A 44,459-nucleotide genomic window follows, 5' to 3' on the forward strand; every position below is an offset into this window, starting at 1 on the left:
CGAGGTAGCCGCCGCTCGGCAGCCAGATCCGCGTCTGGAAGGCCGCGCTCAGCTGCTCGGCGATTCCATGCTGCTCGAAGAGGGTCTTGCCGCCCTGCCTGTCCGCCAGGTGAAGCCGCGCCTCGCTGCCCGGCGCCAGCTCCCGGACCAGTCCCAGCGCCTCCTCGTACCGGGACCGATCGTCGAAGTACACCTCGGTGCCCGGCGTGAAGACGTCGCGGAATGTCCGCCTCATCAAGGCCGCCTCGCGAAGGACCGGCTGGGGCGGCTTGAGCCCTTTGGCCTTCTTCACCACCGCTTCCCAGCTTTCCCTGAGCTGCATCAGGTCATGGCGCAGCGAATGCAGGCTCTCGCCGGCCGCCACGGTCCGCATGATGATGCCCTCGCTGCCTCTGCGCAGCTCCTCGCCGACGCCTCGGAGCCTGCTGCGCTCGCTCTCGGCTCCGATCTTCTTGGATACGCCGACATAATCCGCGCCCGGCATGTAGACAAGCCATCTTCCCGGCAAGGAAAACTGGGTCGTTACCCGCGCTCCTTTGCCGCCGATCGGCTCCTTGATGACCTGCACGAGCAGCTCCTGGCCGACACGGACCAGGTCCGCGATGGCCGGCTTGTCCTTGCCGTGATCGGCTGCAGGATGGAGCAGCTCGTCGATATACAGAAACGCGTTTTTGGCCAGGCCGATATCGACGAATGCCGCCTGCATGCCAGGCAGCACGTTGACGACGCGACCTTTGTACATATTGCCGACCAAACCGCCTTCCGATGCATCCTCCATGAAAAACTCCATGACGCGCCCGCCCTGAAGCACCGCCGTCTGCAGCAGCGCACCGTTCGCCTGAATCAGCATTGTCCTCATGATATGACGGTGACACCTGCCCCCCGCGGTCTTTGCAAGACCGTTCGATTTGCCTCTTATTCTACCTCAAAAGGTCGGAAACTGCACGGTCTCCCGTCAAATATCCTTCGATGATCCTCTGCTCCGGCAGCACCTTGACGATCCGGCCCCGCTCTTCCATCACGTAGACGAGATGATAATGGTCCCGCAGGAACAGCCTCGCCGTCGTCCAGACCGGATGCCGCTGCGTCACGACAATCGGCCTCGCCCGGACGCCTTCCCGAATCCGCCTTCTCGCCCCGCGATCCCTGTTCACGAGAAAACGCAGGAATAGGAACGGAATGTGCTTCCGGTAGGTCCAGTTGGTCGCCAGCAGAAACAGCCCTACCGCCAGCAGATTGGCCTGGATGCCGCTGCTGCGGTGAAGCTGCGGCAGCAGCGCGTAGCCGATCATGACGAGGCTGAACGCCATTCCGGTCCATGCGGTCAGCCTCAGCGTCGAATAAAAGGTAAAGCGAAGCCCGCAGGCGATCCGGAGCAGCCTGCCGCCGTCCAGCGGATAGATCGGCAGCAGATTGAAGGCGAGCAGGAGCAGGTTCGCGCGCAGCAGATAGTCCGCCCAGCCCGCGTCCATCCATCCAAGCGAGCCCAGCCCCCAGGCCGCTGCCGCCATCCATACATTCTGGAGCGGTCCTGCCAGCGCGATGACCGCCTCCTCGCGCGCCGGCGCTCCCGGCTTCTCCTCGAGCTCGGCTACGCCTCCGAACGGCAGCAGCTTGATCTCCCTGATCGTCCATCCGTACCCATAGGCTGCCGCCGCGTGTCCCAGCTCATGGACGAAAACGAGCGTGAAAAGGGTAAGGAGCTCGGCAAGATAGCCTGTCATCACCGACAGCAGCATCAGCACCGCGAACAAGGGATGAAGGCTCCACCTCACTCCCCGGATGTTAATCAAGCGGAACCACTTCCGCCGGGTCGACGTAGCGGTCGTTGTCCTTCACCGCAAAATAGAGCAGGGGCAAGCTTCCGTCCGCTGCCGCGGATCCCATCTTGCCGATCACCTGTCCGGCCGTCACCCAATCGTTCACCTGCACGCCTGCCTCGCCCAGCTGGCCGTAATAGGTCGTACGGCCGTCGGCATGCTGGATGACGATCGTCGGTCCCTTGGCGTCGTCGGCCGAGACGACCTGGACCCGTCCCTGCTCGGCCGCCCTTACCGCTCCTCCGGCCTGCCCCGCCATCTCCACGCCGCCCAGCGACTCGGCGAACGTCTTCACGACGGCGCCGCCTTCAAGCGGCGATACCGTTTCGGGCTTGACCGTCCCTCCTACGCTTGCCGTCTGCTCCCCGTCCCGGATGCCGAAGCCGGGAATGAAGGACGGCGCTCCTGCGAATACCTGGTTGTACCAGCCCGCTATCCGCGTGAAATCCATCTGCTCGGTCAGCGCTTCGGTCACCAGCGCCTGCCCTTGCCTCGCGGCTCCGCCGCTGAGCTGGAACAGCCCCCATACCGCCCCGAACAAGGCGACGGAGAGCAGCAGCTTCACCTGGAGCTCCTGGCGGAAGCCGCTGGTCCCGCCGCCTCCTTGGCGGCTTCCGCCGGAACCGGAGCGGCGCCCGGATGAAGGCGTCCTCCCTTCCTGCTTGCGGAAAGGAGCCGAAAGGCTGCCGCTCGCCTCCTCCAGCCGCTGCCACGGGTTGGCGCTGCGCTTCCATTCCAGCTCGGGATCCTTCTCGGAAGGGAGCGGCCAGGCTTCCTGCCACAGCTCGTCCGGCTCGGCGTCAAACGCTTCCGGCGGCGGAGCATACACGCGGGTGCCGTACGGTCCTGCGCCGCCTGCGCCTCCGTTGTTTTGGGCGGATGGGCCGGAGCCGAACGCCCCTTGCTTTCGAGGCGAGCCGGACGAGGCGCGCCCAGTCTCGGTATCCTTTTCATACCGAGAGGGAGCCGGACGCATCCCCGCGCCGGGACCGCTCTCCGTCAACTCCCGGATCCTTTCCTGGCGGCGCTCGCGGTTGCCCGTCCCGATCGCCTCCGCTTCCTCATGCCTGCGGCCGCCGTTCAAGCGGCGCCGGGTCGAATAATCGGCATCGAACCGTCCCTTGTTTCCCGCATCCATCCTTGTCCCGCTCCCTTCGGAATCTCCGCCGCCGGATAAGATGACGGAGGCTTGTTCCTTATCCTTATGAGCGGGCTTATCCAAGTATGCGGACGGTGCGGGACGGACTTGGCCACCCCCTGGCTGCAGCAGGATCAGGCACAAGGCGAGCGGGCAAAATAAAAAGAGCCTCCCGTCTGCGGAAGACTCTAGTGCTGGTTTGATTGTCCCGTACGGCTCAACTTGTGGCGGCTCCTTCGGAAAGGAGAGGTGCCCAAGAATGCTTTCCAATCGATCACGGCTTTGTACGCATTCGGCCGTTTTTTCCCGGCCAAACAAGCATGTCATCGAGAAAAAGAAAAAGAATGCCGGCCAGAAGCTCAGCAGCTCCTTCTCCGACATCCTCAAGGGAATCTCTATGCAAGATTTGCGAGTTTTTCTTTTTTCGGCTACTCGAGCTGATATTTCTCCTGATGCGCCCGAACGCTGAAAACAATGCCGATGCTGAGCATATTCAGCATCAGAGACGTGCCGCCGTAGCTGACGAACGGCAGCGTAATGCCGGTGATCGGCATGATGCCGATCATCATGCCTACGTTCTGGAACACCTGGAACACGTACATGCACACAATCCCGATGATGATGAACGAGCCCTTCAGGTCCAGGCACTGGAAGGCGATGATGATCATCCGGTAGATAAGCAGGAAGTACAGGAGCAGCAGCACGGCCGAGCCCTGGAAGCCGAACTCCTCGCCGATGACGACAAAGATGGAATCCGAATACGTATATGGAACTGCGCCGCGATTTTTGGAATCGCCCTGAAGGAAGCCGTCTCCCGTCAAGCCGCCGCTGCCGACGGCGATCTTGGCGTTGCGCGCCTGGTAAGCCTCGTCCTTGTCCGCATTGGTCGGATCGACGAAGGTGTTGATCCGCTCGTACCAGTGCTTGACGCCATGCTTCTCCGCGTAGTCCTTGATTTCGGCATTGAAGGAAGTGAACAGCGTCACGAACAGAAGAGCGCCGCCGATGACGGATACAAGCCCGATCAGGACATGCGAGTACTTTACGTTGCCGATCCACAGCATGCCGAGCAGGATGACCAGATAAATGACGGCATTGCCGAGATCGGGCTGGACGACGACAAGCATGAAGGGCAGCCCGACCAACACCGCGATCGGCAGGAGATCCTGCGTGAACAGCAGCTTGTCACCCTGCCTTCGTCCCAGCATGTAGGCCACGACGATGATCATGATGATCTTGAACGCCTCGGCCGGCTGGAAGCTGAATCCGCCCGGCAGCTTGAACCACCCGGTCGCGCCGTTCACCTTGGAGCCGAGGAAAAAGACGGCGACGAGCAGCGCGATGCCGACGGCGTAAAAATAATACCAGAACTTGAGAATAATGCGGTAGTCCACCAAGGTGACGAAAGTCACCAGAATGTACCCCGCGACATAAAACTGCAGCATCTTCTTATAGTAGCCGGCATACTTCGGATCCCCGTCGCCGACGCTGTAGAGCAGCACCGCGCTGACCACCATGAAGCACACTAGCAGCGTCAGGATGCCGACATCCATTTTTTTGAGTCTATTGAGCACTTACGTTCATCCCATTCCCAGAAACTTCACGAGCCTGCGCAGCCTACCCGGCCTCTCTTCCAGCTGCATCAGCGGAACCATGTCCCCCAGTATGCGCCTGGCGATGTTGCGGTAAGCGATCGCAGCCCGCGAGCTCGGATCCATGACGGTCGGTTCGCCGGAGTTGGCAGCCTTGATGACTCTCTCATCGTCCGGAACGATGCCGAGCAGGTCGACGGCCAGCACCTGGCAAATCTCGTCGATGTCCAGCATTTCCCCGCTCTTGACCATCGCGGGGCGGATGCGGTTGACGACCAGCTTGGCCGGAACCTTGGAGCCCTCCAGCAGGCCGATCACCCGGTCGGCGTCCCTCACGGCGGCATTCTCGGGGGTCGTGACGACGATCGCCCGGTCGGCGCCGGCTACCGCGTTGCGGAAGCCCTGCTCGATGCCGGCCGGACAGTCGATGATGACATAATCGTACTCCCGCTTCAGCTCCAGGACGATGTCCTTGACCTGCTCCGGCGTGACGTCGGACTTGTCCTTCGTCTGGGCGGCGGGCAGCATGTACAGCTCCTCGAACCGCTTGTCCTTGACGAGCGCCTGCTGCAGGCGGCAGCGCCCTTCCGCAACGTCCACGAGATCGTAGATGATCCGGTTCTCAAGCCCCATGACGACGTCCAGATTGCGCAGGCCGATATCGGTATCGACCATGGCCACTTTTTTGCCCAGCAGAGCAAGGGCGGTGCCCAGATTGGCCGATGTCGTCGTCTTGCCGACTCCGCCTTTGCCCGATGTGATGACGATTGCTTCTCCCATGCCTTTACACCCCTTTGAACAGCATCGTCTCCTTGCGCATCCGCGCGAGCTGGTTCATCTTGTCGATCTGCATCCGCCCGTCCTCCAGGTAGGCATACTCCATGGAGGCGTCTCCCGACATCCATTCCTCGGGAGGACGGCTGATGACATCCGCAATGCGCAGCTGCGTCGGCCGCAGCAGCGACGCGGCGATAATGGCTTCTTCACGGCCCTCGCAGCCCGCATGGGCCATTCCGCGAAGAGCGCCGAGCACATATATATCCCCGGTGCAGCGGACCGTGCCGCCGGGGTTCACGTCGCCGAGCAGCAGCAGGCTTCCATCATGCTCCACTGTCTGTCCGGAACGGATCATTCCCGTCATAAGCTTGAACGCCTGCATTCCGGCCTCATCGCCTTCTTCGGCGGCAGCTTCGGATTCAATCGACTGGACAAGCAGGTTCCCCTTCTGGCGGATCAAGGAACGGATTCTCTCCTTGTCTTCCTCCTCCAGGCTGCGCGCGCCCAGCCTCACATGCACATGCACCAGCGGCCCGGAAAGCAGCTGCTGGTGGGATTTTTCCAGCTTGAACTGGAGCTCTTCCATCAATTCCGAAAGCTCGCACTGATCGTCAAAGAGGAAGATGAGACCGTCCTTGACTCCCTTAATCGTAATACGCTGTTTGTCGGTCACATCCGTCCCTCCTTGACGTACTCAATTCGGCTTGCGGAAGGCGGTTTCCTGCTTCCTTCATGCATGGCTTCATTCAGGCTCTTTCTTGCTGTACCGGTTCATGGCCAAGTTCTGGAACCATCTCCGCAGCGGGATATACACCGCCAGTGCGAATGCCAGCTGAAGGAACAGGCTGGGAAGAATATGGTCGACCAGCGCCCAGGACAGGGACTCCTGCGTGAACTGGAACACCTTGTAGACAAAATAAAGGGCAAGTTCATATAAGAGCGTGCCGAACGCGACGACGACAAGCGCCATCATCATCGTGCTGCGGCGCCTCTCGAGCAGCAGCCCGAACAGGTAGCCGATGAGAGCCATCGCATAGGCATGAAGGCCGAGCAGATGCCCGCGGAAGACGACATCCTGCAGCAGCCCGAAGCCCGCTCCGAGCAGCAGAGCGGAGTGCCGGCTGTGGTACATGGCCGCGAAGAGCACGACGGCAAGCGTGAAATGAGGAACGATTCGCCCGGCGAACTCGCCCGGAATGATCCACGGCACGATCGTCGACTGCACGACGAAGGCCAGGAAGGTCAAGCCTACGATGCCTTGCATCCTCATTGGATCGCCTCGGGCTTCTGGACGACAAGCACCTCGTTCAGATGATCGAAATCAGCAGCCAGCTTGATGCTGGCCGTCTTGGTCAGGCCGAAGTCGCTGTCCTGAATGGACTCTACGGTCCCGATGACCAGCCCCTCCGGATAGACATTGTTCAGTCCGGAGGTCAGGATCGTATCGCCCTTCGTCATCGGGTCGTCCGCCGCGATCTTCGTCATCTGAAGCATCTGCGTCTCCTTGTTGTAGCTGCTGACGATGCCGAACGACTGCTTCTGCTTGCCGAGCGCCGTCGCCGATATTCCCGGCGCCTGGTCGTTCAGTTCAAGCAGCGGCATGATCGTGGAGGTGACCTCGGACACTTTGCTGATGATGCCGACCATGCCCTCGTCGGTTATGACGGCCATCTTTTCCTTGATCCCGTTCTTGGAGCCGAGGTTGATCGTCAGCGTCTGGTTGTATGGATCCGGACTGACCGCGATGACCTGGGCGAACAGGAATTTGTAATCGTTGATCTTCTTCTGGGCTTCGGTGAAGTGCAGCAGCTCCTGCAAGCTCTGGTTCGTCTGCTCCATCGCATTGAATTTCACCTTGTCCCTCGTATAGGCGGCTACTGTCATGCGCAGCTGCTCATTCTCTTCATGCATGGCGCGCAAGTTTCCGATATCCTGGAAGAAGCCCGCCATATAGCCAGCGGGCTTGTAGAACCATTGCTGCACGAATCCGGTCGTATCCCGAAGGAACTTCTCCGGCGCGGTCAGCCCCGAGCGGTTGCTGATCGACACGCCGATGACCGCGATGAAAAGAATGAAGCTGATCATGAGAACGAAGAGCCGCCTGTTCCGCAAATGCTTAAACAAACCGTTCACCCGCCCGTCTCATTCATCCGCTCCTCCTGCGACTTAGCGCTTGGACCTGGAGCCGCCTCTGTTTTTGAATAAATGCAAGTTGTCGAGCGAGCGGCCCGTGCCGATCGCTACGCAGTCAAGGGGATTCTCGGCTACGATGACCGGCATGCCGGTCTCGCGGGAGAGCAGCTTGTCCAGGTTGCGCAGCAGCGCTCCGCCGCCGGTAAGCACGATGCCGCGGTCCATGATGTCCGCAGACAGCTCCGGCGGGCATTTCTCGAGCGTGATCTTCACGGCGTCGATAATAGCCGCGATCGTATCCGCGAGAGCTTCCGTAATCTCGTCCGAAGTGATCGACAGCGTCTTGGGCAGCCCCGTCACGAGGTCGCGGCCGCGGATTTCCATCGTCTCCGACTGCTCCAGCGCCATCGCCGTGCCGATCTCCATCTTCAGCTGCTCGGCCGTGCGCTCGCCGATCATCAGATTGTACAGCCGCTTGATGTACTGGATGACGGCCTCATCCATCTCGTCTCCGGCGATGCGGACCGAACGGCTCGTCACGATGCCTCCGAGCGAAATGACCGCGACTTCCGTCGTGCCGCCGCCGATATCGACGACCATGCTGCCGGTCGGCTCCCATACGGGCAGGTCGGCTCCGATCGCCGCCGCGAACGGCTCCTCGATCGTGAACGCCTCGCGCGCTCCTGCTTGCTTGGCCGCGTCTTCGACGGCGCGCTTCTCGACGGATGTAATTCCCGAAGGCACGCATATCATGACGTTTGGATGACGCGGGAACAGGGCGCGCTGCTTCTGCGCCTGGCGAATGAAATATTTGATCATAGTGGCTGTCGTCTCAAAATCCGCGATGACGCCATCCTTCATCGGACGGACAGCGCGGATGTTGCCGGGCGTGCGGCCGATCATTTTCTTGGCATGCTCGCCGACAGCTTCAATCGTTTTTGTATCCGTACGCAGGGCCACCACAGACGGCTCCCTGACAGCGATTCCTTTTCCTTTGACATACACGAGCGTATTGGCGGTACCCAGGTCAATCCCTAAATCCTTAGAGCCTCCGAACATGGTCAAACTCCCTTCTGAAATGCGGCAATCCTATTCATTATATTACAAGAGGCCTTGTTCCTTCAAACTAATGAAGACTCCATCGCCGATGACAATATGATCCAGCACGTCGATTCCGACCAGTTCTCCCGCCTCTGCCAGCCTGCGCGTCAGCGCCGCATCCTCGGTGCTCGGGGTCGGATCTCCGCTCGGATGGTTGTGGGCGCAGACGATCGAAGCCGCGCCATGCCGTATCGCCTCGCGGAATACTTCCCGCGGATGGACAAGCGATGCATTCAGCGTTCCTACCGATATGGTCTCGCGCGCGACGATATGATTTTTGGTGTTGAGAAACAGGCAGACGAAATGCTCCACCTTATGATAGCGAAGGTCTTCCATCAGGTAATCCGCCGCGTCCTGCGGCCTCCGCACGACGACGGCCTCTCCGCGGCGGCTCTGGGAAAGCCGCCTGCCGAGCTCGATGCCGGCCCGGATCTGCAGCGCCTTGGCCGGACCGATGCCCTTGATCCGCGTCAGCTCCGTCGTCCCCATGTCCACCAGTCCGCGCAGGCTGCCGCTCTGGGCCAGAATACGCGAGGCCAGATGCACCGCCGTCTCCGACGCCGTTCCCGTCCGCAGAAGGATCGCCAGCAGCTCGGCATGGCTGAGCGCTTCCGCTCCGTACTTGATCATGCGCTCTCTCGGACGTTCTTCGCTAGGAAGCTCGCGCAGGCTTAATCCTTTTGATGGAACCGACATTGGACCCGACCGCCTTCAAGCCCCCGTCCTGGCGCAGCGCGCAGGCACGGGAGCAGCAGATTAAATGACGTGTATGCCGAATTCGGCCAGCATGTCCGCAAGCAGCGGCAGCGGCAAGCCGACGACATTGGTATAACAGCCTTCGATCTTCTCCACCAGCACGCCGCCCACGCCTTGAATGCCGTAGGAGCCGGCTTTGTCCAGCGGTTCTCCCGTAGCCGCGTAGCGGCGGGCGCTCTCGATGCCGAACGGCTTCATCGTGACCAGCGTACGCTGCCAGCGGCTGACGGCGCGATCTCCCGGGCAGGAAAGGAGGGTGACGCCGGTATAGACTTCATGCGTGCGGCCGCTCAGCGCCATCAGGGCAGACACGGCATCCTCGCGGTCCGCGGGCTTGCCGAGCACCGCCCCGTCCAGCACGACGATCGTATCGGCGCCGAGCACGAGATCGTTCCCTGAGGACGATTCTGCGGATTGCTCGCCGCGAAGCGCGTCGGCAGCGGCCTCGGCCTTGCGCCGGCTAAGCTCGAGGACGATCTCTCCGGGAGAGAGCGTCCCGGCGACGGATTCATCCGCCCCGGTAGGAAGCAGGCGGACAGGAAGCTCAAGTCCGAGGACAGACACCAGCTCCCGGCGCCGCGGGGACGCCGAGGCCAGTACGAGCCGATCGGGTATAGCGACATCGTTCATGTTCGATAATGCTCCTCTTCCATAATGCTCCTCTTCGATAACGGTCCGCCATGTCCTCCGGTCAGAGGCGGCGGTACAGCCACAGCGCAAGCACGAGCACGAGCAGGCTGATCAGGCTGAATTGGATGGTGACGTCCAGGCTGTAGCTGAGGACGCCCAGATCGGCGGCGGGAGACCAGCGGATATCCGTGGAGCGCGTCAGCGCCGACACCCCCGGCACATCCTTCAGCCAGCGGTTCGCAAGCGCTCCTGCGACAAGTCCAAGCACGATAAAGAAGAGAAGCGTCCAGCCATTTTTCTTCATGGTTCAACGCCTCTCGCCAATGATTGACACCTGGCCTCATTATACGCGATCGCCTCCGTTCTTTACAATGTAAAGAACCTGTCTCCCCTTACGGCTGCAAGGTTTCGATCAACGCACGCTGTCCGAAGAAGACGTCCATCGATCGGCTCTGCACCGTCCACAAACGCGCCTTCGAGGGAGCCGCATTATAGGCGTCCAGCTCTTTGGCAGCCAGATTGACCGCCGACTCCAGGCTATCGGCCGCGGCCGCCGACTCCTTGCCCTGTACCCCGGGACGGAAGGCTGCATAGGCTTGCCGCCACGAGGCCAGCTGCTTGTCCCATTCCGCCATGGCTTTCTTGTCCGCAGCGCCAGGCTTCGCCTGGCTCGCAGAGGCCAGCGTCATGTCGGCCAGCTGCGCGATCAGCCCGGATGTCGCGGGTCCAAACGCCTTCGCATCCTTTTCGGATCCGGCGAAACGAAACTTGCCGGCCGCGGGAAGCGAGACTTCCTTGATGTATACTTCCGTGCCGGAGATGGAAGCAGCGAGAGACTCCGCGCCGCTGCGCTTCGACGAGATGCCGGCGTAGACGCGGTAGCCGCCGTCCGCCTTTGCCGAAGCAGAGCCGAGTCCGCCGGCCTTCAGCTCGGACGCCGCCGCGGCGGCGCTGTCCTTGGCCGAGAAGACGCCGTACTGCAGCAGGCTGAAAGCCGTCTGCGGCCAATCCGCCTGAACGTCCGCCGCAGCGCCGGCAGCAGCCGGAGCGCCGCCTGCTGACGATTCCGTCTTGACGGCGGGAGAACCGGCGCCGCTTGCCGGAGGCGATGCCGCAGGAGCGGACGCCGGCTCGGAAGCCGTGTTTCCGGCGGCTCCGCCGTCTTTGGCGGGGAGAACGCTGCCGCCTGCGAAGAGTGCCAAGCGATGTAGCCGAAGAGTGCTCCGGTCGCTATCGCGCCGGCAACCGACAGCAGGACCGCCGGCCAGGACGGGCCTCTGCGGCTGCCGCCCGCGCTTCCGCTTTCTATACGACGAGCGGGGACGGATTTAAGCTTCCTTGATGCGCGAATTTCATCCAAATCGATGACGGGCCCTTCGAAAAGCTCCGTTCCTGCCGCGGACACAGGCTCCGCATCCGGCCATTGCGGCCATTCGGAGAGAATGCCCGGATCGGGGAGCGGCGTGCTGCGGCGCTCTCCGGGCCTGGCAGCCCGGCCGTCGAGGCGCTCGTCCGTGGAGAGAGCCTGGACTTCATCCGGTGTGAGTGATGGGGCTTCGAGGAGCCCCTCCGCTCCGAAGGTGTTGCCGGCACGGCGTTTTTCCAGTGCAGGTGCGGCGTCAGCCGGCAACTGCCTTCCGGCCGGACGCCCGTCTTCCTTGCGGATGAGGCTTTCCAACCTGTCGATGTCATCCTGAAAGGGGCTTTCCCATGCTTTGTATTCCGCTGTGAATTCCATGGATGAAAGCGACTCCGCAGGCGCCGGACTCCAATCCGGCGGCAGCGATGCCTGCTTGCGCATGCCCGTTTGGCGCGCGCCCCCATGCCGGAGCGGAAAATCCTTCGCCTTCATTTGGCCTTTTGGCTGCAGCTCTACGGCTTGCAACTGCTCTTTTGCTTTCTTTTGTTCTTCCGCCTGCAAGCGGCCCTTCGGCTGCAGCTGTGCGATTGCTTGCAATGGCTCTCTTGCTTTCATCTGTTCCTTTGCCTGCGGTTGGTCCTTTGGCTGCTCCCGTGAAAGCACTTGGCCTTGCCCAAGCGCTTGATCTTTTTTTTGCCTTTGCCTTTGCGCCGGCGCCTGTCCCTTGTCCGGAGCCTCCGCTCCGGCGGCACGCTGCCCGCTCCCTGCAGCCGGTGGCGATTTGCGTTGATCCTGCACCAGCTTCCCTTGACCGTCCGGACGATAGGTCATCCGCGATTTCGTCATGTTCCATTCCTCCTGCCATGCCGGGTTCTTACTCTAATCTATGTCCGAACGATAGAGTTATTCCTCGTTTTGGAAGAAGGATATAGAGATTGATAGGCAGGATCGAGAGCGGAAGCTGCAGCGGGTGGAAAAGGCGGGAGGCCCCGCATCTCTGCGAGGAACCGGATTCCGGCATGAAAAAAAACCTCCGAAAAAGCCTGCATCAGGCCGTTTCGAAGGTTCTTCCTTCTGCTGTTCCGATGTTATTGCCCGTGCCGCTCCCGCAGCTCGCGCGCGAGGCCGTCGGCGGCCTTCCAGATATCTCCGGCTCCCATCGTAATGATGAGATCGCCGGGCGCAGCCTGCTTCGACAGCTCGGCCTGCACCTCTTCCTTGGTCGGAAGATAGCGTGTATTGGCATTGCAGTTCTCCACGATCATCTCCACGAGCCGCTGCGAGCTGATGCCTTCGATCTGCTGCTCGCCGGCCGGGGAGTAGATGTCGGTGATGATCACTTCGTCGGCTTCGGCGAAAGCCCGGCTGAACTGCTCCAGCAGGAAGAAGGTGCGCGTATAGCGCTGCGGCTGGAACACGGCCACGATCCGCTTGCCGGTCGCCTTGGCGGCGCTGATCGTCGCCTGGATCTCCGTCGGATGATGGGCGTAGTCGTCGATGACGAGAATGCCGTTCACGTCGCCCAGCACCTGGAAGCGGCGCTTGGCCCCGATGAATTCCTTGATCGCGGCAGCTGCCGCGCCGAACGGAATGCCGGCTTCCATGCAGGTGATCAGCGTCGCCATCGCGTTATACACGTTATGGCGTCCAGGGACGGACAGCTGCACGACGCCGAGCTCTTTGCCGGAACGGGAAAGCTTGAACGCCACCTTGCGGTCGCCGAGCACGATGTCCGATGCGCGGAATTCCGCTTCCTCGTCGATGCCGAAGGTCAGGATGCGTTCGGACGGAAGGGAGCCTGCCGCCTGCGGCAGCAGCTCGCGGACGATCGGATCGTCCAGGCATACGACGGCCCTTCCATCGGGAGTGACCTGGGTGAGAAACTGGACGTAGGCCTTCTTCAGGTTGGCGAAATCGCCGTCGTAGTTCTCCAGATGATCCGGCTCGATGTTGGTGACGACCGCGATCGCCGGATGGTAATGCAGGAAGGAGCCGTCGCTCTCGTCGGCTTCCGCTACGACATATTCGCCTTTGCCCGCCTTGGCGTTCGTGCCGACATTGACGATTTCGCCGCCGATGATGTAGGTCGGATCCGCTCCGCAGCTCTCCATGACGAGAGCGATCATCGAGGAGGTCGTCGTTTTGCCGTGCGCTCCGGCGACGGCGACCCCCTTGCCCGCATTCATGAGCCTGGCCAGCATCTGGGAGCGATGGAGCACCGGAATCTTCAGCTCCTCCGCCGCGCGCCGCTCCACGTTGTCCTTGGACAGCGCCGTGCTGTAGACGACCAGATCGGCCCCCTTGACGTTGCCTGCGTCATGGCCGATATAGATGCTTGCTCCCTTGGATGCCAGCTTTTCCGCCAGCTCCGCCCGCGCAACGTCGGATCCCGTCACCTTGTATCCCATCTCCAGCATGACGCGGGCGATCGCGCTCATGCCGTAGCCGCCGATTCCGATAAAATGTACGTGCTCTGCTGTAGTCGTCATGACGGTCACCAACCTTTTTCAGAATCCGGTAGCCCAAGCACCCGGGTGCGGACATCGGCGATTAAATAAAGAGTGCCGGTTACGACGGACAGGTCCTCCGGACCCGCCGCCTCTTCCAGGCGCCGCAGCGCAGCGGTCCAATCGGGCTCGACCACGATTTCCGGCGAAACCCCGAGCTCCGCCGCTTCCGAGCGTGCCAGCTCGGCAAGAGCAGGGGCCGGCATCGCCTTGCGGAAGGCGGGCTCCGTAATGACAAAGGTATCCACTATAGGGAGTATATGCCGCAGCACATCCCGATGATTCTTGTTCTCCAGCATTCCCATCATGAGATGGAGCTTGCGGTACTTAAAGACGTCCTTGAGCGCCGCCGCCAGCGACTCCGCTCCTTCGGGATTATGCGCGCCGTCAAGCAGCAGCCGCGGCTCGCTTCTCACCATCTCGAGGCGGCCCGGCCATGCAGCCTCCTTGAGGCCGGCGCGAAGCTGCTCGTCGTCGACCAGCAAGGCGCAGTATTGGCGCAGCACCTCAAGCGCCATGACCGCGGCAGCGGCATTGGTGCGCTGATGGGCGCCGCCAAGCGTCACCGTCAGCGGACTCACAGAGCGGAACAGGCCCTGGAACGCGAAGCTCTGCTCGGCCTCTGACACCTCAAGCGCTTGAATGGAGAACTGCTCGCCGAGCTGGTACAGCGTGCTCTTGCTGCGGCTTGCCGCCGCGCGGATGACCGCCAGCGCCTCCGGATCCTCGACGGTGCTTACGACCGGGACCCCGGGCTTGATGATGCCGGCTTTCTCCGACGCGATTTCCGTTATGGAGCTGCCGAGCACGTCCATGTGGTCATGCCCGACGTTCGTGATGACCGAGATGACCGGCGTCACGATATTCGTCACGTCCAGCCGGCCTCCGAGGCCGGTTTCCCAGACGACGTAATCCGGGTAGGTCACCTTGGCGAAGTACAGGATCGCCAGCGCTGTGGATACCTCGAACATCGTCGGGGAGCCGTGCTCGGTAGCCGCGATCTCGTCCACGAGAGGCTTCAGCTCGTTGGCCAGCCGCAGCAGCGTCTCCTCCTCGATATCCTGGCCGTTATAGCGGAAGCGGTTGGTGAACTTGGTGATATACGGCGACGTGAACGTTCCCGTGTCATAGCCTCCGCGCGTCAGCGCCTCGGTCAGGTAGGCGCAGACGGAGCCTTTGCCGTTCGTTCCCGCCACATGGATGAAGCGGAGCCGGCGTTCGGGATGTCCGAGACGCTCCATCATCAGCTTCATCCGATCCAGGCCCGGACGGATGCCGAAGCCGATGAGGCCTTCGATCCACTCCCGCGCTTCCTCGTACGATTTCAGCAGGCCTCCGGCCTGTCGATGCGTTTCCGCTGCTGCCGGGGACGGCATGGGGCTTCCGGCCGCCGGCAACTGCCCCTCTTCCGCCTGCGGCGATGCAAGTCCTCCAGCGGCGCCGGATTCCGAATTCAGCCCGGCAGCGGACGCTCCCGGCTGCGAGGCTTCCTGCCGCTCCGCCGGCTTCGCCAGCGGTCCGGCACCGTACAGCCATGCGGTCCCTGCCAAAATCATTATCGCGGCGATAATTCCGACAGCTTTATTCAAGCCGTTTTTTCCGTTCATGTTCCGAAGCCTCCTCTATGCCCGCGTCCTCCCCGGAGCGGACAAGCCAAAAAAGACATCTTTCACGTGAAAGATGTCCGAAAGGGATGCCTCGCCGCAGGCAGGCATACAGGCAAACAGCCGCTGCCCGCAGCTCTCCCTCCCATCCTCGCGGGAAGCTATGATACAAGCTTTTTATGGCAGGTCTCCTGGCTTCGCTTCATCGCGCCGCCCTTCCTTCCCATCCCGGCAGGGACAGTGGATGCCTCGGGCAGCCGCTCGGCTTCACAGTGGCGGGACCGCGTCGAATTTCCATCGAACTTCCCTATTAAGCCCCGCAGGCCGAAATACCCGCGCAGGCACCATAAAAGCAGCTATGAAATTGTTGAAAGTCATCCCTCATTGTAGCAGACTCCGCTCCAAAACACAGTACCCAGTTTGCGGCTCCAAACCCTGCGACGGATCGGAGCCGGTTTCCCCGATCAGCTCCGCTTCCTTCGATACTTGGAAAACAACTAGATCTCCGCGGCCCGGACATTTCAGGTTTTGCCGGTCACGACTTCAAGAGCGCGGCGTCCAATCGCCCGGGAGAGCCCGGCCTGCCATGAAACAAAGGAAGACAGCCATGCTCCCGAGCATGGCTGTCTTCAGCATTTCCGGATGAATCAAGGCTCATCCCGCAGCGTCTGGCTGTAGCTGTCGGACAGCTTCAGCAGCTCAAGGGTGCGGTTGAATTCATCCTCGGTCGTCTTGCGTCCGCCGGTGTCCTTGCCCACGAGAGGGTAATTGGTGCCGTCCTCGAACGCATTGCCGGGAACGAACACGTCGGAATCCGTAATGACCGAGCCGGTAGGAAGGAAATGCCGCACCGGCAGCATGTTCGGACGTCCCTTGAGATTCAGCAGGTCGGTGCCGAAGTGGATCTGGTCCGCAAGCGAAACTCCCGCCAGATTCGCCACAGTCGGCAAAATGTCGATCTGTCCGCCTGTTTCGGTAATGACCGAAGGTCCCGTAACGCCCGGAGCATGAAGGATAAACGGAATATTGAACATGTCGGCATAGCTGTATTCATGGCCGATCATCGCATCGATGGATGTCTTTTCATTCTTGTCGAGCGTATAGACGGGCAGACCTTGATGGTCGCCGTAAAACATGACCATGCTGTTGTCCCACATGCCGCTGCTCTTCATCTCGTCGATGAACTGGCCAAGCGCCTGGTCCGCGAAGTGCTGCGCCTGCAAATAACGGCCAAGCAGCGTGCCGTCCAGATTGTCCGGCAGATCCAGCGTCATCTTGGATTCCGGGATATTGTACGGATGGTGGGCGCTCATCGTAATGATCTGCGCGTAGAACGGCTTGCCGGATGCGCTCATCTCCTCCAGCTTCGGCATCGTTTTGGAGAAGAGGACGCTGTCCGAGGCGCCGAACGCCACATGATCTCCGTCTCCGAAATAGCTTTTGTCATAATAATGCTGCCATCCGAGAGCCGGGTACAGCTCGGAGCGGTTCCAGAACTGGACGTCGTTCGTATGGAAGGTCGCCGTCTCGTAGCCGCTCTTCTGGAGCAGCTTGGGCAGGCTCGGAAGGCCGTTCTTCGGAAGCGCCTGCACCGCAGGCTCATGAGCGGGAACGTACAGCGACGTGTTGACCACATACTCGGCGTCGGAGGTCGTGCCGGAGCCAGCAGAGCTGTAAAAGTTCTTGTAATAGTAATTCTCATCGGCGAGCTTGTTGATATTCGGCGTAATTTCCTGGCCGTCCACCTTGAGTCCGATCAGGAAGTTCTGGAACGATTCCATCTGGATGATGATGACGTTCTTGCCCTTCGCTGCCCCGAAGGCAACCGGACTTGCATCCGGATGGACGCCCTTGAGCTCGTCGATCGCCGCCTGGGTGACCGGAACCGTCTCGACCGAGGAATTCTCGATGCCGTCGGACAGCAGCGTGTAGAATTCATAATTGAGGATGCCCATTTCCTCCGCCTGCTTGCTCTCGTTCATGCTGGCCCGGTTCGGCCAGATATCGAAGACGCAGAGCGCCACGGAAAGAACGAGAATGCCGAGCACCGCAGGCTTCCGGTACGGAAGCAGCCTGCTCGCGACATAGCCGGATTTCTTTTTCATCCGCAGGCGCACATGCAGGAACAGCAGGATGACGATGTCGGCGAAGACGAGCAGATAGTAAGGATCCATCAAGGAATACGTGCTTTCCCCGACCTCGGTCACTTTGCCCGCCTGGTTGAGCTGGTGGTAGGTGACGATGACGCCGTAATACTTGAAGTACATCAGGACGGCGAAATACAGGAAAGTGAACGCCAGATCCGCCAAGGTGTAATACAGCAGCTTGCGCTTGGAAGCCAGCCACTCGATCAGGCAGAATACGGCCCACATGAACGGAATTTCCGTCAGCAGCATGGTCCAGCTGGGGCCGTCTTCGAACACGATATACCAGGCCAGAGCGCTCTTGGCCAGCAGAATAAGGGTAAACAGCAAAAAACGGAGGTTGCCCAGCCGTAGAATGATCTTCATTTCGACATGACTTCCTTACCTGTAGAATGATGGAATGAGAACGTGAAATCGGACGGATTCGCATCGGACGCCGCCAACGCCATTTATCATACATCCGGTTATTTAAGTAGTCAATTAAATCATGGCTCCTCGTCAGGGATCTTTTGGAAATGGATATAGACCCATAAACTAGGAGGCCATGGCATGAAACAGGGGGCGCTGAGGAATGAGGCAGGATGGTCGGCTATGGAACGGGGCGCATGGCATGAAACGGGATGCACGTCATGAAAAAATACGCTGGCCATGAAGCACCTGTGCATGTCATGAAAAAATGCGCTTGCCATGAGGCAGGGCGCAGGCCATGAAGCAGATGCGCTTATCATGAAAGAATGCGCTTGTTCAGGGCTCCGGGCTGGCAGGAAGCGTGCAGCCGCTCCCGGCTCACAGGCATGCGCCTCTCAGCGGCAAGCCTGAACGCAAAAAATCCCCGCTCCTCATCGCGAGGCTGCGGGGATTTTCGCGGCTGTTTACTTCTTGGAGGCAAGCCAGTCGGTGAGCGCGGTAATATCCGCGTCGCTGAGCGTTCCTTTGTAGGCCGGCATGCCTCCGCCTCCGTTCTCGATCTGATGGCGGATATTCTCGGCCGACTCGCTGGCGCCGATCTTCTGCAGGTTCGGGCCGACGCCTCCCCCCAGATCGGCCGCATGGCAGCTGATGCAGTTGGACTTGTACTTGTACACTTCCTCCGCCTGAGCGGTCGTCGTTCCGCCATTGCCGGCCGGCGTCGACTCACCGGCGTTGCCTGTCCCGCCGTTGTTCTTGCTGCCTCCGCCGCAGGCGGCAGCCGCAAGCACGAACAGAGCCAGCACGGCCGCAAGCAGCCATTTTTTCTTGGAATCCATCGGTACATGCCTCCTTCAATTATCCTTTCGGATACATGTAGAATCCCCTAATTTTCCTTCCTCATGCCTGCTTTTCGCGTACTGCCGTTTCATTCGGTGCATAAGGCCTCCTCCATTCGGAGAATCTATTCCTGTACCTGGAAACCGCTGAGGCAAACGTTCTGCCGGCGGCCCGAACCGGTAAAGGAGGTGCTGCCCAATGTCCGCGCAGGAGGAATGGATCCGCCATCTGGAGGAGCTGCGGCGGCGGTTGATCGTGGTCGGAGCTTGCTTTGTCACCGCATTTTGCGGCGGCATGTACGCCTCCCCCCATTTGCTGAAGCTGATCCGCTCGCATGCCGGAACAGACGTTCAATGGAATGTGTTCGCCTACACGGATGGATTGTTCGTCTACTTGCGCTGCGCGACGCTGTTCGCCCTCGTACTTGTGCTGCCGGTCGTCCTGTTCCAGCTGTGGGCTTTCGTCAAGCCCGGGCTCACCGAGAGGGAAGCCAAGGGGACGCTGATGTACGTTCCGGCCTCCTTCCTGCTCTTCCTGACGGGACTGGCCTTCAGCTATTGGGTCGTGTTCCCGATGATGCTGGAGTTCATGCAAAAAATGAACCGGACGGTAGGCGCCGTTGAAACGTACGGCATCGACCGCTACTTCTCTTTCCTGTTCAGCGTCGTGTTCCCGCTCGCGCTTGCCTTCGAGATGCCGCTCGTCATTCTGTTCCTTACCCGGATCGGCATGCTGACTCCGGCCAGGCTTAAGCAGACGCGCAAATACGCCTATCTCGGGCTCGCCGTTGTCGGGTCCTGCATCTCGCCGCCGGATTTCGTCTCCCATCTGTCGGTGACGATTCCGCTCGTCGTGCTGTACGAGATCAGCGCATTCCTGTCCGTCAGGCTCTATAACCGCCGAGCGCAGCCCGTCGCCTCCCCGTGAAGCGCCGCAGCCGCGCCGGCCGATCTGATCTGAAAGGAGACCAACATCATGTTCAACAATATCGGCATTTCCGGGCTGGTCATCATTTTCGCCATTGCCCTGATCGTGTTCGGCCCGGCCAAGCTTCCTCAGCTCGGGCGCGCCTTCGGCGATACGCTGCGCGAGTTCCGCAACTCGACCAAAGGCATCGTCGACGACGATGTCATCGAACCGTCGAAGGAAGAGCGCAAGCAGCTGAACTAGCCTGTCGCTTCGGGCAGATATATTTTGAATGGGGCTGTCTCAAGCGCCGCTTCGGCGAGAGGCAGCCTCTTTGCCATGTTATGTTCATCTGGCCCAGGCATCCGGGAAAAGACTGGTGCCAGACCTTATCATGCGCCAGAGGCGCCGCGCGGTAGCCGCACGCAAATGCGCAAGGAAAAGGGCCAACCGGTTCGGTTGGCCCTTGAAGCTTTATTTCGCCAGGCTGCCGCCCTTCTTGCGATATTCCAATATCCCCTCCGCGGCCCGGTAAGCGAGCGCCCCGACCGTTCCGGTCGGATTGTAGCCCGAGTTCATCGGGAACGAGCTTGCGCCCACGACGAACAGGTTGTCGACGTCCCAGCTTTGGGAGTAGCTGTTCACCGCCGACGTTTCCGGGGAGTCGCCCATGACGACGCCGCCCGTATTATGCGTAGACTGGTAGGTCACGATGTCGTACGGCCCCAGCTCCTTGAGCTGGTCGACATGGCTGGCGCCCATCTCCTTGACGATCTCGGCCGATTTGTTGGCCAGGAACACCGCCAGCTCGCGGTCCTGCTCCTCGAAGTCGAACGTGATCCGCACGAGCGGGTCGCCGAACGTATCCTTGTAGGTCGGATCGAGATCGAGGAAGTGATGGCGGAACGGCATCGACGAGCCCTGGCCTCCGACAGAGAGCACCCGGTTGGCGTATTTCAGGGAATTCTTCTTGAATTCGGCTCCCCATGCCGGCGTTCCCGATGGGACCGGGTTGTTCAGAATCGGGCGCTGGCCGGTCTGGCCGATGCTGATGGAGCCGCCGTGGATGAACTTCAGGTCGCTATGGTCGAAGTTGTCCCCGTTGTAGTTGTCGAGATTGACGCCGAGAGCGCCCGCGCCCGCGAAGTTGTTGAATTCCTCGTTCTCGAAAAATCCCGCCGCATTGCCCTTGATGACCTGATAGGCATAGTTGCGGCCGATGACGCCCTTGCCGGTGGCGGGATCATACGGCTTGCCGATGCCCGACATCAGCATCAGGCGCGCATTGTTGAACACGTAGCTCGTGACGACGACGATATCCGCCGGCTGCTCGATCTCCTCGCCGGTCGTGACGTCGGTATAGAGCACTCCTGTCGCCTTGCCCCCGGTATGTAAGATGCGGCGAACATGGGAATGGGTGCGGATTTCGAATTTCCCCGTTTTTTTGGCGACCGGAATGACGGTCACGACAGGATCCGCCTTGGCTCCGTACTCGCAGCCGAACCGTTCGCAGTAGCCGCAGTACTGGCAGGCCGCGCGCGACACTCCGTCCGGATTCGTGTAGTTTTCCGACAGGTTGGCGGAAGGCTGCATATAGGGATTCAGGTTCAGCTTTTTGGCGGCTTCGATGAATTTCTGCATGGCGGGCGTTTTTTTCATCGGCGGCGTTGGATACGGATTCGACCGCTTGCCTCCAAGCGGATTTTCCTCGCCGGACAGCCCGATCAGCTTCTCGAACTTGTCGTAGTAAGGCTCCAGCTCGTCGTACGTGATGCCCCAATCCTGGAGCGTCATGCCGTCCGGAATTTTCGCCTTGCCGTAGCGCTCGATCGTCTTGGTCCTGATCTGGAAATCATAGGGCAAAAAGCGGAACGTCTGTCCGTTCCAGTGCACGCCGGAGCCGCCGAGCCCGTCGCCGAGCAGGAAGGAGCCGTACTGCCGCATCGGCAGCGCCCTGACCTGCTCCTTGCTGCGGAAGGTGATCGTCTCCTTGGACAAATCCTGCATCAAATCGTACCGCACGCCGTAGCGAAGCTCGTCATGCACCATGAAGTAGTCCTCGGTCTTGCGCTCTTTTCCTCGCTCCAGTCCGACGACGCCCAGACCTTGCTTGGTCAGCTCGGAGGCGATGATGCCGCCTGCCCAGCCGACCCCGACGATGACGACATCGGTTTTCGGTAATTTCCTTGCCATACTGACAGCTCCTTCCGGCTAATGGATCGCCATATGCTCCTGCAGGCTTTGCGGAGCGATCTTCGTGAATTCCTTCTCGATAATGTTGGTGTAGCTCATCTGGTTGCCGGGGTAATTCCTCATCTTCCAGCCCGCCATGTCGGCGTTGCCGCCGTACAGCGGATCGCTGTAGGCGCCCTCGATCGTGTTCGCGCGCAGCATGTTGAAGAAGCCGCTGGCCGAGATCGTCGTCAGCTTCACCTCGTCGGCCTGGAACGCAGCCAGCACCTCGTCCTGCTGCGCGGGCTCGAGGGACGCGAAGCCCTTCTGGTATTTCGTCTGGCTGTAATTGTCCATTTCCTGAAGCCCGATGAGATACATGTCCCGGCGCAGCAGCCTGCCCTGGTAGCCTTGGACCTTCTCGCCCTTATAGAAGGGCGGAGACATATAATCGCGGGAGTTGAAGCCGTAATCGCCCGCGAGCTGGTGATCGATGAAGAAGGCGGATCCCAAGGAAGCGGCTCCAGGCCCATGGTCGTCCTCCGGATAGATCCGCTCCATGGCGGCTTGCACGATCGCGAACTGGGATTGGGTGAAGAACATGAGCGCCCGGTTGAAGTTGGCGGGAACCTTGGCGGCGGTTCCCTCTCCCTCCTTGCCCGTATTCGCCTCGGCTTTCGGCTTGCGGTTGATGAGCGCGCCTACGGCTCCCCCGACAACGAGTCCCCCCAGCGCATAGCCCGACCGAATGAGAAACCGCCTTCTCGACGGCTCCTGGACGGGATCCTTCCGGTCCGCGCCGGAGCCCTGCTTGTCTGTATCCATGCGGATAGATTCCTCCCTGATTGCAAGATGGTAATGCCCGTATTATTTTCCAAGAAGAAAGCATTATACATTTGAAATCAAAAGGATAACCTATGTGCGCTTGTCATTATGCGGATGGAGGTTAAGACGGATGAGAAAAGCGATACGGATTGCGGCCGCCGGCGTGCTGGTCAGCAGCATGGCTGCACTGGGAGCATGCGCGGGCCCGGCCAAGGAAAAGGGAAACCAGATGCATGGAGCCGGCCAATCGGCCGTGCGGGGCTTGGAGAGAGCGGGCCAGGAAACGGTCAGAGGTGTCGAAAACGCCGGGCGCGGCGTAAGCCAATCGGCGCGCAGCGGCACCCGCGCGCTGGAGCGCACGGGGGAGCGGATAACGGGCTACGGCATGGGCGTAGACGGCCACCATCCTTACGGAGCTTCAGGGTATGGAATGGCGGACGGCACGACGGAGATTCCGAGCATCGACCGGAACAAAAAAACGACGACTTACGAGCATGCCGGAACGACGCATGGACTCGGCACGTCGACCTACAGCCTCATCGGCAGCTCCGGCCTGCACAGCGGCGGCTTCTCGTCGCATCTGCAGTCCCGGCTCAAGGCCGACGGAATCGAGGGCGTGAAGGTATTCGTATTTGACGACCACGTCATTCTCGCTTCCTCGAAGCGCGGCATGACGTCCGCAAGCTACGATCCGATGCAGAAGAAGCTGCTCAGCGGAACGGCCGGCTTCAGCGGCCACGGAGCCGAGAACACAAAATCCGCGGGCACTTACGGCGTCAAAAGCGTGGACGCCAGCACCCTGGAGGAAGCCAAGGCGAAGCTCAAGGAATACCTCGGCGACCAAGTGGACGTGGACAGCATCGAAAGCTCCAAGGCGATCGAGCTGATCGACAAGCTCCGGAGCCTGCTCGATCAGAATGGCGCCTCCGCCGGCACGGCAGGCGGCTCCACGACAGGATCGGAAGAAGGAACAGCCGGAGAAACGACAGGAGAAGCTTCCGAGGGAACGACGGCAAGCGGCAACGCCGGTTCCGCCACTGTCTCCAACAAGGATGCTGCCAAGGCCGGCGATCTGCTCGCCGAGCTGCTGAAGATGGTCGGACAGCAGCAGCGTTAAGCTTCCGCAACTGGCAAAAGGCAGCCCGGACCGTGGTCCGGAGCTGCCTTTTCCTTTCTTATTCGCCGTCAGTTCCCGCCGGATTCCGCTGCCTGGACTCTATCCGCATACGCGGCCATCGCATCGCGCATAAAGACGGCCAGACCGTCGCCGAACCTGTCGATGCTGGCGGTGAAGCGCGCATCGTCGACGTACATCCGGCCGAGTCCGCGGAACATCTCCGGCGTATACACGCTGAAGGTCTGGAGCATGCGGCACCACTCCCCGATCGCCTCCTGCGCCTCGGCGGAATCCGGCTGCAAATGCCGGACAGCCGCCAGCCGCCGATAAACCTCGTTGAACGCTTCCCGGTCCTGCTTCGTCATGCCCTGCGCGGCTGCCTTCGCCTCGTCGACCTTCAGGTCTCCCCAGCGCTCGCGCGCTTCCTTCTCATAAGGATTGGACGAGAAGTCGAATCCTTCAAACCTTTCCTTGCCGCTCATCTTCATCTCTCCTTCGGCATGCCGCAGCGTCTTGTCGACGGTGCGGATCATGGCATCGAGCCTCCTCCGCTTCTCCAGCAGCATATCCCGGTGCAGCCGCAGCGCTTCGGCCTCCGAGAAGTCCGGATCCTGGAGGATCGACTTGATCTGCTTCAAAGGGAATCCGAGCTCGCGAAAGAACAGGATCTGCTGCAGCATCGCGAGATTCCGGTCGGAATACAGCCGGTAGCCGGATTCCGTCGCTTCCTCCGGATGAAGCAGCCCGATCTCGTCGTAATGATGCAGCGTGCGCACGCTGATGCCGGCCAGCTCCGCCGCTTCCTTCACCTTGAGCATGTTCGCGTCTCTCCCTTCTGCCTCAGGATAAGGCCTCACGCTGCGTGAGAGTCAACAGCATCTTCCTATGTTATAGTAAGAAAAAGAATACGCGGGGACAAGCCGGCCATCGTTGGCGCCGGAAAGGGCAGGACAAGCCTCTTTCCGCATTGGCGCGGGCAAGGCCGCAGGCTTGCATAGAGAGTTCCCGGAAAGGCTGTGCGACATGATGATGGCGTTTGGCGGAAAAATTCGAAGGATTACGCTGCTCGGCTCCCTCTCCCTGCTGCTGCTGGCCGCCGCTTGCGGCAGCGGGAAGCGGGGACAAGGACGCTCCATCCGGCGGCGGGGGGCATTCCAACCATGGGGACGGCGAGGTCCATACTGTCAGCGGCGACCTGCAGGAGACGACGGCTTCGGCTTCCGCGCTGCCGAAGTTCCTGGACGGACAGCCGGAGCAGGTTCGGCTCGTCTATCAGGCTGCCGGCCAGGCGACGGAGCTGCTCTCGGGCATGCCGTGCTACTGCGGGTGCATGGAAAGCTCCGCCGGCCACAAGAGCAACATGAACTGCTTCGTCCATGAAGTGAAGGAGGACGGCTCCGTGGTCTGGGACGACCACGGCACCCGCTGCGGCGTCTGCCTGCAGATTGCGGCCCAGTCCATCAGCATGCTGGCCGAAGGCAAAACTCCTGAGCAGATCCGGGAGTCCATCGAAGCGCAGTACAAGGCTTCCTGATCCAAGGAATGCCGGATGCCGGATTGTGGGCAGGATCCAGCAAACAAAAAGAGGCTGTCCGGGACGTTCCCGGGCAGCCTCTTCTCTATTCGCGGCATGAGCATGGCCTGTCATGAACCTTTCCGCCCATGAACCAGGCTGCCAGGCGTTATTTCAACGTTTTGGCTTTCAGGTTGATATGCGCGCAATCCGTGCCGTTGATGTTGTTGAAGATGAAATCAAGCTGGTAATCGCCGCGCACATAGCTGATTTTCTTCTGCTGCGTCTTGCCCGTCTTGAAGATGACGGACGCGTCCGGCGCTCCCCACTGCTGCACGAGAAGCTTGACCGTAATGCCGCCGATATTCGTCTGGCGCTCCACGTTCGTGCCGAAGTAGCGCATCTCGCGGATTTTATTCAGCTTGTAATTGAAGGCGTAGCCGGGATGGCCCATGTCCGCCGTATATACGTCGAATCCGTCCGAGTCCTTCATCGGCACCATTGGCGCTCCGATCGTCTTGACGACAGTCTGGCGGGTGGTCTTTCCGACCGTGAAGGAGTTGAAATCAGGGAACTGGCCCTTGAGAGCCGGTTTATAAAAGCTGTTCAGCTTGGCAGCGGCCTGGTCATGCGCCGATACGGCAGCGGTGGAAGCAGCCGCATGGGCGGAAGAGAAGGGCAGCGCGGATCCGGCGCTGGCCAGAACCCCGGCGGCGAGAACGGCGAAGGCGGTTTTTTTCGTCCAATGCATGTTCATGATGAAGACCTCCTGTAAATTGGGGTATGGATACCCTTACCCATTTTAGAGATAAACTATTTACCTCGTAATGGATTCATAGCTACCCGACGTCCCTGCCGGGAGAATTGTTGCACGAATTCCCCCGTAGGCGATCAGGCAATTTATCCCTCGGATTCCGAACCCGCTCAAGAATCCACGATAATCGGACTCTCCTTGGCGACGCTCCCGGACCGCCTGGACCCTCTCCGCGTAGAGCTGGTTGAGATCGGCTGCCGAATACTCGACCTTGCCGTGCCAGGCGGCGTAATCCGGCAAAAGTGCAAAAGCCTTGCACAGCAAAAATGCGAAAGCCTTCACTCCGAAAAGAAGCGGCGACGATGGCGAGCATGTCCGAATCGTCGTCGGCAAGAAGAATATTCATAAACTCTCCTTCCGTAGCAGGTCCAGGATCTGCATGCTGCTCCAAACCCGGTCTGTCCCTACCTAGAATGAGCGGGCTCCCGATTAGGCCCGATAACCACACTGTCCCCGGCGCCCGGGTCCGCCGATCCTGGTTGACGGACAAAAAAAAGCCCGGCAGGCTGCTCAGCAGCCCGCCGGACCTTGACATTCATAATGCTCTTCTCCGCTCGAAGCCTTGTCTCAGTACGTCCACCAGTTCCCCGACATGACGATCATGGAGAACAGCTTGATGCTGTCCTCGTAATAGCCTTCGGCCGCGCTGCCCGCCGTCTTGGTCCACACGGAGTTCAGCCAGGCTTGGTTGGAGGAATCCGTCATGGCGCTGACACCGAACGGGGCGAAGAAGGCTCCGCTGTTGTAATCTCCTTTGACGCCGCCCGTGAGCGTGTAGCCGTCCTTGATGGAGGATGGATTGCTCGACGTCTTCGACTGGATCCAGCTGTTCATTTTCTTGAGCTGGCTCAGTGCCCGGCTGTCCCCGCTGAGGAGATAGTCGGTCGTGATCCGCCATGGCGTCCGGCAGGAGTTGTAGTTGTAATTGCCGTCCTGGTCGCTCTCCAGGAAGTTGGCCGGAGCCGGCTTGTAGGTGCCGCCGGAATAGACGACGAAGTCGGGAAGCAGGCCTGTCGTGGAGCTGTTGTTCGCAAAGATCGTATTGATGATGGAATAAGTCTGGTTCGCCACCTGGTCCCAGCGGGTGTCGCCCGTCGCGGCCTTGAACGCCTTGAGATGGTTCAGCATGAAGTCGGAAGGCCGCGTCGCCGTCGCTTCCGTGCCGCTCGTCGCCCAGTCGCCGAGGCGCAGCGTCCAGCGCGACTGGTTCACGTCGCTCTGCATGATCGCATTGATGACCGACTTGGCCGCGGACAGATAGTTGATCGTTCCCGCGCTGCCCCACTGGCGGTCGGCCAGCAGCAGCGAGTAGGCGATGTCCATATCCCCGTCCGTGGCGGAATCGGCGCCTTCGATGTTCTGGAAGCTGCTGTTCTGCTTCCAGGCCATGAGCGCGGAATTGTTCGTGCTCGGATGGGCTTTGTAGTAGGCGTACAGGCCGTCGAAATACGTTTTGGCGCTGCTGTCCGCACCCGCCATGAGCACCGTCAGCAGCATGCCGTAGCCATGGGCCTCGGATACCGTTTCGCCGGCGTCGTTGTATTTTACGTAATATTTGCCGCTGCCCGCCGTCTTCAGGTAATTGCTCTTCCAGGTATTCCACTTGCTCTGGACGGAGCTGTCCATGGCGCTCTGCGTGACGTTGGTCGGCTTGATGGTGCCCGCCGTATAGGCGGTATGCTGCGGGAACGGCCGGCTTTCCCCGGCGCCGAAGGCGATTCCTGCCGGCAGCATGACGACGCACAGCCCCATGGCGATAAGCGTTCTCATTTTCGGTTGGATTTTTCCTTTTGCCATTCCTTTGATTCCCATTACATCATTCCTCCTCATTCAAGATCTTCTTGCCAGCGGTCAACCTCGGTTCCATGGCGAACTGCCTCTGCGATGCCCGTTTGCCTGCCTCACCTCCTTCAAAAGGGTCCGGCATGGACAGCCCCGGCGCCTGCATGGAAAGGCAGGATCGCCGGAATGCTTCCAAGCTCATTCATGTCTATCCGCCGGGCGGCGACGTCGATTCGCGCACGACCAGCTCCGGCTTCAGCTCGAGCTGCTCCGCTCCGCCGCCCCCGAGCGAGGCGAGCAGCAGCTCCACCGCCCGGCGTCCGATCTCCTCCGCCGGCTGCCGCACCGTCGTCAGCTTCGGCCGGAACTGCGAGGCGATGATCTGGTCGTCGAAGCCGACGACCGACACATCCTGCGGAATGCGGATGCCCGCCGTCTTGAGGCGTCCATCATGCCCAGCGCGGTATAGTCGTCGGCTGCGAATACCGCCGTCGGCAGCCTTCCCGCCGATATCCACCTGTCGGCGGCTTCCAGCCCCGAAGAGATCTGGAACTGGCCCGGTTCGATCGAGAACGGCTCCAAGCCCGCCTCGAGCATCGCCTGCCTGAATCCCCTCTCCCGCTCGCGGCTGCTGAGGAACAGCTCCGGGCCGGCGATATGGGCGATCTGCCGATGCCCGAGGCCGATGAGGTGGTTCGTCGCCATCAGCGCCCCGGCGTAGTTGTCCACGACGATGGCCGGCACGGCCGGCGCCGGATGCTGATGGTCGATCATGACATAGGGAATGCCCCGCTTTTCCAGCTCCTTGCGGTCCTCCTCCTCCCTCATCGGAGAGAGCAGGATGACGCCGTCCACATGCTCCTCCTGGAACAGCAGCGGAGAGCCGGCCGGCTCCTTGTCCGTGGAGACCGACAGGGTGAGAAAGTAGCCGCGTTCGGCAAGCCTCTCGCTGATGACCTTCACGACGGCGTCGAAAAAGGAGTCGTCCAGCGTCGAGAGCTTCATTCCGATCAGGCTCGTTTTGCCCTTGGCCAGGCTGCGGGCAGCGGCCTTGGGCCGGTAGTCCAGCTCCTGCATGACCTGCAGCACCTTCTCCCGGTTTTTCTCCCGCACGGAAGGATCGTGGTTGAGGACGCGGGAGACGGTGACGACCGAGAGTCCGGATTTTTTGGCGACATCGTAAATGCTTGCTTTCATGATTGCGTTTGGCTCCTTGCGGCGTAGGATGTCTGCAGGCTGGCGGACCCGGCCCGGCCTACTTGTTGACCCGGCCGAGCAGCTTCTGCAGTTTTTGCTGAAGTCCCGGCAGCACTTCCTCCGGCTTTTTGTCGCCGTTCTCGACGCTCGCCAGCTCGTTGATGAACAGCTCGTTGATTTGGGAATAGTTGTCGATCAGATGGTTGTACGATTCGAAGCCGTATTTGTATGCGCCCTCGTATACTTGCTTGATCTGCGCCGCATCGATGCCGTCGAAGTGGGCGTAGTACGTCTCCGCCGCCTCCTGGTTGACGGGCGGATTGCCGCCGGACAGGTCGATGGACTTCTTCTGCACCTCGGTGGATACGAGATATTTGATCCATTCCAGCGCTTCCTTCGGATGCTTGGAATCCTTGAGCACGAACAGCGGATCGATATAGAGGACGCTGCGCACCTTCGGATTCGGGCCCTGCGGAACGGCCGCCACGCCGACCTTGAAGTTGAAGTCGCTCGATGCGGCCAGGCTCCACGAGCCGACGACGGACATGCCGATCTTGCCGGAGAGGAACGGGTCGCCGAATTGGCCCGCGACGGATTTGCTGAATGCCGGCGAAGGCGATACATGCTGATCCCAGATCAGGCCGTATATCTTTTTGTAGGCGTCGATGACCTCCGGCTTGTCGAGATTGACCTGGGACGGCTTGCCGCCATTGGTCCAGGTGTCGTCCGAGTAGACATTGGCGCCGAAGTATTGAGGGCGCTGGTCCCGCTCCCCGAAGCCGAAGTCGAGCCCGTACTGGGCCTCCGCCAGGTTTTTGGAGTCGACCGTCATCGCCTTGGCGTCCTCCACCATTTTATCAAACGTCCAGCTCTTGTCCTCATAATCCGTCGGCGGGTAAGAGAGGCCGGCCTTGTCGAACATATCCTTGTTGTACAGCAGGACGGAAACATAGCTGTTCAGCGGGATGCCGTACGTCTTGCCGCCGACCTCGTAGATCTTCATCACGTTGTCCGGAATATTGTAGTCCGAAGCCTTGAAGTCCCCGAGATACGGCGAGAGATCCATCAGCATGCCCTTGTTGTAATATTCCATGAAGCCGCCGTAGCCCCACTGGGAGGTGACGTCAGGCGAATTCTTCGCCGCGATGGCGGACTGCAGCTTGGAATCGAACTGCTCGTAAGGCGCCTTGGTCACCTTGATCTTGATGCCGGGATGCTTGGCTTCAAAGTCGGGAATGAGCTTCTCCACGAAGGTCCGGTCCGGGGAATCGATCGTGTAATGCGTAATGGTGACCGTATCCCCTGCCGAGCTGCCGCTGCCGGAGCAGCCGGACAAGACCGCTGTCAGGAGCGCGGCTGCTGCCGCCGATTTGGCGAGCTTTCGTGCAGGCTTGGCCGCTCGCTCGGCGAGCTGTCCTGCTGGCTTGGGTTCCCTTTTGGCGAGCTGTTCTGCACTTTTGGCGAGCTGTCCTGGTTTGGTTTCGTTCATGGATATCGTCCTCCCTGGATGGTGGTAGATGGATGAAGAGCGGTGAACCGTTCTATAGTCTGACGGCATTCCTCCGCAGAAGCCGGGCTGCGGCTGCGGCCGTTCCTTCTAATGCCTCCATGCGCCGCATGATCGGGATTGGAGCAAAGCCTGGCTGCGGCAACGGCCGTTCCTTCTAGCGCCTCAACGCGCTGCATGATCGGCAATGGGGGAATGTGAAGGATTGGCGGAATATGAGGCATTGTTTGGCCGGCAACGGCCGGCAAGCGAGGTCTACTTGATGCCGGTAAGGACGATTCCTTCCACGAATCTTCGCTGCGCGACGGCGAACAGGAGGATGATCGGCACCGCTGTCAGCATCGACGCGGCCATGAGCAGATTCCACGGAGCGAGCCGGAACTTGGAGGACATCATCGAAGCGAGGCCGATCGGCAGCGTGAAGTTCTCCTGGGAGTCCAGGTAGAGCACCGGCGTGAGCAGATCGTTCCAGCTGCCGATGAAGGTGAAGATGGCCACTGTCGCCATGGCAGGCCCGGCCAGCGGCAGCGTCAGGTTCCAGAACAGCCGGAACTCGCCGCAGCCGTCGATCCGTCCCGCCTCGTACAACTCCGACGGCATGGTCGAGAAGAACTGCTTGAGCAGGAAAATCATGTACGCGGAACCGAAGAAGTTCGGCAGAATGAGCGGCAGCAGCGAATCGTGAAGGCCGAGCTTCGTGAAAAGCAGGAACTGCGGAATCATGATGGCCGGATAGGGAAGCATCATCGTGCTGAGCACGAGCAGGAAGAGAAGCCCGCTGGCCTTTGTCCGGTATCGGGCAAAGCCGAAGGCGACCAGCGCCGAGCTCAGGACGGTGCCGACGACGGCCGACACGGCGACGATCAGGCTGTTGGCATACTGCTGGCCGAACTTGATCTCTCCATTGCGGAACAGCTCCGCGTAGTTGCCCCATGCGGGGGCTTTCGGGAACAGCTGAGGCGGATAGACGAGCAGCTCCTTGCTCGTCTTCAACGATGTCGACACCATGAAGGCGAGAGGCGACAGCATCGCCGCGGTGGCCAGCAGCAGCAGGATCAGGCTGACGGCCTTGCTCCAAGCCTGCTCTCTTCGTCCGGCGCGGGAAGCAGGCGTAGCCTGCAGGCCGGCAGTTGCGGATGGACTCATCGGATCAGCGGCTCCCTTCGTAGTAGACAAACCGGTTCGACGCCTTGAGGATGAACCAGGTAATGAGCAGCACCGCCGCGAGCAGAAGCCAGGCCATAGCCGATGCATAGCCGTAGCGGAAGTTTTTGAAAGCGCTTATATATATGTTGTAGACGTAGAACCAGGTCGTGTAATTGGGGCCCCCCTGAGTGATCGTGTAGGCCTGCGTGAACACCTGGAACGAATCGATGATGCCGACGATGAGCTGGAACAGGAATACGGGAGAGATCATCGGCAGCGTCACATGCCAGAACGATCTCAGCCGGCCCGCCCCGTCGAGGCGCGCCGCTTCGAGAAGCGAGGCCGGAACGCCCTGCAGGCCGGCGAGGAAGATCAGCATGCCCGCTCCCATTCCCCAGAACGACATGACAATCAGCGCCCATAGGGCGAAGCGCTCGTCGAGCAGCCAAGGAATCGGGTCCATCCCGAACAGGGACAGCACATAGTTGAACGGACCCGCCTGAGGATTGAAGATCCAGGTGAACAGCAGCGACATGGCGACGCCGGAGATCATGCTCGGGAAATAGATTGCGGTGCGGAAAAAGCCTTGGAAAGGAACCTTCTGGTTGATGAGGATGGCAAGCAGCAAGGAAAGGAGCAAGGTGAGCGGAACGCTGATGAAGGTGTACTTGAGCGTGACGGCGATTGAATTCCAGAACTGCTCGTCATGGAACAGCTCGCGGAAGTTGCCCAGTCCGACCCATGCGGGCGCGTGGATGACGTCGTAATCGGTGAAGCTGTAGTACAGCGAGGCGAGGATGGGCAGCAGGGTGAGCACCGCAAAGCCGATCAGCCAAGGCGATATGAACGCGTAAAAGGCTCGGCTCTGTGAGGCTCCAATCGTTTTTTTCATCATGGGGACCCTCTCTTCGACAAAAGTTAAAGCGGTTTAACTTTTACGGCAAAAAAATGGATCGCAGCCGAGGGTACCTTCTTCCCCGGGACAGGATCGGGGGCACCGGCCAACGAAAGTTAAACCGGTTTAATTTATTTGATTGATGTCAGTATATTTCACAGCTGTAATTTTTGTCAACAACCAAAATCGAGCCGGCTTCTGGAGGAACGAGTGGGACTGCTCTATGCTTCGGTTTGGCGTTGGCGATGGCAAGTTAGATAGGACGCCGATCAAGGCAGACGGGATCGCCCTTCCATCGAGGCAGCTGTTTTCGCCTTTGGTCGACTCAAATTTAAGGCGCCTGCTGCTAGACTTCATGGCCGCGGATTACAGAGTAAGGCATTGATGGAATGCGGATCGGACATACGTTCCGCTATTTGACTCATTTAGACGAAAAAGAGGATTTATCGGACATACGTTCCGCTATTTCTCCATTCTTACTCCCATACCGATACGTTTTGCAGGAATAACGGATTCTATGTCCGATAGGACTTGAAATTCGTCTATTTTCCCTAAATAACGGATCCTATGTCCGCTAAAATAGAAAAGTTGTCGTTTTCATTTCCATTCTGCCTCATTCCAGCTACATGCCGAAAGAGTGTTGCAGGTATCATGCCGCAGCAGCTCTAATTGCTTCCTTCCCGCGTTCTCTCCACTTTTCTTCTTCCGATTTCCGTTCTATTTCCTGTTCCATTTCCTGTTCCATTTCCTGTTCCATCTCCTGCTCCATTTCCGATTCCTGCTCCGTTTCCGATTCCTGCTCCATTTGCGTTTCCTGCTCCATTTCCTGTTCCATCTCCTGCTCCATTTCCGATTCCTGCTCCGTTTCCGATTCCTGCTCCATTTCCGTTTCCTGCTCCATTTCCTGTTCCATCTCCTGCTCCATTTCCGATTCCTGCTCCGTTTCCGATTCCTGCTCCATTTCCGTTTCCTGCTCCATTTCCGTTTCCTGCTCCGTTTCCGCTGCCTTCACTTGCCTGCTGTGACGCTGCCTGCTTCATTTTTTGTTAAGCTCTTGATTCCTGCACGAATGGTACGCCCGGCGTTTTTCATACACATCCGGGAGTTTCCTATTGCTGGCGCGATTTTTTCTGAAATGCCTGCCATACATGTTCCCCAAGCCTAGCCGGCATTTCTGCCGGGCAGCAGACAAACAAAATGAAAGACATGCCTTTCGGCATGTCTTTCAGGCAAATCTTTTATCTACCCGGCTGAATTCCCAACCGTCCCACACTTCTTGCCGGAGATCAAATCCGCTCGAACAACAGATACTCCAGCCGCAGAGATGCTCCCCGCGCCTTGACGACGATCCGGTGCGCGCCTTCCTCCAGCGCCGGCAGCTCAGCGTCCTGGACGGCCGCGTCCCAGCCTCCTCCCGGAGACAGCTCCGCAAGCGGATGCCCGTCCAGCTCGATCAACGCTTTGCCTGCCGGATCGAGCGTCACCGCCTGAAGCTTAAGGCGATACCGCGAAGCTTCCGCCTGGTCAGCCGAATGCGCCTCGTCCACCTCATCCCGCTCCGCAGCCCCGGACCCGCCGCGGACGGTAAAGTCATAGGCCGCCCATTCGCCATCCTTCAGCTCAAGGCAAAGCCCTCCCTCGGTATCCCAGCGATGCCAGCCCGGCTCCGTAGGAGGCAGCTTCGGCCGGCCGTCGAGATAGCGGATTTCCATGCCGTCTTCCTTGCGATAGCCGCTCTCCCATTCCTTGGCGCCCGTGCTTCCAAAGCTGCGGCCCGCTCCGTCGTAGCCGTAATGGATGGCCGGGATGCGGACCGGCAGCCTGCGGAACAGGGCGTTCACGACCTCCGGATGATAGTCGCATGCCTCCAGCGGAAGGCCATCCAGATAAGCGTTCAGAATAGCACGGGCCTCCGACACATCCGGCTTCTCTCCGCCGTCCAGATAGGCGCCGAGCTTCTCCCAGCCCTCCGGCTTGATTACCGAGCATGGGGAGTTGATCGTGTCCATCTTCTTCCACGTCCAGAAGTTCCAGCTGATGCCGTGGTCCTCGAACAGCCGGAACGCTCCCGCATACCAATCCAGATCGTTCTCGCCGCCCTCTCCCATGAAGATCGGCACGTTCCATTCCTCGCGGAAATCGAGGTACTTCCGGATGCTTTCCGTATCCGGGTTGTTCCAGTATTTATGGAACTGATAGAGTACGTTGCCGTCCAGCTTCTCGGTGAAAATCGACCAGTCGGTCGACCAATGGACGCCCTCCAGGATGATCATATGGCGCTCGTCCACTTGGCGGATGGCGGCGATCATGTCCCGGTACAGCGGCTCGGCTTCTCCGTTGTACTGTCCGTGATACTCCGGCAGCGGCTCGTTCAACAGGTCGTAGCCCGCCACGATCCACTCGTCGCGGTAGCGCCCGGCCAGCATGCGCCACATGTCGATGGCCGCCTGCCGATGCTCCGGAGAGATGTAGAGCTCGGGCAGATCCTTCTCGGAATCGTCGATATTGGCTCCCGTCTGGCCGCCCGGCGCTCCGTGCATATCCAGAATGACGTACAGCTTCCATTTGCGGCACCAGCCGATGACGTCATCGAGCAGCTTCAGCGCTTCCTCATTGTAGCCTTGGGCATTCCGCTCCCCTTCCAGCAGCATCCTCGCATTGAAGGGAACCCTCACGGAATTGAACCCCTCCAGAGCCATCTGCCGGATATCGGCCTCCGCCGTGTAGCGGTCATGATACGTCCTCCAGAATGCCTGCGCATCCTCTTCCCCGATCAGGTCCGCCACCATCCGCTCGATGCGCCGCGGCCGGTCGCCTCCCTCAGGCAGCTTCCACATATACCCTTCCGGAAGCAGCCAGCTTCCAAGACCCGTTCCGCGCAGGATCAGATCCTCGCCCCGGCCATTGACCAGCCGCTTTCCTTCCGCTTTTACCCAGCCTTCCACTTCCTGCTGACGGCTCTCCATTTCCGGTTCCTCCCTGGAATAAAGTAATCGGTTACATATGAAATCAATCGGATCATCTTTGTTCCGGCATCTTCAGGAGCGACGGCGAAATCATGCTTCTGCCGCCGCCAGGTCATATCCTAAATTAGACTCGTGCTATTTAAATCCATGCTTCACAAGCTTCAGCTGCCGCCAGGTCAGGAGCGTCCCGCTCCATGCGCCAGCTGGCGGCTCCGGTACTCCAGCGGCGTGATGCCCTCCACTTCCTTGAACACTCGCGTAAAATGCTTCACGTTGTCGAAGCCCGACATCGTGCTGATTTCGTACACCTTCCGATCGGAGGTGCCCAGCAGCTCCTTGGCCTTGGCCAGCCGGAGCCTGCGCAGGTACACCGAGAAGCTCTCCCCGGTGTATTCCTTGAATGCTTGGCTGAAATAGGTGTAGTTGAGCGAGATATGGTTGGACACTACGGCCATGTTCACATCGCTGGCGAAATGCTCATGCAAATATTCGACCGCCTTCTGCATATCCTTGCGCTCGCCATGGGCGCCCCGGACGCCGGCGACATATTCGTCGAGGCGCTCCAGCAGCTGCTCCACCAGACGGTAGTAGTCGTCGAAGCGGTCGAAGTTCTCGATATGGCCAGCGCGGCGGTACAGCCTCAGAATCTCGATGGACTCCTCGCCGTAATGGCGGAAGACGCTGTCGAACACCTCTTCGTTCAGGACGCGGCTGATCGCCTCCAAATACCCGATCTCGCAGCGGCTCACCGTCCGGATATCCAAAATCTGCTGCAGCAGCCGCTTCATCTCCTGCAGCTTGCCCGTCCCGAGAATGTTGGATAGTCTTCGGACGGCATCGACAGGAACCGGACAGCCGGAACTTCGGTCGCCAAGCCCGGCATAGGAGAGCAGCTCCGACTCCGGATACAGCAGGAAGTATTTCAATACCTGCCTGGCCTGGCTGTAGGAGCGGCGCAGCTGGGCGATTCCCGAAGCTCGGGAGCTGAGCGCCATCCGGGCCGCCAGCAGAGCGTTGCCGGACAGCTGCTCCGACAGCCGCCGCAGCAGCCCTTCAGCCGCTGCCGCGATCACCAGCAGACCTTCCCGGTCCCGGCATGCCGTCCAGCGTTCTTCTTCTCCGCCAAGCATTTTCACCGCCCTCACGATCAGGGAAAGCGCATCGGCCCCGGCAGAGTCGGGAATCTTCAGCAGCCCGACGGAGTAGCCCTCATCCAGCCAGCCGAGTCCGGCGCCAGTCAGCCTGCCGCGTATTTCCTCGACATCAATGCGGTCCTGGGACAACACATAGGCGAGCTGTCCGCCGGCCTCGTCTCCATTGCCGGCAGGAGATGAAGCCGCCGCTTCTTCCCGTCCCTTGCGGCGCTCGGCTTCTTCCTCCAGCCTCTCGAGCACGGCAAACAATTCCTCCCTGACGATCGGCTTCAGCAGATATTCCTTCGCTTGATATCGGATGGCTGCCCGGGCATACGGGAAATCGTCATGGCCGCTCAGGATGATGACCGCAGGAATAGCCGGCAGCTCCTGCATTCGCTCCAGCAGGCCGATACCGTCCATAACCGGCATCCGTATGTCCGTGATCATGATGTCGATCGATTCCCTGGCGAGCAGCTCCATGGCCTCACGGCCGTTCTCGGCAAACAAATACGAATACTTGCCCGCGAATTGCCGGTCGATCATGGCCTGCAGGCCGAGCCTGATGTTCTTCTCGTCGTCGACGATGAGCAGACTAAGCATCAGCGATGTTCTCCCCCCGTGTTAGAATCAGTTGCGGCAAGGTCATGACCACTTTTGTAAAGCTTCCTTCGATGCTCTCGATCCGGATGCCGTACTCGCGGCCGTAGCTCATGACAAGTCTATGGTCCACATTGCGCAGTCCGATGCCGCTCCCCTCCCGCCTGCCTCCTTGCACGCGGCTCCTCAGCTCCTGATAGTCCGCTTCCTCCATCCGCAGCATGCCGGAGAGCATGCGCAGCTTCTCTTCGGGAATGCCGGCGCCGGAGTCGGTCACTTCAATGATGCATTCGTTCATCCGAATCGCGGCGGACACCGTAACCGTCAGACGGGAGGTGCCCGATTCGCCGTCCATCCCATGCTTGACGGCATTCTCCACGATCGGCTGGAGCGACATCTTGAGCACCTCCTGGTCCATGCATTCCGGGGGAATGTCCAGCTTCAGCTCGAGTCGGCCGTCATAGCGGACATTCATGATCGCCATGTAATTCTGGATATGCTGGATCTCGTCCCGCAAGCGCACATGCCCCTTGGTCCATTGAAGGCTGTAGCGCATCATGCCGCCGAGCGACGTCAGGGAATCGGATATCGTGTACTGCCCCTCGATCTCCGCCAGCATTTTGAGATTCTCCAGCGTGTTGTAGAGAAAATGCGAATCGATCTGGTTTTTGAGCGAGCGCAGCTCCGCCTCCTTGGATGCCGCCTGCCGGTTGACCTGATCGACGATCAGCTCATTGATCTTCTTGAGCAGCTGCCGGTAGTGATGGCCGAGCTCGCCGACCTCGTCGTTGCCCGTCACGGGCACATCCACGTGAAAGTCGCCGCGGCGCACCTTCTTCATGGAATCTCTCAGGACGCGCAGACGCTTCAGAATGATCGACTGCATGAAATAGGAAAGCAGGCTGAGGACGGCGACGAGCACGACGATCATGATGACGAGGTTGCCGCGGGTTCGCTGGATGTCGGCCAGAGTGTCCGTCCGGTTGACGAGATTGACGAGATGAATGTCCAGCATCGGGACATACGTGTGGATAGCCAGATAGGATTGGCCTCCCTCGGAAAAGGCGGAGATGGCATTGGCTTCCGAATTCGTCAGCTTCACATGCCTCAGCAGGCTCTCCGCCGTATTGCTCTCGTAGATCGGCGCTCCACGGTCGGTGTACACAATGCCGTTGCGCCCCACTACAAGCAGCCGCGAGGTCGGATCCTGAACGCTGCCGAACGTCTTGTTGAAGAAATTCTCCAGCTCCATGCTGACTTCCAGGATGCCGTTGTGGGTCGTGTCGTCGGGGTATTTGAATTCCCGGAGCAGGGACACGTACGGAATTTCCACAAAAGGACCGGCCGTCGAATTGGAAAGGACGGAACGGTCGTTCTGAAGCTCCCACCAGACCATGCCCTTCTGCTGCTTGACCGTATCGTACCAGTACTTATTCTTGATTCGGCTCTCGTTGAGGATGACCGGCCAAAATTCATGCACGTACGGATTGTTGTTGAACAGACGGATATTGGCGATGCGCGGGTTGTTGAACAGGAAGTTCTGGAACATGCTGAACGTCTTGGTCTTGAACTCCAGCAGCCAGGCGGTATCCAGGTCCTCCTGCGTCTGGAGGTAATCGACCATCTCCCGGTTGGACAACGCCATCTGGCCCGTCCATTCCATCAGCTCCATATTGTTGCGGATATTCGTCTTCTCGATATCCAGGATGCTCTCGTTCTTCTTGGTCAGCTCCCGGATCGAGTAGTCGGACACCCCGTGAAGCGTATACCAGGCGAACAGCACCACCGGCACGATGATGATGAGCACGAAAGAAGCGATCAGCTTCACCTGCAGGGGAAGACTTCCCGCATAATCCCGAACTGTTGCCGTCAACTGCCTGCCCGCTCTCGCCACGCCGCCTTCACATCCCGCCTCATGATGGTACAAGCCCGGACATCCGCCTCGGAAGGAAGCGGACGGCCAGGCTTGATGGATTGATCTCTATCGGCCAGAGCCGGATGGATTACTTGCTGAAGGATTCGAGCTTTTTCAGGTTGGACTCGAATGCGCTTTGACGGTAGGCATCGATCGCTTCCTGTTCGCTGCGGTCCTTCAAGTATTTATTGAAGATTTCGTCGAATTCGGCATCGGACTTCGCCAGCAGCATCTTCGGCAGAGCCTTGCCCCATGCACGGGCGTTCTTGCTTCCAGCTACGCCTTCCTTGCTGGTCGCGGCCGGATCCAGGTTGTCGTATTCAGCCATGCTGATCGACTTGCCCTTCGTCCAGTCTTCCATCTGCTTGGAAGGCTCGACGCTAGGAGGCGCCCACTGCAGGTTCATGTTCGTATCCATGAGCATCCAGTACGTATACGAAGCGCCGTATTTCTGGTCGAACGCCGTGCGGTCCTTGTTGAGCAGGTCCAGCACTTCCGGCTTGAACTGGTCTTTTCCGTCGATTGTATCATAGGTGACGCCTTTCTCACCAAGATACATATCTTTATTTCCTTCTTCGCTCATCAGGTAGCTGAGGAACGCGATGGCGCGTTTTTTGTCCTTGACGTTTTTGGAGATCAGCGTGACCGTCCAGCCGGAGATGCCAGGACCGGACAGCGTCGGCTGGTCGCCGGCAGCGTTCTTCGGTCCGTCTACGGCGATGTAGACCATGTTCGGATCTTTCTGGAACAGCTGCGTATTCTGCGCCGCGAAGTCGGAGCGCTGGTAGAGCATCGCGAAGTAGCGGCCTTGCGCGATCTTCTCTTCCATTTGCGGACGCTTGTCGATGAAGATGTCCTTCGCCAGCAGTCCGTCCTGGTTCGCTTGGCGGAATACTTTCAGCCATTTGAGGTATTCGGGATCCTGGCGGCGGTCGTACAGCTTGCCGTCCTTCACCTGAGGGATGGCCAGGAAGTTCTGCAGATAGCCTTCGAGCGAGTAGTTGCCCGTCTCCGTAAATTCATGCAGGCCGAGCGGGATGAGCGGCTGGCCGTTCACATCCGGGAATTTCTCCTTGGCCAATTTAAGCGCATTCAGGAATCCTTCCGGCGTGCTCATATCCGGCTTGCCCAGCGCCTCGTACATGTCCTTGCGGACGGCGAATGTCTGGTTGGAAGTGAAATTCTCCCCGTATTTCTCGTAGTCGGCCGGAGAGGACGATGCGTTCGGGTAGCCGTACACATTGCCGTCATCCTTCGTATACCAGCCCAGCTTGGCCGGGTCGGCAACCTTGAAGAAGTACGGATCGTATTCCTTGGCCAGCTCGTTGAGAGGCAGCACCAGCTTGCCCTCGATCATCTTGCGGACGCCTTCCTCGTACCAGCCGAGCGTGATGAAGTCAGGCAGCGAGCCGGAAGCCATCAGCGTATTCAGCTTCTCGTTCTCGTTGCCGGCCGGCACGATGAAGTTCAGCTTGACGCCGGTTTTCTTCGTGATGTACTCGGCCGTGGCGTCTCCGCCCCATTTCTTGTTGAACCAGCTGAAGTTCATGTACCAGTCGAACGTGATCGGAGAGGTGTCCTGCTTCCAGGCCGGCTCGTCGCTACCTGCCGGAGCCGGGGATGCCGAAGCTTCCGTGTTGGCCGCCGGTGCCGACGGTGCCGGCGATGCGGACCCGTCGGCTCCCTTGTTGCTGCCGGCATTATTGCCGCCGCCGGAGCAGGCCGCGACGGAGAAGGTCATGGCCAGCGCCAGAAGCGTTGTTGCCACCTTACGCGTTGTTCCCATTGAAAGTTGCCCCTTTTCTATGGTTGATGAGTGCCATCTATATTATCAATCCCGCTCGGCGCGGAACGGATAACCCCTTTGACGTCAGCCCTTGAGGGAACCGACCATGAAGCCTTTGACGAAGTACTTCTGCAGGAACGGATACACGCACACGATCGGAGCGGTCGTGACGACCATCGTCGCCAGCTTCAGCGACTGGCTCGTTACGGTCTGGGTAACTCCGCTCGGCATGGCCCCCAGCATCTGATTCGAGCTGGACTGGGCGACGACCCGGTACAGGAACGTCTGGATCGGCTGCAGGTCCATGTTGTTCATGTAGATCATTCCGGTAAAGTAGTCGTTCCACTGGTAAACCCCGTGGAACAGGGCGATGGTGACGACGACCGGCATCGAGACCGGAATGACCACTCTCAGGAAGATCGTGAAGTCGTTGGCTCCGTCGATCTTCGCCGCCTCCTCCAGCCCGGCCGGAATTTCCCGGAAGAAGCTGAGGAAGATGATGAGGTCGAAAAAGCTGAACGCCGCCGGAATGATGTAGACAAGGAAGTTGTCCAGCATGTGGAGGTCGCGGATCAGCAGGTAGTACGGAATCAGGCCGCCTCCGAAGAACATCGTGATCGTGCCGATAATCATGTACACATTGCGGCCGATGAGTTCCCTTCGGCTCACGGCATAGGCGACCATCGCCGTGAACAGGACATGGATGGGAACCCCGAGAAGCGTCTTGGCCACCGTGATGCCCATGGCGGTCATGATGCCCTGGCTGCGGAAGACGGCTCCGAAGCTGTCCAGGCTGAACTGCCGCGGCCACCAGTAGATGCCGCCGCGCATGGCGTCCGCTCCGTCGTTGAAGGCGTTGACCAGAACGTACCAGATGGGATACAGCGTCAGGAAGCAAATGACGAGCATCAGGAAACCGTTGACGATGCCGAAGGCCGTTTCGCCGGGGCTTTGCCTTTTGAGGGTAAACATGGTTGTCACGGACCTCCTTTTAGAACAGCGAGTTGTTGTTGAGCTTCTTGGTGACGAAGTTCGCCCCGACGAGCAGGATGAGAGCGATGACGGACTTGATCAGGTTGACCGCCGTCGAGTAGGAGAAGCGGTTGTCGATCAGGCCGGTCTGATACACGTAATAGTCGATTACCGTACTGGCATCGGCGTTGAGCTGGTTGCGGAGCACGAGAATCTGGTCGAAGTTGGAGTTGAGGACGTTGCCGACCGCCAGGATGAACAGGATCGTGATCGTGCCCATGATGGACGGCAGCGTGATGTTGCGCATCTTCTGGAAGCGCCCCGCCCCGTCGATCGTGGCCGCCTCGTACAGCTCGGGAGACACGCTGCTGATGGCCGCAAGATAGATGATCGCCGACCAGCCGAGCTCCTTCCATATATCCGAGACGATGATGATGGACCAGAAATACTTCGGTTCGGCCAGATAAGTAATAGGGGAATCGATTACATGAAGCGACAGCAGAATTTTGTTGATGATGCCGACATCCGACAGCCAGGTGGCGAGGATGCCGCCCAGGATGACCCAGCTCAGAAAGTGCGGCAGGTAGGTGATCGTCTGCGTCCATTTCTTGAAGATGACGGACCGGACTTCGTTCAGCAGCAGCGCGAAAATAATCGGGAGCGGAAATCCGACGATCAGCTTGATCAAGCTGATGCCGAGCGTATTCTTGATGACGGTCAGCAGCATGTCGTCGTTCAGGAATTCCTTGAAATTGTCGAGGCCGACCCAGGGCGCCATCGACATCGGGAAAATGATGTCGTATTCCTTGAATGCGATGATGATGCCGTACATCGGAATGTAGTTGAAAACGATCATCCAGGCGACGCCGAGCAGCGCCATGATCTGCAAATACCTTTGGCTGTACAGCTTTCTCAGCCATTTCTGCCCATTTCCCATGCCTGCGGCTGTCCGAACGGCCGCCGCCTTCACCTGCGCGTCTGACTTCATTGCCTTGCACCTCCGTTGACTGTCCTCATTGTAAGCGCTTGACGCAGGGCATGAACAGGTGCCGGATTCTAGGTAAGGTTACTATTTTTCAGGTGGGTTCCAGCCGAAAATCGGATTCCGCTCCTCCTTCGCCTGTTCGGCTGGCGCGATCCCTCTTTCCTTCCTTCATAAAAAAGACATGATTTCGCAACATCTTGCCCATTGTGCATGTTTGCCCTGTGGGCAATACTATAAATAGGCGTTTATTGTAAATCGGGACGTCCCTGGGAAAGAGAGGTGCGCGCTTAAGAAGCAGAGCTATGAACAAACTTACCCTGCGTGAACTGAAAAAAGAAGCTACCGCCCACGCGCTGGCCGAAGCGGCTTTCGAGCTTGCTCTGGAGCATGGACTGGACGGCTTTGTCGTCGACGACATCGCGCGGCGCGCCGGCTACTCCAGAAGAACGTTCGCCAATTATTACACCTGCAAGGAGGAAGCGGTCGTCATGGCGGCCTTCGCCTTCAAGGAGAAGCAGGAGCCGATGGATCTGCTGAAGACGCTGCCGGAAGGCTCTCATCCGCTGGACGTCCTGTACCGGCTCATGACGATGCGGCTGACGGCAACGCTGATTCGGAGATTGCGCACGCTCGTGGCGCTGTCCAAGCGCTCGCCTTCCCTGGAGCCTTATATCCTCAGCCTTCTTCGCCGCTTGCAGCTGGAGGCGCAGACGACCTTGAACGATATTTCCCGCGGGAGATATCCCGAGGGCTACTCCCATCTCCTCGCCGGAGCCTTGTACGGAGCCGTGCTTCCTCTCATCGACGGGAGCCTCGACGTTCTCCTGCCGGACGAGCCGGAGACCGGCGCGACGGATGCGGTGTCGTTCGAGCATTATCTGGACACGGCCTTCGGTTACTTGCGGGGCGGCTTCTAGTCCGCTTCCTTCGTCCCGCTCAGCCTCAAGCCTTATCCGCTTTATTCCTCACCAATTAATCAACCATTCCGCGTCCTTCATCTTGTTCAACCAAAAGGAGAGATCTGCTGCTTATGTCCACATTTCTTTATCGGGCGGGAAAATCCGCCTACGACAAGCCATGGCGGTTCATCCTGAGCTGGGTCGCGATTCTCGGCGTCGTCCTCGCTCTGCTCGGAATCAACGGCATCCACGTCACCTCCGAGATGAAAATTGAAGGCACGGAATCGCAGAAGGTGCTTGATCAGCTGCAAAAAGAGCTGCCGGAAGCTTCCGGCGGACAAGCCAGCGTCGTATTCACCGCTCCAAAAGGCGAACGCCTGGATACGGCGGAGCGTTCGGCCCTGATCCAAAAAGCCGTCAACGACGTCTATCACCTCGACTATGTCATCAATCCCGCCGAGCTGGCTGCGCAAGCGGCGGCCGCCGCCTCGGCGCAAGGCCAGGCCGGAGGCTCTCCAG

At 59.7% G+C, this 44,459-nt stretch carries 37 protein-coding genes, 2 pseudogenes and 1 riboswitch; of the genes and pseudogenes, 6 read left to right on the forward strand and 33 right to left on the reverse strand.

The genetic code is table 11. From position 1 onward, the window contains the following. The 17 genes from BN871_RS04180 to BN871_RS04265 form a co-directional block, all read right to left on the reverse strand. Positions 1-859 (reverse strand): ribonuclease E/G (locus BN871_RS04180; RefSeq protein WP_048744793.1); only part of this gene is annotated, 859 nt, incomplete at its 3' end. A 61-nt stretch (positions 860-920) separates the two neighbouring features. Then, positions 921-1,793: a M50 family metallopeptidase gene (locus BN871_RS04185; RefSeq protein WP_048744773.1), complete on the reverse strand. Its 873-nt coding sequence runs from the start codon at positions 1,791-1,793 to the stop codon at positions 921-923. Continuing rightward, positions 1,786-2,958, reverse strand: a complete 1,173-nt coding sequence (locus tag BN871_RS04190) for a M23 family metallopeptidase (protein WP_198158003.1) — start codon at positions 2,956-2,958, stop codon at positions 1,786-1,788. The genes BN871_RS04185 and BN871_RS04190 overlap by 8 nt, the downstream gene beginning before the upstream one ends. Positions 2,959-3,386: 428 nt before the next feature. Further along, on the reverse strand, positions 3,387-4,532 hold the full coding sequence (locus tag BN871_RS04195) for an FtsW/RodA/SpoVE family cell cycle protein (protein WP_021880686.1): 1,146 nt from the start codon (positions 4,530-4,532) through the stop codon (positions 3,387-3,389). 6 nt (positions 4,533-4,538) lie between these two features. Continuing rightward, positions 4,539-5,330, reverse strand: a complete 792-nt coding sequence (minD, locus tag BN871_RS04200) for a septum site-determining protein MinD (protein ID WP_021880685.1) — start codon at positions 5,328-5,330, stop codon at positions 4,539-4,541. Positions 5,331-5,334: 4 nt separating this feature from the next. Then, the gene (locus tag BN871_RS04205) at positions 5,335-6,000 is read right to left on the reverse strand and encodes a septum site-determining protein MinC (RefSeq protein WP_021880684.1); all 666 of its coding nucleotides are present in this window, start codon (positions 5,998-6,000) and stop codon (positions 5,335-5,337) included. A gap of 69 nt (positions 6,001-6,069) precedes the next feature. Then, positions 6,070-6,591 carry a rod shape-determining protein MreD gene (mreD, locus tag BN871_RS04210; RefSeq protein WP_232312800.1) on the reverse strand — a complete coding sequence of 174 codons (522 nt, stop codon included), beginning with the start codon at positions 6,589-6,591 and terminating at the stop codon, positions 6,070-6,072. Positions 6,592-6,593: 2 nt separating this feature from the next. Next, entirely contained in the window at positions 6,594-7,412 is an 819-nt protein-coding gene (gene mreC / locus BN871_RS04215; protein WP_048744794.1) for a rod shape-determining protein MreC, read from the reverse strand. Positions 7,413-7,493: 81 nt separating this feature from the next. Beyond that, positions 7,494-8,519 carry a rod shape-determining protein gene (locus BN871_RS04220; RefSeq protein WP_048744776.1) on the reverse strand — a complete coding sequence of 342 codons (1,026 nt, stop codon included), beginning with the start codon at positions 8,517-8,519 and terminating at the stop codon, positions 7,494-7,496. A 42-nt stretch (positions 8,520-8,561) separates the two neighbouring features. Further along, complete coding sequence (gene radC / locus BN871_RS04225) at positions 8,562-9,257, reverse strand: DNA repair protein RadC (RefSeq protein ID WP_021880680.1); 696 nt, start codon at positions 9,255-9,257, stop codon at positions 8,562-8,564. Positions 9,258-9,317: 60 nt separating this feature from the next. Continuing rightward, complete coding sequence (locus BN871_RS04230) at positions 9,318-9,947, reverse strand: nucleoside triphosphate pyrophosphatase (RefSeq protein ID WP_048744777.1); 630 nt, start codon at positions 9,945-9,947, stop codon at positions 9,318-9,320. Between the two features lie 61 nt (positions 9,948-10,008). After that, on the reverse strand, positions 10,009-10,251 hold the full coding sequence (locus BN871_RS04235; RefSeq protein WP_021880678.1) for a DUF4321 domain-containing protein: 243 nt from the start codon (positions 10,249-10,251) through the stop codon (positions 10,009-10,011). 88 nt (positions 10,252-10,339) lie between these two features. Further along, positions 10,340-11,149: a hypothetical protein gene (locus BN871_RS04240; protein ID WP_021880677.1), complete on the reverse strand. Its 810-nt coding sequence runs from the start codon at positions 11,147-11,149 to the stop codon at positions 10,340-10,342. A 1,246-nt stretch (positions 11,150-12,395) separates the two neighbouring features. Further along, a complete protein-coding gene (gene murC, locus BN871_RS04250) occupies positions 12,396-13,796 on the reverse strand; it encodes a UDP-N-acetylmuramate--L-alanine ligase (RefSeq protein WP_048744795.1) in 1,401 nt (466 codons plus the stop codon). Between the two features lie 5 nt (positions 13,797-13,801). Further along, complete coding sequence (locus tag BN871_RS04255; protein WP_048744796.1) at positions 13,802-15,190, reverse strand: folylpolyglutamate synthase/dihydrofolate synthase family protein; 1,389 nt, start codon at positions 15,188-15,190, stop codon at positions 13,802-13,804. Positions 15,191-15,581: 391 nt separating this feature from the next. Continuing rightward, positions 15,582-15,782: riboswitch (cobalamin riboswitch) on the reverse strand. A gap of 283 nt (positions 15,783-16,065) precedes the next feature. Next, complete coding sequence (locus BN871_RS04260) at positions 16,066-17,928, reverse strand: LTA synthase family protein (protein ID WP_021881513.1); 1,863 nt, start codon at positions 17,926-17,928, stop codon at positions 16,066-16,068. A 506-nt stretch (positions 17,929-18,434) separates the two neighbouring features. After that, positions 18,435-18,809, reverse strand: a complete 375-nt coding sequence (locus tag BN871_RS04265) for a cytochrome c (protein ID WP_053086934.1) — start codon at positions 18,807-18,809, stop codon at positions 18,435-18,437. 199 nt (positions 18,810-19,008) lie between these two features. On the opposite strand from BN871_RS04265, the gene tatC reads away from it, so the two are divergent. Then, positions 19,009-19,737, forward strand: a complete 729-nt coding sequence (gene tatC, locus BN871_RS04270; protein WP_021881515.1) for a twin-arginine translocase subunit TatC — start codon at positions 19,009-19,011, stop codon at positions 19,735-19,737. Positions 19,738-19,785: 48 nt separating this feature from the next. Continuing rightward, positions 19,786-19,980, forward strand: coding sequence for a twin-arginine translocase TatA/TatE family subunit (locus BN871_RS04275; protein WP_048744779.1), 195 nt, complete (start codon positions 19,786-19,788; stop codon positions 19,978-19,980). Positions 19,981-20,190: 210 nt separating this feature from the next. Here the strand turns inward: BN871_RS04275 and BN871_RS04280 are convergent, their stop codons facing one another. Both BN871_RS04280 and BN871_RS04285 read right to left on the reverse strand, forming a co-directional pair. Further along, complete coding sequence (locus tag BN871_RS04280; RefSeq protein WP_021881517.1) at positions 20,191-21,909, reverse strand: GMC family oxidoreductase; 1,719 nt, start codon at positions 21,907-21,909, stop codon at positions 20,191-20,193. 18 nt (positions 21,910-21,927) lie between these two features. Beyond that, entirely contained in the window at positions 21,928-22,713 is a 786-nt protein-coding gene (locus BN871_RS04285; protein WP_048744780.1) for a gluconate 2-dehydrogenase subunit 3 family protein, read from the reverse strand. Positions 22,714-22,843: 130 nt separating this feature from the next. Here BN871_RS04285 and BN871_RS04290 point away from each other — a divergent pair, with 130 nt between their 5' ends. Continuing rightward, positions 22,844-23,830, forward strand: coding sequence for a hypothetical protein (locus BN871_RS04290; protein ID WP_048744781.1), 987 nt, complete (start codon positions 22,844-22,846; stop codon positions 23,828-23,830). A gap of 68 nt (positions 23,831-23,898) precedes the next feature. On the opposite strand, the gene BN871_RS04295 is transcribed toward BN871_RS04290, so the two are convergent. Then, complete coding sequence (locus BN871_RS04295) at positions 23,899-24,648, reverse strand: MerR family transcriptional regulator (RefSeq protein WP_048744782.1); 750 nt, start codon at positions 24,646-24,648, stop codon at positions 23,899-23,901. 218 nt (positions 24,649-24,866) lie between these two features. Between BN871_RS04295 and BN871_RS04300 the strand changes: the two genes are divergently transcribed. Then, the gene (locus BN871_RS04300) at positions 24,867-25,364 is read left to right on the forward strand and encodes a PCYCGC motif-containing (lipo)protein (RefSeq protein WP_083436224.1); all 498 of its coding nucleotides are present in this window, start codon (positions 24,867-24,869) and stop codon (positions 25,362-25,364) included. Between the two features lie 148 nt (positions 25,365-25,512). Here BN871_RS04300 and BN871_RS04305 read toward each other — a convergent pair whose 3' ends face one another. The 13 genes and pseudogenes from BN871_RS04305 to BN871_RS04370 all read right to left on the reverse strand — a co-directional run bounded on the left by BN871_RS04305 (position 25,513) and on the right by BN871_RS04370 (position 42,993). Beyond that, complete coding sequence (locus BN871_RS04305) at positions 25,513-26,100, reverse strand: YjgB family protein (protein WP_048744783.1); 588 nt, start codon at positions 26,098-26,100, stop codon at positions 25,513-25,515. A 624-nt stretch (positions 26,101-26,724) separates the two neighbouring features. After that, positions 26,725-27,969, reverse strand: coding sequence for a glycosyl hydrolase family 8 (locus tag BN871_RS04315; protein WP_232312802.1), 1,245 nt, complete (start codon positions 27,967-27,969; stop codon positions 26,725-26,727). A gap of 178 nt (positions 27,970-28,147) precedes the next feature. Then, positions 28,148-29,136 (reverse strand): annotated as a pseudogene (locus tag BN871_RS04320) (LacI family DNA-binding transcriptional regulator). Positions 29,137-29,194: 58 nt separating this feature from the next. Then, positions 29,195-30,625, reverse strand: coding sequence for a sugar ABC transporter substrate-binding protein (locus BN871_RS04325; RefSeq protein WP_083436225.1), 1,431 nt, complete (start codon positions 30,623-30,625; stop codon positions 29,195-29,197). A gap of 273 nt (positions 30,626-30,898) precedes the next feature. Then, positions 30,899-31,819 carry a carbohydrate ABC transporter permease gene (locus BN871_RS04330; RefSeq protein WP_232312804.1) on the reverse strand — a complete coding sequence of 307 codons (921 nt, stop codon included), beginning with the start codon at positions 31,817-31,819 and terminating at the stop codon, positions 30,899-30,901. After that, on the reverse strand, positions 31,794-32,684 hold the full coding sequence (locus BN871_RS04335) for a carbohydrate ABC transporter permease (RefSeq protein ID WP_332310171.1): 891 nt from the start codon (positions 32,682-32,684) through the stop codon (positions 31,794-31,796). The genes BN871_RS04330 and BN871_RS04335 overlap by 26 nt, the downstream gene beginning before the upstream one ends. Before the next feature lie 649 nt (positions 32,685-33,333). Further along, the gene (locus BN871_RS04340) at positions 33,334-33,663 is read right to left on the reverse strand and encodes a hypothetical protein (RefSeq protein WP_157060193.1); all 330 of its coding nucleotides are present in this window, start codon (positions 33,661-33,663) and stop codon (positions 33,334-33,336) included. A gap of 307 nt (positions 33,664-33,970) precedes the next feature. Then, entirely contained in the window at positions 33,971-35,650 is a 1,680-nt protein-coding gene (locus BN871_RS04345) for a cellulase family glycosylhydrolase (RefSeq protein ID WP_048744787.1), read from the reverse strand. A 176-nt stretch (positions 35,651-35,826) separates the two neighbouring features. Next, positions 35,827-37,386, reverse strand: coding sequence for a response regulator (locus BN871_RS04350; RefSeq protein ID WP_048744788.1), 1,560 nt, complete (start codon positions 37,384-37,386; stop codon positions 35,827-35,829). Continuing rightward, positions 37,379-39,310 carry a sensor histidine kinase gene (locus tag BN871_RS04355; protein WP_232312806.1) on the reverse strand — a complete coding sequence of 644 codons (1,932 nt, stop codon included), beginning with the start codon at positions 39,308-39,310 and terminating at the stop codon, positions 37,379-37,381. The genes BN871_RS04350 and BN871_RS04355 overlap by 8 nt, the downstream gene beginning before the upstream one ends. Before the next feature lie 76 nt (positions 39,311-39,386). Continuing rightward, positions 39,387-41,084, reverse strand: a complete 1,698-nt coding sequence (locus BN871_RS04360; RefSeq protein ID WP_048744789.1) for an extracellular solute-binding protein — start codon at positions 41,082-41,084, stop codon at positions 39,387-39,389. Positions 41,085-41,168: 84 nt separating this feature from the next. Next, positions 41,169-42,056 (reverse strand): carbohydrate ABC transporter permease, encoded by an 888-nt coding sequence (locus tag BN871_RS04365; RefSeq protein ID WP_048744790.1) that lies wholly within the window; start codon positions 42,054-42,056, stop codon positions 41,169-41,171. 19 nt (positions 42,057-42,075) lie between these two features. Next, positions 42,076-42,993, reverse strand: a complete 918-nt coding sequence (locus BN871_RS04370; protein WP_048744802.1) for a sugar ABC transporter permease — start codon at positions 42,991-42,993, stop codon at positions 42,076-42,078. A 350-nt stretch (positions 42,994-43,343) separates the two neighbouring features. On the opposite strand from BN871_RS04370, the gene BN871_RS04375 reads away from it, so the two are divergent. Further along, positions 43,344-43,958 (forward strand): TetR/AcrR family transcriptional regulator, encoded by a 615-nt coding sequence (locus tag BN871_RS04375; RefSeq protein WP_048744791.1) that lies wholly within the window; start codon positions 43,344-43,346, stop codon positions 43,956-43,958. Between the two features lie 113 nt (positions 43,959-44,071). Beyond that, a pseudogene (locus BN871_RS04380) lies at positions 44,072-44,459 on the forward strand (transporter); the annotation flags it as partial.

The sequence above is a fragment of the Paenibacillus sp. P22 genome (assembly GCF_000469945.2).
Lineage (GTDB): Bacteria > Bacillota > Bacilli > Paenibacillales > Paenibacillaceae > Paenibacillus_O > Paenibacillus_O humicus.

Coding starts and splice junctions, on each gene's coding strand:
- BN871_RS04190 (WP_198158003.1), bottom strand. CDS start 2,958: ATGGATGCGGGAAACAAGGGACGGTTCGATGCCGATTATTCGACCCGG.
- minD (WP_021880685.1), bottom strand. CDS start 5,330: ATGGGAGAAGCAATCGTCATCACATCGGGCAAAGGCGGAGTCGGCAAG.
- mreD (WP_232312800.1), bottom strand. CDS start 6,591: ATGCAAGGCATCGTAGGCTTGACCTTCCTGGCCTTCGTCGTGCAGTCG.
- mreC (WP_048744794.1), bottom strand. CDS start 7,412: ATGATCAGCTTCATTCTTTTCATCGCGGTCATCGGCGTGTCGATCAGC.
- BN871_RS04220 (WP_048744776.1), bottom strand. CDS start 8,519: ATGTTCGGAGGCTCTAAGGATTTAGGGATTGACCTGGGTACCGCCAAT.
- radC (WP_021880680.1), bottom strand. CDS start 9,257: ATGTCGGTTCCATCAAAAGGATTAAGCCTGCGCGAGCTTCCTAGCGAA.
- BN871_RS04230 (WP_048744777.1), bottom strand. CDS start 9,947: ATGAACGATGTCGCTATACCCGATCGGCTCGTACTGGCCTCGGCGTCC.
- BN871_RS04235 (WP_021880678.1), bottom strand. CDS start 10,251: ATGAAGAAAAATGGCTGGACGCTTCTCTTCTTTATCGTGCTTGGACTT.
- murC (WP_048744795.1), bottom strand. CDS start 13,796: ATGACGACTACAGCAGAGCACGTACATTTTATCGGAATCGGCGGCTAC.
- BN871_RS04255 (WP_048744796.1), bottom strand. CDS start 15,190: ATGCCGTCCCCGGCAGCAGCGGAAACGCATCGACAGGCCGGAGGCCTG.
- BN871_RS04260 (WP_021881513.1), bottom strand. CDS start 17,928: ATGAAGATCATTCTACGGCTGGGCAACCTCCGTTTTTTGCTGTTTACC.
- BN871_RS04265 (WP_053086934.1), bottom strand. CDS start 18,809: ATGGATTCCAAGAAAAAATGGCTGCTTGCGGCCGTGCTGGCTCTGTTC.
- tatC (WP_021881515.1), top strand. CDS start 19,009: ATGTCCGCGCAGGAGGAATGGATCCGCCATCTGGAGGAGCTGCGGCGG.
- BN871_RS04275 (WP_048744779.1), top strand. CDS start 19,786: ATGTTCAACAATATCGGCATTTCCGGGCTGGTCATCATTTTCGCCATT.
- BN871_RS04280 (WP_021881517.1), bottom strand. CDS start 21,909: ATGGCAAGGAAATTACCGAAAACCGATGTCGTCATCGTCGGGGTCGGC.
- BN871_RS04285 (WP_048744780.1), bottom strand. CDS start 22,713: ATGGATACAGACAAGCAGGGCTCCGGCGCGGACCGGAAGGATCCCGTC.
- BN871_RS04290 (WP_048744781.1), top strand. CDS start 22,844: ATGAGAAAAGCGATACGGATTGCGGCCGCCGGCGTGCTGGTCAGCAGC.
- BN871_RS04295 (WP_048744782.1), bottom strand. CDS start 24,648: ATGCTCAAGGTGAAGGAAGCGGCGGAGCTGGCCGGCATCAGCGTGCGC.
- BN871_RS04305 (WP_048744783.1), bottom strand. CDS start 26,100: ATGAACATGCATTGGACGAAAAAAACCGCCTTCGCCGTTCTCGCCGCC.
- BN871_RS04315 (WP_232312802.1), bottom strand. CDS start 27,969: ATGGGAATCAAAGGAATGGCAAAAGGAAAAATCCAACCGAAAATGAGA.
- BN871_RS04325 (WP_083436225.1), bottom strand. CDS start 30,625: ATGAACGAAACCAAACCAGGACAGCTCGCCAAAAGTGCAGAACAGCTC.
- BN871_RS04335 (WP_332310171.1), bottom strand. CDS start 32,684: ATGATGAAAAAAACGATTGGAGCCTCACAGAGCCGAGCCTTTTACGCG.
- BN871_RS04340 (WP_157060193.1), bottom strand. CDS start 33,663: ATGGAGCAGGAAACGGAAATGGAGCAGGAATCGGAAACGGAGCAGGAA.
- BN871_RS04345 (WP_048744787.1), bottom strand. CDS start 35,650: ATGGAGAGCCGTCAGCAGGAAGTGGAAGGCTGGGTAAAAGCGGAAGGA.
- BN871_RS04350 (WP_048744788.1), bottom strand. CDS start 37,386: ATGCTTAGTCTGCTCATCGTCGACGACGAGAAGAACATCAGGCTCGGC.
- BN871_RS04360 (WP_048744789.1), bottom strand. CDS start 41,084: ATGGGAACAACGCGTAAGGTGGCAACAACGCTTCTGGCGCTGGCCATG.
- BN871_RS04365 (WP_048744790.1), bottom strand. CDS start 42,056: ATGTTTACCCTCAAAAGGCAAAGCCCCGGCGAAACGGCCTTCGGCATC.
- BN871_RS04370 (WP_048744802.1), bottom strand. CDS start 42,993: ATGGGAAATGGGCAGAAATGGCTGAGAAAGCTGTACAGCCAAAGGTAT.
- BN871_RS04375 (WP_048744791.1), top strand. CDS start 43,344: ATGAACAAACTTACCCTGCGTGAACTGAAAAAAGAAGCTACCGCCCAC.